The sequence below is a fragment of the Flavobacterium piscis genome (assembly GCF_031457575.1).
In the GTDB taxonomy this organism is placed as follows: Bacteria; Bacteroidota; Bacteroidia; order Flavobacteriales; family Flavobacteriaceae; genus Flavobacterium; species Flavobacterium piscis_A.
The window spans coordinates 1-57,671 of record NZ_JAVDWQ010000008.1 but is presented as its reverse complement, the minus strand read 5'-3'; the positions used below and the strand labels follow the sequence as shown (position 1 = coordinate 57,671).

The following is a 57,671-nucleotide window of genomic DNA, read 5'->3' as shown; positions in this document are numbered from 1 at the left end:
TGATAACACATACTAAAATGGTTGATGCTGATTTGGAAAGCGAGATTGCTAATCTGAGGAATTATCTAACGAACAATTTTCTGCGTTATTCAATGTTGAAAATCGTGTATGGTCGCGTAAAACACAGAAGATGGAAAGAAAAAGACATCTTGAAGTATCAAAATCCTTTGACTAATAAGCCAATTCATACGTTGATGTATGAATTTAATGAAGAAAAAGAAAATTTAAATAGAGAGTTGTTAAACTCTGAAAGATAAAAAATAATGGGAAATAAATTATCCGGAAAAGACCTGATTAAAATAGGCTTTCCAAAAAATAATAGTATCAATATAGCTTTAGGGCAAATAAACAGATACCGAAAACGAGAAAAAAAAGAAAGTATTTTAACCGAAGCCAAAGATGTTTTACTGTTTCCTGAAAAATTTACGGGACACGGAACCTGGGGAAAAGTTGCGGAAGGATTAGTAAATCCGGTACAGGTGAGAATGCATCAGCTTAATAATACAAGAGCACCTTTCTCCATATTTGGAGAAAATGAAATCGATGAGCAGGCAAAGTATCAATTATATGATGCCTTAAAATTGCCAATTTCAATTGCCGGTGCTTTAATGCCGGATGCACATTCAGGTTATGGATTACCAATTGGAGGTGTGCTGGCGACAGATAATGTTGTAATTCCGTATGGTGTAGGTGTAGACATCGGCTGCCGAATGAGTTTATCAATTTTTGATATTCCTGCCTCTTTTTTTAAAGGAAAAGACCATCAGCTGGAAGCTATTTTAAAAGACAATACCAAGTTTGGAATGTATGAAACCCATACAATACGTGCAGATCATGAGGTGTTTAGCCGAAGTGAGTTTCAGGATATTCCGCTTATAAAAAGTCTGTTAGGAAAAGCATACAAACAACTGGGAACTTCCGGTGGAGGAAATCATTTTGTAGAATTTGGAATTGCAAAAATCACCAATCCGCTTAATGAATGGAAAATTGGTATTGGTGAATATTTTGCTGTGCTTTCGCATAGTGGTTCAAGAGGTTTGGGTGCCAATATTGCAAAACATTATACGTATCTGGCAACCAAACAATGTCCGTTGCCTAAAAATGTACAGCATCTGGCATGGCTCGATTTGAATACACATGATGGTCAGGAATACTGGATGGCTATGAATTTGGCCGGTGATTATGCAAAAGCCTGCCATGATGATATTCATCGCCGAATTGCAAAAGCCATTGGTAAACGGGTTGTTGTGACAATCGAAAATCACCACAATTTTGCATGGAAAGAAATGGTAAACGGCAAGGAAGCCATTGTTCACCGAAAAGGAGCAACTCCTGCAAATGAAGGGGAGCTGGGAATTATTCCCGGTTCAATGACCGCCCCGGGATTCATTGTTCAGGGAAAAGGAAATGCCGAGAGTTTAAATTCTGCTTCTCATGGTGCCGGGCGATTGTTTTCCCGTAGAAAATGCAAAGAATCCTTTACTCAAAGCGAGATCAAAAAAGTGCTAAAAGCAAACGAAGTGACTTTAATTGGCGGTAATATCGATGAAGCACCAATGGCGTATAAAGACATTAATAAAGTAATGGCAAACCAAACGGAACTGGTGGATGTGTTAGGCACATTTACACCAAAAATCGTTAGAATGGACAGATAATTATGGAAAAAATAATTCAAATAACATCTGGTCGCGGCCCGGCAGAATGTAGCTGGGTCGTGGCTCAGGTGCTGAAAACTTTTCTGGAAGAGGCAAATGACAATAAAATAAAAACAACTTTGCTCCAGAGAGAAACAGGAATTGAAAACGGAACCGTAGAAACGGCAACAATTTTACTGCAAAGTGATAATCTGAGTGAATTTGTAAATTCATGGATTGGAACTATTCAATGGATTGGACAGAGTCAGTTTAGGAAATTTCATAAACGTAAAAATTGGTTTATCGGAATTTTTGAAGTTGATAAAGCAACAACGACCGAAATTGCAGAAAAGGATATTCAATATCAGGCCATGCGGAGTTCCGGAGCCGGAGGACAACACGTGAATAAAGTAAGTTCGGCCGTTAGGGCGACTCATGTTTCTACGGGAATTAGTGTGGTTGCTATGGATTCACGTTCACAGCATCAGAATAAAAAACTGGCAACCGAAAGATTACTGCAGAAATTTAAAGATGAAACCGTCAAACAATTCAAAGCCGAATTTCAGTCGCAATGGATGAATCAATTGCAGATTCAAAGGGGTAATCCGATTCGGGTTTTTCAGGGTTCAGATTTTAAAAAATACAAACAAGTAAAAAATTACAAACAGGAAAGGCAAAGATTAAAAAGAGAAGATTATTTCGATAATGAATGATTCCTGATTTGCATTTCCAAACAAAACAAATTATGAAAACAGTAGATAAATATCTTTTTCAGGCTTTGGACAGTTATCCTTATTCGTTGGAGGAAACCATCGAATCATTGGATTATGCCTTGTCTTATGATGATAAAAATACCATGGCATTATGCTTATATGGTCAGGTCTTTTCTGATCAGTTATTGAAATTTGAAGAAGCCAAAGAGTATTTTCAAAAGGCGCTTTCGATTAATATTCATGCTTTAGAAGTATATCCTTTTTATATTCATACCTTAATTTTGAATGAGGATTACGAAGAAGCATCAAAACTGATTGATTTTGCATTAACTATCAAAGGAATCAATAAAATAGAAATTCTTTTGAAGAAAGTGATTCTTTTAGAAAGTCAGCAGGAGTTTAAGAAAGCTTTGAAAGTGATTAAAAAGGTAAAACTTTCAACAATCAATACTTCTTATGATTACATTATAGAAGAAACAGAAAAAAGGCTCAACAAAAAATGCAATGGTGATTCAAAAAAAGACAGGCAGAATAAGAAGAATAAGAAGAACAAGTAAAAAGAAAGGATGTCATAACTGACATCCTTTCTTCGTTTTAAAGTTTTATCGTTTCAGGCTAAAATGGCCTCTATATTCAGTTCCATTAAATCGGGTAACGGTAAACCAATAATCGGAAGCAGGTTCATCCTGTCCGATGTATGTTCCGTCCCAGGCAGTATTTACAGATAATTCTTTAAGGAATTTGCCATATCGATCAAAGATTCGAATTCCGGTATTAGGCTTTAAATAAGCAAAATCAATTGTCCAGGTATCATTATAACCATCATTATTTGGTGTGAAGAATTTTGGAAATGGAAGTTCATCAACAAAATTGATACAATCACCAGTTGTAGCTTCAAGAATATTTATTGAAATAGAAATTCTGTCGCTTTCGCAATTATTTATAGTTTGAGAAGCATAATAGGTACTTCCATTTTCAAGTAAAGCTGATTCAGATAAACCAACAGAAGAAGATATGCTTTCAAACCATTTTATATTTTCTCCAGTAATATTAATATCGCTAATTTTTGCATTTTTTTGAATGCAGAATGTTTGTGGAGAATCAGCAATTGGAATTTGGGTATCCTGAATTTTTACAATAATGGGAAGTCTTTCACTTTCGCAATTGTTTAATGTTTGTGTAACGTAATATACACCATTTTGAAGTAAAGTTGTTTGGGATAATATATTTCCATTGGTTGCCGCATCATACCATTTTACAGATGTTCCTAAAATGTTCAAAGTGGCAATGGTTGCATTTTCATCAATACAAAATTGTTGGTTACGATTTCCAGTTGGTGATGCTGTATCGTATATTCTAATCAAAACAGGTGTTCTGTCACTTTCACAGCCTACAGTTTGGGAAGCATAATAGGTTCTGTTGTTTTCCAGTAAAGTAGTATTGGGTAAAGTGGCCACTGCAATATTTGTATCGTGCCATTTTATATTTTGTCCTGATATTTGAATATTACTCAGTTTTGCATTTTCATTTTTACAGAATGATTGATTTAGATTTCCTGTTGGGGCAGAAGGTGTATTTACGATTGAAACGGTAACTCCAAATCTTTCGCTTTCACAACCGCTGATAGTTTGTGTTACAAAATACGTTTTACCATTTTGAAGATTGGTTGTGTTGGATACTAAGGAACCATTATTTAATGCATCATACCATTTTATTTGATCTCCTGTGATTTGAATATTGGCTACTGTGGGATTTTGCATCGAACAAAAAGGCTGATTTGTATTTCCTGTTGGAAGAGGAGTATTTTGAATGTTTATTGTTACAGGAATTCTTTCACTTTCGCAACCATTGATAGTTTGAGAAGCGTAATAAGTGATGCCGTTTTGTATCAGGATGGTATTAGCAAGAAGATTTCCATTGGTCAAAACATCATACCATTTTATATTTTGTCCCGTGATGGTAATTGAATTTAAAGTCGCATTTTGTTGAATACAGAAAGTTTGAGGGTTTGTTAAAGTAGGTTTTTGAGTAAAATTTGTAAAAGGAATTATGGTAACTGTGGTCGCATTTGAAACACATCCATCATTATTTTTTACCTTAATAAAATAGTTTTTTGGGTCAAGGTTTGATTGACCTGCATTTGTAGTCCAACTAACACCATTATCGAAACTATATTCTGGCGCAGTACTGGTAATTGTAATAGCACCTTTAAGATTATTACAATCGGGCTGAATAGTTGTGAATGTAGGATTGTCAGGATAATCTGTTGGAGGATTAATGGCTATAGATGATGGAGCAGATTCGCAACCGCTACTATTTTTAACACGAACCAGATAGGTTCCGGCGATTAAATTTCCTGAATTTGGATTGGTCGAATAATTTGTACCATTATCAAAACTGTATTGGTAAGCCGTACTTGTAATGAAAATTGTGCCAAAGGGATTACTGCAACTAATAGGTTGAGAAACATTTAAAGTTGGAGATGAAGGAGCGTTTGGTGGTGTATTAATGGTAGCTTTATAGGCAACAGAAGCGCAACCATTTGTATACTTTATTCGGATAAAATAATTTCCTGGTGATACACTAGCAGTATTGCTGATATTCCAGGTAGCACCATCATCAAAACTATATAGATTAGCAACAGTAGAAACCATAATACTGCCTTTAGCTGAACTACAACCTATTGGGTCTGTGACTACAACTTGTGGTGCTTCAGGAATTGTAGGAGCAGTATCTATAGTGACGGGTGTGCCAAGAGAAATACAACCCGTATTATATTTAATTACTAAATTATAGGTTCCTGGTGATAAATTAGATTTTGTATTGGATGTCCCAAATGTGATTCCGTTATCAAAACTGTAAAAATCGGCTACGGTATCAATGGAAATTGATCCTGTAAAATTGGTACAATTTGGTTGAATTACTTTGTAGGCAGGAGCTGGAAGTGCTGATAATGGTGAAATAGTGATTGAAGCAGCATCTGAAACACAACCCGCTAAATTTTTAATTTTTATGAAATAAATTCCTGGGGAAAGATCTGTTTTTGTATTAGAAAAAACATAGGTTAATCCATTATCATAACTATAAGTTGCAGCATTTGTAGTAATCGTAATAGCACCTTTTGATGAGCTACAGTTGGGTTGGGTTGCAGTAAAAGCAGGTGCCGCAATTGTGGTACCGGAACTCAAATTCACTGCAGTTGTTAGTGATTCGCAACTATATGAATTTGTTTTGATTTTAACAATGTAAGTACCAGCTCCTATATTTATTTTTGTTGGGCTTGTTGTCCAGCTGTTTCCGTCATTGAAACTATAACTTATGGCTGGTGTTGTTATGGTGATACTGCCATCAGTGGCCCCGCAAGAAGAAGGTTGAACTATCTTTGCAGTGGGTGCTGCAGGAATTGCAGGAGGAGTATAAATATAAGAATAAGCGCTGTATGAAGTACAACCTGAAGTGTTTTTTATTAATACATTATAAGAACCACCAGCTAAATTTTTCTTTACTGGATTAGTAGTCCAGGTTGTTCCTCCATCAAAACTGTATTGATCTGCGGTAGAATTTATTATTATAGTTCCGGTAGGAGTACTGCAAGTGGCCTGAATGGTGGTTATATTTGGCGAGGGTAAGTAATATTCATTTATGTAGAAATATTGTGAGTTTGATTTACAACCCGTTGCATTTTTAATTAGGACAGTATAAGATGCCGATGTAGGATTTAGTAAAATGGGATTAGTAGTCCAGGTGGTGCCTCCGTCAAAACTATATTTGTCAGCAGGAGTAGTGACGGTAATACTTCCTCCATTTCCGCAGCTGGGTTGTACCACTTTTATATTTGGGTTGGGAAGATAATAAGGATTGATATATATCGATACATAATTAGATTTACAGCCAGCTGCATTTTTTATCATAATGGTGTAATAGCCAGAAGTAAGTCCGGAAAGAACTGGGTTTGTAGTCCAGGTATAGCCATTGTCAAAGCTATAAGAAGTTGCAACTGTTGCAATAGTAATACTTCCATTGATGCCACAACTTGGTTGAATTATTGTAAAATCCGGGTTTGGTAAATAATATTGTTGTAAGGTAGCGTATACACCATATGTATAAGATGTGCACCCAGAAGTATTTTTTATTACTAAATAATAAGAGCCTGGATTTAGATTAGTAAATACTGGATTGACACTCCAGGTATTTCCTCCGTCTATACTGTATTGTGCTTCAGTTGAAGTAAAGGTTATGCTTCCTCCCTTTCCGCAAGTGGGTTGTGTTGTTGTAAAAGTAGGAACAGGGAGATAAAATTCTTGAAGCAATACTGAGTTATAGTTAGAAATACAACCTTGGTTATTTTTGATTCTTGGGGAATAATATCCTGGTAAAAGATTTGAAAAAAGAGGATTTGTCCCCCAATTTGTACCGTCGATACTGTAAAAATCAGCTTTAGTAGTGATTTTAATGCTGCCTTTTGTTCCGCATGTTGGTTGAACTATGGTAAGATTGGGCTGTGCCAAATTCAAGTTATCCATATAAATTTGAATGATATTGGACGTACAATTCGCTTTTTTTATCATTAAATAGTAATACCCTTGCTTTAAATTATTAAAAGTATTACTTGTACCCCATGTTGCACCATAATCTATACTATAATAATCTGCAATGGTGTTGAATGTAATATTGCCAATATTTCCACAACTTGGGTTGGTAACGGTATAATCTGGATTAGGAAGTTTTGGGTCGTTTATAGAAACACTTACATAGTTAGAAATACATCCTAAATTGTTTTTTATTGCTAGGTTATAGTATTCATAAGAATTCAGATTTGATTTGGAAGGAGAAGTTCCCCAGGTATAGCCTCCATCAAAACTATAAAAAGCGGCAACTGTATTTATTGTAATGCTACCCGAGGTCGTACAAGTGGGCTGAACAACAGTATAATTAGGGGAATCTATATTTGGATTATTTAAATAAACACTATTTGCATAAGAGATACAACCAATACTATTTTTTACAATTATTGAATAAACACCAGGAGGCAATGATTTTGAATTGAGAGTTGTCCAGGTTGCACCATTATCAAAACTATAAAAATCGGATAATGAGTTGATAGTGATTTTCCCGTTTACACCACAAGTTGGCTGTTCCACGCTAATAACTGGCAAATTCAGGTAAGGCTGATATAAATTAGCATAATTAGCAGAGCTGATACATCCCGCACCGTTTTTTACCTTTATTTGATAGTTTCCAAAAGGTAAAATTTTAACGTTATTACTAGTCCAGGTTACTCCATTATCAAAACTGTACAAATCTGCTATTGTAGTAATAGTAATACTTCCATCTCTTCCGCAAACAGGTTGCTCTGTAGTATATTCAGGATAGGAATATTCAAAATCATTTAAATAAACATAAGTATAATTGGAAGTGCAGCCTAAAGCATTTTTAATCCCTAAAGAATAGCTTCCTGTGTTTAAATTGCCCATTTTGTTGCTTGTAACCCATGTGCTTCCTCCATCAAAAGTATAAAAATCCGAAACTGTATTAATGGTAATACTTCCTTTTATAGTACAAGCAGGCTGTGTCGTAGTATAAGTTGGAATCTCTAGCGTATTACTGCTAAGGAGTACATTGTTGGCAGAAGAAATACAGCCTTGTAAATCTTTGGTACGAATTTTATAATTTCCGGGCAAAAGACTGGTAGCAGTAGAATTATTGCCCCAAGTTACACCATCATCAAAACTATAGTATGTAGCTGGAGTTGTAATGGTGATGCTGCCAGTATCTCCGCAAAATAAAGGATTGTTGTAATTGTAATTTGGATACGAAGTAGAAGCAGCTGTGATAGTTACACTTTGAGAATAGGAAGTACATCCATTTATTGTCTTTATTTTTACTAAATAGTTACCTGGATACAAATTACTCTTTGTGCTGTTTGTGCTCCAGGTTACACCATCATCAAAACTATATTGTGATGCCGTTGAAGTTATTTTTATTGTTCCTGTGGAAGCAAAACAAGAGGGTTGCGTAATCTGCAAGACAGGAGATACAGCAGTTTGGCTCGGTTCGATAGTAACACTTGCATCGCTACTGCATCCAAAAGAATCAGTAACAGTAACAGAATAATTTCCTAACGAAGTTACCGTAATACTTTGTGAGGTCTCTCCTGTACTCCATAGATATGAAGATCCTGGAGAAGCTGTCAATACAGTGCTTCCTGAGCAAACATTTAGAATACCTGAAATATTTGCCGTGGGATTTCTTACCTCTAAACTGGCAGAAATTATTTTGTAACAAGTTGCATCCTTACTCACCCTGACAAAAATAGAAGCACTTGAACTTGGATAATTTGTAAAATTAGCGATAGCATTCAAGTTGGCCCCTGCCTCGTTGTAATTTTTGAAATAACTAAAATTTAAACCCGTAGTAGAAGATACCACTAAAGAATTTAATTTGGACAAATCAAAATTTTCACTTCCGTCATGATTAGCATCACATTGAGATATTTTTGCATTGGTTACATTAATATTACAACTTGAAGTACAATTCAAAAAAGAAATATCCCATCCGGGATTTGCGTCAGGATCTATGGCAGAATTAAATGTAGTTCCTGTACAAGAGGTTCCGGAAATATCATAATCTACCTGTACTCCTACATTGTAATTTGCATTGGTACTATTTGGAAAATTAGTGGCATTCAGTGTGAAACAAAACTTTTTATTTGTTGTGTCTATGCTTGAGGTAGTTGATGTAGTATAGACAGAAACGTTATTGCTGTTGTAAATAGTTAAAGTAATTTTTTTTACTGTTGCAGAAATTCCTCCAGAATTAGGAACAGTATAAGTGCCACACACTGAAATCGGTAAACCAGGACAAACTTTATTCAAAGGATCAAGCTCTACAGAACCTTGAAAATTCTCTGAGGAATGTAATAAGCAAATATCATCAACATACATATACCCAAAATGCCCACCCAATCCACATCTTGAAGCCATAAATTCAACGGTAAATTCTTCATTATTTGGGATTGATGAAATGTCCAAAAATCCAGATTGCCAATTGGTAGTGTATAAGGTAACATAATAAGAATCTTGACTCGGAACTTTGGAGAAAATGCAGTTTTTTTCATCTCCTACCAAACAAAATTCATTTACAACTACTTTATTTTTATCTAAAATCCTTGCTTTTACAAATGCCTGATTATCAGCATGGCTGTCGTCATATACGCTTTGTAATACAGCTTTGTAGTTAAATTTCAGATAATTTTCATTATTTGTTTTAAACCTTTTACTTTGAACAATAGAACCATAAGTAGATGAGTTTTCATGATTAATTTTAAGGGCATATTGATCAAATGCTTTAATATCTCCTATATATGGGTCAACCAAATTTGCTGTAACACCAGTTGCCATAATGTCCATATTATTAGGGTTATAACGATTGATGTATGAATCGGCGGTATTGGTGATTGAACGGCATTGTGTTGGGCCAGGAGGATCGCCTATTGTGTAAAGAAAATTCTTAAGATAACTACTTCCGTCTATATTTTCATATTGCTCAAAACCTCCATTAGTACACATTTCTACTGCTTGAAGTATAGCTTCTGTTTTTGAAGTCAAATTTCCCTTTTTCGAATTCAGATTTACTTTTTTCAAATTCAGGATTTCTGCTTTCACTTTTTCTTCCCTAATTTTTAAAAATTGTTTTTGCTGTTCCAAATTTTGAATTAAATGGCCATTTTTATCTTCTAATAAAAAATTATTGGACGAATTTGGATTGATTTCTTGTGAAAAAACAAAAACACATTGGAGAAATACAATAAATGAGAGAGTAATTTTAAGTTTCATTAAGAAAATTTTGTAGGCAAATGTAATTAAAAAACTAAGTTTTAAATAAAAAAAAAGTGTTTTGTAAGTTTTTATATTAAAAAAATAAAAACCTGATATATTTCATGTTTTTAGCCCAATAATTAGGAGTTATTTCTTTTGTCAAATAATACTAAATATCCCGTATTTTTGCAGAAAATAATACCGCCTTGAATACAAAGCTTTTCGTCATAACTCCTCCATTTACCCAACTGAATACTCCGTATCCGGCAACAGCGTATATAAAAGGTTTTTTGAATACCAAAAATATCGAATCCGTTCAGGCTGATTTGGGTATTGATGTAATATTAGAATTGTTTTCGAAAAAAGGATTGCAAGATTTATTTGAATCCGGCAACCAGCAACCAACAACTGACAACTGTAAAAGAATTTTCGCTTTACAGGACGAATACATCAAAACAATTGATCCTGTCATTCAGTTTTTGCAGGGAAAAAATCCAACTTTGGCATTGCAAATCTGTCAGGAAGACTTTCTGCCGGAAGCTTCTCGTTTTGTACAGTTAGAAGAACTTGACTGGGCTTTCGGAACTATGGGAACGCAGGATAAAGCAAAACATTTAGCCACTTTGTATCTAGAAGATATTTCGGATTTTATTGTGGAATGTGTTGATGAAAATTTTGGCTTTAGCCGATATGCAGAACGTTTAGGAAGGAGCGCTAACTCTTTTGACGAATTGTATGAAGCTTTGCAACAGGAACCTACATATATTGATTCGATTTTGATTTCTCTTTTGAAAGAAAAGATTGAAGCTGTAAAACCTACTTTATTTTTAATTTCTGTTCCGTTTCCCGGGAATTTATATAGTGCGTTTCGATCTGCACAATGGGTTAAACAACATCATCCGGAAATAAAGATTTCGATGGGCGGAGGTTTCCCGAATACCGAATTGCGTTCGCTTTCAGACGCACGAGTTTTTGAATTCTTCGATTTTATTACTTTGGATGATGGCGAAGTTCCAATTGAAGAATTAATTGCCAGTATTGAAAATCCGGAACATCAATCTTACAAAAGGACTTTTTTGTTAGAAAACGGAAAGGTTATTTACAAGAACAATTCCTTAAAAAACGATTATAAACAAGCATTTGTTGGAACTCCGGATTATTCTGATCTGTCTTTGGATAAATATATTTCGGTAATCGAAATCGTAAATCCGATGCACCGAATGTGGAGTGATGGACGTTGGAATAAACTAACAATGGCGCATGGCTGTTATTGGGGTAAGTGTACTTTTTGCGATATTTCATTAGATTATATAAAAGTTTATGAACCTGTTGCAGCCAACTTATTGTGCGACCGTATGGAAGAAATGATACTGCAAACCGGTCAGAATGGTTTTCATTTTGTCGATGAAGCAGCTCCTCCGGCATTAATGAGAGCCTTGGCACTTGAAATTTTAAAACGAAAACTTGCCGTAACGTGGTGGACAAATATCCGTTTTGAGAAAAGTTTTTCCAAAGATCTATGTTTGTTACTAAAAGCGTCCGGCTGTATTGCAGTTTCAGGAGGATTAGAAGTCGCTTCAGACCGATTATTAAAATTGATCGATAAAGGCGTAACGGTGGAGCAAGTTGCAAAAGTAACCAGCAATTTTACCGAAGCCGGAATCATGGTTCATGCTTATTTGATGTATGGATATCCAACTCAGACTATTCAGGAAACGGTTGACAGCCTTGAAATGGTGCGTCAGTTATTTGAAGCAGGAATTCTGCAATCGGGTTTTTGGCATCAGTTTGCGATGACGGCTCATAGCCCGGTTGGTTTGTATCCGGAGAAATTTGGCGTAAAAAAAGTAACGGAAGTCATTGGAACTTTTGCCAATAATGATATTGATTATACTGATTCTACCGGAATCAATCACGATAAATTTAGTTTTGGATTAAAAAAATCACTTTTTAATTTCATGCACGGAATCTGTTTTGACTATGAATTGCAGGATTGGTTTGACTTTAAAATTCCGAAAACCAAAATAGATCCCGATTTTATTTTTAATGCCCTTGACCAAGGAAATGATTTTAATACAAAACCCAATGCAAAAGTGGTTTGGCTAGGAGGGAAGCCTTCGGTAGAGCATTTTACAAAATCCAAAAAAGGACAAACCTGGGAAATGATGACTTTTACTTTTCATGATAAAAAAGAAAGTTTCAACATTCAGACCAATAAAAAGGAAGGTGAATGGCTGATCGAAATTTTGAAAAAAATTACCATTTCAAACGCAAAAAACTATACTTTTCAGGAAATAAAAAATGATTTTGAAATTAGTTTAGATGATTTTGAATTGTTCTGGTATTCTAAGCCAGTCAATACCTTGCGCGGGTTTGGATTGTTGGTTTTATAAACTTTCAATGCTAAAACGAAAACCAATGCCGTGTAAATTCTCAATCGAAATTCCTTTTTCGTTGACCAGAATTTTACGTAATCGGGAAATAAAAACATCCAGGCTTCGTCCCGTAAAATAATCGTCATTTCCCCACAGCGATGTTAATATTTGCTCTCTTTTTAAAACGCTGTTTTTATTGTCAAGAAATAATTTCAAAAGTTCAGCTTCGCGCTGTGTAAGACCAATTTTTTCATTTTCATTGAAGAGAAAGAAATTTTGAGTATCGAATTGATACTTTCCAATTTCATAAATTGTTTTTTGTATTGAGGTTGAGGTAATTTTTTGTGAACGTTTGAGGAAAATTTCTATTTTTAAAAGTAACTCTTCAATACTGAAGGGCTTAACTAAATAATCATCAGCACCCAGGCGCAATCCTTTTAGTCTGTCTTCTTTTAAGGTCTTGGCAGAAAGAAAAATGATCGGAATATTGGTATTGCTTTTTCTGATTTCAGTTGCCAATTCAAAACCATCCATTTTTGGCATCATGATATCCAGAATACAAATATCGAAATGGTCATTCTTAAAAGATTCCAATCCTGATTTCCCGTCAGAACAATGAACTACTTCATAATTATTCTGTTCCAGATTATCTTTTGTTAAAAATGCCAAAGTTTCATCGTCTTCGGCATAAAGAATTTTACTTTTTATCATTTTTATAAGGGATTTCCAGTGTTATCGTGATACCTTTTTGTAAGTTATTTGCTGCTGAAATTTTCCAATTATGTAAATCACAAATCTTTTTTACATAATATAATCCAAGCCCAAAACCATTTACTTCGTTGCTTTTTTCGTTTTGTACACGGTAAAATTTATCAAAAATAAATGAAATGTTTTTTGTAGATATTCCGATACCATTATCAATAAATTTCAATTTTAAAGCAGAATTATCTACAGTTATTCTTACTGTGATTTCAGGATTTGTATCGCAATATTTTACAGCATTATCCAGTAAATTATAGATTAGATTAGTAAAATGAAAAACATCTGTGTCAATTTTATAATCTTCTGAAGTCTCAATTTTTATTTTTGCTTCAGGATATTTCAATACAATATTTTCAATTGTTTCTTCAATCAAGGGAACAATTGAAACCGGTTCTTTTTTTAGCTCCAATGTTGTATAATCAGATTTGGCAATATTCAGGATTTTTTCAATATGATGATTTAACTTATGTCCCTGATTGATAATGATAGTAGTGTAAGTATGCAGCTTTTTGTCGTCTTTAATAGAATTCTGCTCACTTAAGTATTTTGAAGCAATTAAAATTGAAGACAAAGGTGTTTTAAATTCATGCGTCATGTTATTAATAAAATCACGTTGTAATTCGGAATACTTTTTTTGCTGTAAAAGTGTAAAAATCGAATAAACATAAATCAGTAAAATAAGAATCAGAACGATGGAAAGCACAAACCAAAAACGCATCGAACTAAATAAATAGCTCGTTTCATTTGGAAAACGGACAGCAAAATAATAAATCAGGTTTTTGTGTTTTGGGAAATAAACAGATTGTTTTACTTTTCCTTTTTGAGATAATGAAATGTAGTTTCCATAAACCATTTCGTCGCTTTGGCAATTGTACATGGCGTATTCAAAATCTGTAGTGATATTCATTTTTTTGAATTCCGTTTTCAGATAAAACTCCAGAATATCAGGTTCAAAATCATTATCAATATTGACGATGTAATAATCATTGGCAATTTTCTGCACCGGATTTTGTGCCGGCAATTCATGATTAGTGCCTTCATATAATTTTTTGACAACTTCAAGTAAGGCTATGTGTGTTTTCTGACTGAATTTTTTCTGTTCCAGGGTGAATGCTTCTCTTGTCCATAGCAATTGTGCGACCAATATGCCAATAATGGCTATTAATCCCAGGATAATGATGCTGTTGAGTTTATTTATTTTCAAGAAAAACGGTTTTTAGAAAGTGTAATATTAGTCAAATTTTAAATTAAAAACACCAGTTAACAAGTCATTAACAAACATTTGAAACCGCTTAACAGGGAATTGTTTTTATCTGTATTACTTTTGAAATATAAAATTGAACCATTACCAATTAAATAAATATACTATGAAAAGTTTTAAAATTTCGATGTTGGCATTAGCCTTGGGATTAATGTCATTCTCAGCAATTGCACCGGTAGAGGCATTAACTTCAAATTCAACAACTGTAGTTACTGAATCAACTGTTGTATGGAAAGCTGAAAGCATAGATGTGGGACAAATTCCACAAGGAACACCAAAAGCTATTGTTTTTGAATTTAAAAATACGGGAAAAACGGCAGTTGTTATTACCAATGTAAAAGGTTCATGTGGCTGTACAGCAACAGATTATACTAAAGAGCCAATTCTTCCAGGCAAATCTGCAAAAGTTACGGCAACTTATAACGCAGCCAATAAAGGAGCTTTTACTAAAACCGTTACAGTTACAACAAGTGCTGAAACTACTCCAAAAATCCTTACTTTAAAAGGTACTGTTATCTAAAATAAAGGTTGATTATTATAAAGGTGAAAAACTCCGGTCATGTTAAATGACTGGAGTTTTTTTTATGAATGAAATTAGTTTATTTAGGTAAAACAGTAATGCATTTATAAAAACGTTTGCTATAATGTTCAGAATCCAGTTCACTGATTGTTACACTTCCTGCTTTTCCCGATGATGCATGTATGAATTTTGACTCCATGCCGTTGGCCTCACAAATAATGCCGAGATGACCTATTACTGTTTTATCTTTGTAGCCGTAAAAAACTAAAATATCCCCAATTTTAAAATCATCCGAAGCCAATGTCACTCCTAATATTTTTATAACCACTGGAGCTTCTTGGTAAATTAATATCAAAATGATGAAATACATAACTCACAAAACCGGAACAGTCAAATCCTTTGTAGGGGTCATTCCCTGCATATAAATAAGGTGTTCCCAGATATTGCTGAGCATAGTTAATAATTGAATCCCTGTCAGTTTCAGTTTGCGTTTTTTCAATCTGGGCAAATATAGTTTGATTTTCTTTTTTTATGTTTAAACAAGAAAATGAAATACTTAGGAGAAGAAAGATTGGCGTTATTTTCATTGGAAATGGGTATTAGTTAATCTATAAAGATAGGTTGTTTGGGGTTAAAAATCCGTAGCCTGTAAATTAAAAACCGTTTTGGTGTTTTTTTATTGCATTTTGACATTTTAGTATCTTTCTGCAAGATATAATTCGGATATATTTGTGAATCACATTTATATTTTAACAAATAAATTATGTATCTAAAAAAAATACCGCTTTTAATTGTCTTTTTACTGATTTCGATTGCTGCTACTTCACAAAATACAACAAATACTTTTTTGTATGCAGGAAGAGTTGATGTTCTGCAGAATAATAATGTTGTTTTGATAGGAACTGCATCTTCGGTGACGTTTAATTTTTCCGGAAAAAAGTGTGCTGTTTTATTACAGAGTATTGATTCCTGGGACCATCATAATTATGTTGCTTTAGAATTAGACGGACAATATATGGGGAAAGTCAGGGTCGAAAAAGGTCCTGTGCAATCTTTTGAGATTAAAGTTACTTCCAAACAAAAAGTGCATACGTTAACCATTTATAAAGCTACTGAGGCGATTATGGGAAATGTCTTGTTTACAGGAACAACGGCAAAATTAATGACTGTAACCGCGGTTAAGAAAAAGAAAATCGAATTCATTGGTGACTCTATAACCTGTGGCGCAGCAAACGATTCGTCAACAACTCCGTGTAACGAAGGCGAGTACTTTGACCATCATAACGGGTATTTTGCTTATGGGCCAATTCTTTCCAGAAACATGGATACAGACTATTTATTGAGTTCTGTTTCCGGAATCGGAATTTACCGCAACTGGAATGATGAAAATCCTGATGTAGCGATTATGCCTGCCGTTTATGAGAATTTATACCTGACAAAAGACGCATCCAAACCGAAATATGATTTTTCTTTTCAGCCTGATATTATCAGTATTGCATTAGGAACCAATGATTTTTCGAATGGTGACGGCAAAAAAGAACGTTTGCCTTTTGATCCGGAAAAGTTTGTTTCTAATTATATCAATTTTATAAAAATGTTGTATGAGCACAACCCAAATACACAAGTGGTTTTGACCAACAGCCCAATGGTGAATGGAGAAAATGCAGTTATTTTTGAAGATTGCCTGAATAAGATAAAAACGGAATTTGATGCTGATAAATCACATAAAACTATCTTGATTTTCAAATTCCAACCCATGACACCAAGCGGTTGTTCCGGACATCCAAATATTGCCGAACATAAGATTATGGCTGCTGAATATGGTCCGTTTTTAAAAAACTTGCTAAATGAAAAATAATATATTTAAGTTTGTTTTTATTCTGATTTCCGGCACTATGATGGCAAACGTTTCCCTTCCGAATATATTTGGTAATAATATGGTATTGCATCGCAATTCTGAAGTGAAAATTTGGGGCTGGGCCAATCCAAAAGAAGAAATCAAATTAATTTCGAGCTGGAACAATCAGGAATACAAAGTTACGGCAAACAATCAGGCACAATGGGAACTAAAGATCAAAACGCCCGAAGCCGGAGGTCCTTTCACGATTTCGATAAAAGGATACAATGAAGTGGTGCTGAAAAATATTTTAATTGGCGAAGTATGGCTTTGCACCGGTCAGTCCAATATGGAAATGTCAGCCAGCTGGGGAATCGATAATGGCGAAGAAGAAGCCAAAAATGCCACGAATCCTAATATTCGGTTTTTTACGGTTCCAAAATTAACGGCGACAACACCTCAGAATAATTTATTGGGGAACTGGACAGAATCAACTCCTGAAACTATGAAAAACTTTAGCGCAGTTGGTTATTTTTTTGCCAAACGCTTGCGTGAAGATTTAAAAAATGTTCCCATCGGATTAATTTCTTCGAATTGGGGCGGAACTCCTGCAGAAATCTGGATGCCGGAAGAAGTTGTTCAGAATGATGCTGTTTTATTGGAAAATGCCAAAAAATTAAACGAACAGGAATATGGGCCGCGTCAGCCCGGGCGTGCTTATAACGCGATGATTTATCCACTTGCTGGTTTTAAAATTGCAGGAACTCTTTGGTATCAGGGAGAATCGAATGTGGGTTCAGAAGTTTATGATAAAACGTTATCGGCTTTGATTACGTCATGGCGAAAAGTCTGGAATGACGAATTTCCGTTTTATTACGTACAAATTGCACCCTATAAAACAGGTAGCAACAACTTCTCTAATGTTACGCTTCGAAATTCGCAACGAAAGATTTTAAAACAAGTCAATAATACCGGAATGGTTGTCATTAGCGATGTTTCGGATACGATAGATATTCACCCAAAGGATAAAAAGTCGGTTGGAATTCGTCTGGCAAATTTAGCATTGGCAAATACGTATAAAATCAATTCTAATTTGGTAAACGGACCTCTTTTTACAGCTTTAAAAATAGAGAAGAACAAAGCAGTCGTTTTTTTTGATGATGCCGATGGGTTGAATTTTAAAAACAAAAAACCGAATCAATTTGAAGTAGCGGGCGCTGATGGAGCTTTTTATCCGGCAGAAGCATCGATAAAAAATAATCAGGTGATTTTGACAAGTAAAAAAGTAGCAAATCCTATGAAAGTTCGATTTGCGTGGGGAAATACAATTCAGTCTGATTTGTTCAATAAGGCGAATTTACCGGCTTCGTGTTTTATTTCGGAGTGAGGGAAGAAAGAACAAAGAAAAAAGAGTAAAGAACAAAGAAAAAAGAGTAAAGAACAAAGAAAAAAGAGTAAAGAACAAAGAAAAAAGAGTAAAGAAGAAAGAGTAAAGAAGAAAGAGTAAAGAAGAAAGAGTAAAGATGTTAGACTTTAATTTTTGCGCTCTTTTGTCATTTTGAAGAAAATTGAAATCACATTAGAAATTCCGTTCAGAAAGTTTTAAGTCTTTGTTGATTGACGTGTGTAATTTCTCCTTTCGTTGGAATGAAAATATTGCGTTTTTAAATCCGTCGCTACAAAATAAATCGTTCCTCTGGAACTTTAGCGTAAGAGAGCCTTAGGCTCGGAACATATTGTAGCAACGGATTTTAATCTGTTGGAAGCGTTCTCGTTAACGTGAATTGCGTGAGGGATTACTTCACTAAACTTTTATTTAAAGCGGAGTTCAGTGAATTTCATTTGAGGCGGTATCCTTTTGTGAAGAGAAACGGAACAAAAGATAGCCGAAAGCCTGACGGTTGCCTTTTTTCGGGCAAGTGACACGCCCAAAATATGAAACTATTAACCACTATGAAAAATAAAAATACACTAATTATTGGGGTTTTTACCCTGTTTACTGTTGGAAATATGAACGCACAAAAGAAACCGCATCTGGATAAAAATAAAACGATTGAACAACGAATTGACTTGCTTTTACCATTAATGACTTTGGAGGAAAAAGTGGGACAAATGAATCAATATAACGGGTTTTGGGATGTGACCGGACCTGCTCCAAAAGGCGGAAATGCGGAGTTGAAATATGAGCATCTGCGAAAAGGATGGGTAGGAAGTATGCTGACAGTTCGCGGAGTGAAAGAGGTTCGTGCTGTACAGAAAATTGCTGTGGAGGAAACCCGTTTGGGAATTCCGCTGATTATTGGTTTTGATGTTATCCATGGTTATAAAACGTTGAGTCCTATTCCATTGGCAGAAGCGGCGAGTTGGGATTTGGAAGCGATAAAAAAATCGGCAGCCATTGCGGCAGATGAAGCTTCGGCATCCGGTATTAACTGGACTTTTGGCCCCAATGTTGACATTACAAACGATGCCCGCTGGGGACGTGTGATGGAAGGTGCGGGAGAAGACCCGTATTTAGGAAGTAAAATTGCTGTTGCGAGAGTGACCGGTTTTCAGGGTGACAATAAAGCAGATTTGGCTAAAATTAATACCATAGCGGCTTGCGCGAAACACTTTGCGGCTTATGGTTTTATTGAGTCGGGACGTGATTACAATTTGGTAGATATAAGCAATTCGAAATTATTCAACACCGTTTTACCTCCGTTTGAGGCAGCTACTAATGCAGGCGTGAGAACGTTTATGAATTCTTTTAATTTGGTAAATGGAATTCCGGCAACGGGAAATATTTTTCTGCAAAGGGATATTTTGAAAGGCAAATGGAATTTTGATGGTTTTGTGGTTTCAGACTGGGCTTCGGTGCGTGAAATGATTCCGCATGGTTATGCCAAAGATGGAGCAGATGCAACGTTGAAAGCAGTTACAGCAGGTTCTGACATGGATATGGAATCCCATTTATATGTTACCGAATTAGTTAAATTGGTTAAGGAAGGTAAACTAAAAGAAGCTTTGGTAGATGATGCCGTTCGCAGGATTTTGCGAGTAAAATTTGAATTGGGATTATTCGATGATCCTTACAAATACTGTGACGAAAAGCGTGAGAAAGCGACTATCGGAAATAAAGCTAACAATGATGGTGTTTTGGATATGGCCAAAAAGTCGATTGTCTTGCTGAAAAACGATAAGAATTTACTTCCGCTAAAAAAATCAGGACAAAAAATTGCTTTGATCGGAGCTTTGGCAAATGATAAAAACAGTCCTCTGGGAAGCTGGAGAATTGCGGCTGATGATAATACTGCAGTTTCGGTTTTAGAAGGAATGCAGCAATACAAAGATAATCAGCTGGTTTTTGAAAAAGGAGCTGATTTGATTGTTGGAAAAGCTACTTTTTTGGATGAGGTCGTATTTAATACAACAGACAAAAGTGGATTTGAAGCAGCTAAAACGGCAGCAAAAAATGCTGATGTTGTCGTGATGGTTTTAGGAGAACATGGTTTTCAGAGCGGGGAAGGGCGCAGTAGAACGAATTTAGATTTACCAGGATTGCAACAGGAATTGCTGGAAGAAATTTATAAAGTGAATCCAAATATTGTTTTGGTTTTAAATAATGGACGTCCGTTGACTATTCCGTGGGCAGCAGAACATATTCCGACGATTGTTGAAGCCTGGCATTTAGGAACACAAACCGGAAATGCGGTAGCCCAGGTTTTATACGGAGATTATAACCCAAGCGGAAAACTGCCAATATCTTTCCCGAGAAACGTGGGACAGGTTCCAATTTATTATAACAATTACAGTACAGGAAGACCTGTAAATGCGGATAAAAATGTGTTTTGGTCACACTTTTCAGATGTAGAAAAAACACCTCAGTTCCCTTTTGGTTTTGGATTGAGTTATACTTCTTTCGAATATAAAAATCTGAAAATAAACAAAACGTCATTTGCTAAAAATGAACCGGTAAAAATTACCGTTGATGTAACTAATTCAGGTAATTACGACGGAAAAGAAGTGGTTCAATTGTATATTCATGATGATTTTGCCAGTATTGCAAGACCGGTTGAAGAATTAAAAGGTTTTGAATTGGTGAATTTGAAAAAAGGTGAAACTAAAACCGTAACCTTTACTTTGACTGAGAAAGAATTAGGTTTTTATAATAACGAAGGGAATTATTTGGTAGAATCGGGAACTTTCAAAATTATGGTTGGAGGAAGTTCAGATAAAGGTTTGGAAGGTGGTTTTGATATAAAAGAATAAGCTTAAAGTTTTTTAATCTCGCAAAGACGCAAAGTCGCAAGTTTAATTAAAATATTTCTCTCGCAGATTTTTGCAAATTCGGCAGATTATTTTATCTCCTTAATCTGCCAAATCTGCGAGAGTTCCAAATATTTAATAAATTTCTAAAATCATCAAATCGTCATTTAAAACAAAAGCTAAAATAATTTCTTTTTTTGAAATAAGAATTTCAGCTATTTGTTTGGTATTTTTATTGAATGTTTTTAAGATTATTACTTTTGGAGGAGCTCCTTTTAAAAGTAATAATTTCTCAAAATCATCATCATGTGTGAGGATTGTAAAATCATTTTGTCTGGCAAATTTCCAATTTTCAATATCTTTTGCGGGTTGATTTACCGGAATATTTTTAGCATGTAAACAATCTAAAAAAGCATTTTCAACGAGTTTAATTGTTCTCCAAGAAATATTTCATCAAGAAGTAATTTCATTATGCCGCAATTATTTTTGTAATGTTTTCTCTATTTGCAGCAAATGCTAATGCAGCAAGAATATCTTCGCTTTTTAATTCAGGGAAATCTTCGATAATTTCATCAAACGACATTCCTGTAGAAAGCCATGCAAGAATGTCTGAAACACAGATTCTGGTTCCTGTAATTACAGGTTTTCCAAATCTGATGTCTGGATTTATCGAAATTAAATTTTGCCAGTTATTTTCCATAATTTATTATTTTGACAAATTTACAAAAATTAACTACTATTTGGTTTTAAAATAATCAGGTTTGTTTTTATCTTTAAAAACTTTAAATTCCAACCTTAACTAAAAATAATGAAATATAACAGATGTGGAAAAAGCGGGTTGCTCTTGCCTGAAATTTCTTTAGGATTATGGCATAATTTCGGATCAGTAGATAATTTTGAAAATGCAGAAAGTATTGCTGTAGAAGCTTTTGATAGAGGAATTACCCATTTTGATCTGGCTAACAACTATGGGCCGGTTCCGGGTTCTGCAGAAACCAATTTTGGAAAAATATTATGGCATAATTTTCAGGGAAACCTGCGTGATGAAATCATCATTTCGACCAAAGCGGGTTACACCATGTGGGATGGTCCTTATGGGGATTGGGGTTCAAGAAAGTATTTATTATCCAGTCTAGACCAAAGTTTGAAAAGAATGAAGGTTGATTATGTCGATATTTTCTATTCGCATCGTCCAGATCCTGAAACGCCTATTGAAGAAACCATGATGGCACTTGATTACGCCGTTAGAAGTGGTAAAGCCTTATATGTTGGAATTAGTAATTATTCGGCTGAGCAAACCCGAGTTGCTGTAGATGTTTTGAAGCAATTAGGAACTCCATGTTTGATTCATCAGGCTAAATATTCAATGTTAGTGCGTTGGGTTGAAGAAGGCTTATTGGATGTTCTGGAAGAAAAGGGAGTGGGCTGTATTGCATTTTCACCTTTGGCACAAGGACTTTTGACTGACAAATATCTAAACGGAATTCCTGAAAATTCCCGTGCTCATAATCCAAACGGACATTTAAAAGAAGATGAAGTTACGGCGGAAAGAATTCTGAAATTAGTGCAACTGAATGAGATCGCCCAAAACCGTAATCAATCTTTAGCTCAAATGGCACTGGCCTGGTTGCAAAAAGACAAACGAATTACGTCGGTTTTGATTGGAGCAAGTTCAGTAAGGCAGTTGAATAATAATATAGAATGTTTGCAGGGTTTAGAATTTACACAAGATGAACTGAATGCAATTGAATTGATTTTACGATAGTTATTAAACCCGACAGGTTTTTAAAAACCTGTCGGGTTTAAAATGAATAAAAAATGGGATAATTTGCCCCATTTTTTATTTTATAATCATTGCTAATCCGCCACCACTTGCCAATGTATATTTTAGTTTCGTAGTAGAATCAACAGTAATAGTTTCTCTTTTATAATCGTTCGCAGCTTTATCTGCATTTAATCCATCTGAGAAAATCTCAGCTTCAAATTTTTTACCCTTTTCCAGAAAAGAAAAATCAATTGTAATGTCTCTTGAATCCCAATTGGTTATGGCACCTAAATACCAGGTTGAGTTTTTTCTTCGTGCAATTGATACTAGTTTTCCAACCTCACCTTCTAATGCCACAGTTTCATCAAAAACGGTTGGGGTTTTAGCAATAAAATCAGTGCTTTCCTGTTCCTTCATATAAGCTGTCGGACTGTCAGCCATCATTTGCAAAGGCGCTTCAAAAATCGTGTAAAGCGCTAATTGATGACATCTTGTTCCCTGACTTACCGGATTGGAATTACTTGGTTTAAACTCACTTTTGGCGGCATTTCTCATGGCACCGGGAGTATAATCCATCGGCCCGGCCATCATTCTGATAAAAGGGATAGTACAATCATATAAAGGAACATCATCATTAGGTGTCCATTTATTATTTTCCAACCCTTTTACGCCTTCAAAATTCAGAATATTTGGAAAAGTGCGTTGAATTCCGGTTGGTTTGTACATGCCGTGAAAATCCAAAAGTAATTTGTTGTCAGCTGCTTTTTGCGCAATATCATAAACCGAATTTACCATTTTAGCATCGTCACGGTCAAGAAAATCAACTTTAAAGCCTTTGATACCCAAATCTGCATAATTCTTAAAAATGCCTTCCGTGTTTTTCGTCAAAGCCATCCAGGAACTCCATAAAATGATCCCCACATTTCGTTCTTTTCCGTAGGCGATCAAAGCTTCCAGGTCTACATTTGGATTGTGTTCCATAATGTCATCTTCCAGACTCCAGCCTTCATCTAAAACCACATATTCGATTTTGTTTTTTGATGCGAAATCAATGTAATATTGATAAGTCTTGGTGTTAATTCCGGCTTTAAAATCGATGTTGTAAATGTTCCAGTCGTTCCACCAGTCCCAGGCTACTTTTCCGGGCTTAATCCAGGAAAGGTCTTTAATTTTTGAAGGCTCGGATAATTTCTGAACCATGTCGTTATTGGCTAACTCAGCATCATTTTCAGAAATAACAATAATTCTCCACGGAAAATTTCTCGTTCCTTTTGTCTTTACCAAATAATCAGCTCTCTCTGTAATCAGTCGGTTTATATTATTAAAACCACCGTTAGTTTCCTGTAAAGGGTAATTGGAAAAACGGGACTCAAAACCTGATTTTGACTTATTGTTAGTTACAAACAATCCCGGATAATCTACCAGATTAGCTTCCAGGAAGACGGCTTTTTTATTGTTTTTAAAATCGATTAAAAAAGGTAAAAACGCCAAAGTATCTTTAGCAAATTCACTAATTTTTTTATTTTCGTAATGTGCTTCAAACGAGGAAATATAGAGGTCTTTCGGGTTCCTTAAATCACGAACATAAGGCATCAGGGTATTGTAATCCTGATCGAAATTCAAACTTACTTCTTCCGATTTTACGGTTATGTCTTGCTTCTTTTTAGAGATGAATCTGTATGCGACACCATCATCAAAAGCACGATATTCAATGCTGAAATCATTTTTGAAATTCAGAACCAGAAGGTTGTATTGATTTTTTACAGAATTTTTTTTGTATAAAGGTGATTCAAATGTAGTATTTACTTTTTCTCTTTTGGAATTTAAAAGCAATGCATTTTTTCCTAAAACCTCATTTTTATCCAACGTCAATGAAACGGCTGATGGAGTCAGAATGAGATCTTTTTCATGTGAAACAGACCAGGTTATTTTCTCGTTAATTACAATACTGATTTTTATTTTACCGTTTGGAGATGCTAAAGTAAAATCCTGTACCTGTTGCGAAAAAGAAATATTAAAAAGCAAAACCAATAAGGCAGGAAATATTTTTTTCATGTTTTATGTTTTTAAATCATATAAGTGATTATAAGTTCATTTAAACTTTTGGACTAAGCCTGTTAAATGTTCTTATAATCACTTATATGGTAAAGAAATTATTTTTTCTTCAACTCTAAATTGTATTTTTTTACAATCTCCAGAGTTGATTTATCACCTGAAAAAACCGAATTCAAACCCTGTGGTTCCTGCGGAGGATCGGTTGTTAATGGTTCTCCGGGATTCCACTTTCCGGTTTCATTCACCGCCTTACCTTCACCACCAAATCCCCAGAAATTAGCTGCCTGCAGCGGACCGTTATTTTTACGGCTTTCCAGAACCCTGCCAAAGATATAACTATAAAATTGATTTCGATAAATTGAGGGTGCTCCCGCATTTAGGTTTTCGTTTTCCCTTGGCAATCCAAATTCTTCAATTATAATAGGTCGTTTCAGATTATTGGCCACTTTAATGTGGGCATCAATATATTTTCCAGCGTTTTCAATAGTGGCAGGCATCGTTGCCTCAGCATCGTCAGCCTTAAACCAATTCCAGTTTTTAGGCCAGATATGCATCGTTAGATAATCAATATTCGGATTCAGGTGTGTTCTCTCAAAAATTTCTATGTTGTCATTCGAACTGTTTAATCCTTCAGAACCTGTAGAAATCAAATGGTTTTTATCTAAACTATCCATTAAATTAACAATATTGTTTAACCAAATGGTGAATTTTTCTTCATTTTCAACCGTAAAAAGTCTTGGTTCATTGCCAACCTGCCAGGCCATAATGGTGTTGTCATCCGTATATTTCTTTTTCGAATATGGATTTGTACGGGTCATAATAAATTTCACATGATTTTCCAAACCTTCCATACAAGGTGTACAGCTGTAAAATTGCTGGGTATATTCCATAAACTGCGGCCACGTATTGGGAGCGATATTCGGAACCGGAATCGGACCTTTGCCGTTCCACTCTAAATATTGCGACATTCCGCCAGACCATTCCCAGTTGTTGGTTAAATATAAAACTGCATACATGTTGCGTTTTCTCATTTCATTCATCAGGAAATCAAGTCCATCAAGCAAATCGTCATCGTATTTTCCTTGTTCGTATTGCAAAGCCGGGCGAACCGTGAAATCATATTTTCCGCCCTCGGCACCAACCAAAATTCGTAAGTTATCGATTCCGTTTTTTTTCATCAAATCCAGCTCGCGAAGCAGCCTTTTACGATCTCCCACTTTTTTTGAAGCCAGTAAACTTCCATACCAATAATTCGTTCCAATGTAGGCATAAGGTTTGTCGCCTTTGTAAAATTCTGTACCTCTTACCGTAATTTTTTCCTGTGCCTGACATGACATTACTGATAATGTTAAAGCTAGTCCAAGGGTCTTTAAAAGTCTGTTTTTCATATTTATTTTTTTAGAAGCTAATCCTGCTATTCGCTTTATCTTTTGTTTTTTAAAGAAAAAAACAAAAGGATACCGCTTCTATCAGGGCTAGGGCTTTACGTTTTTAAGAAAGCTATTTTGGTAATTCATACATTTTTGGCAATGAATTCAGTAATGCCGATTTAGGTTTTGTTGCAAAGGTTTTAAAATCTGCCGCATTCGAAACCGAACCATTCGGAACATAGTATCCGATTTTATCGTTATTCCAAAATATAACATAACTCACTTCTATACTATTTGATGTCAAAGCACTGTACAAATATGTCGAAAACCAATTTGTAACAGGAGCAGTTGAATTTGTTACACGATAACCGGTTTCTGTCAGAGCAGCAATTTTCACTTTTGATTTAGCATAATCTGAAATGATTTTCAGCTTGCTATTTGCTTTATCAGCACCTGTTTGTCCCTGATTATCAAAATCACCATAGTTATCCATCCCTAAAACATCAACATAAGCATCACCTGGATAGCGGCTTAAATAGCCTTCAGTTGTGGTATAAGAGTTGTCAGGTGAAAAAGCATACAGGATATTATGGACGCCTTTAGTATCCCTTAAATATTCAACAGTAAATTTATAAGCGGTTTTATATTCTTCCGGAGTACAAAAGTTAGCGCCCCACCAAAACCAGCTTCCGTCAAATTCATGAAAAGGCCTGAAGATTGTCGGAATCAATTCTCCTTTGGAACCTTTTAAATTCAGGAATACGCCAGCCACTTTATCCAGTTTCTTTTTGTACCATTCATGATTGTCTCCACCAGGCAAAATGCTTTTAAAAGCAGTAGCTTTCTGTTCCGGAGTCATGTCGGCTACATAAAAAGAGTCTTCATTATTAGGTTCTCTTATATGCCAGCTAAAAGTATTGATTATCCCTTTGGCATAAGCAGCTTTTACATCGGCAGTAATTTTTAGCTCTTGCTGATAAAACCAGTTGTTTATCTGATTGTTATTATTTTTATCGGTAATAAACATAAAATCCGAACCTAAAACTGCCGGATCATAACCCGTATTTTTTTTGATATCAGAGTCGCCACCGGCATCCTGATAAAAACTGTTAAAAGCATCCTGTTGTCCAATAGCAACTTTGGTTTTAGCCAGTTTTTTTAGATTATAGAATAATGCTATTGTTTCTTTGGTGGCATTTTTATCGACAATGTAGTTGATTACATTTTGTGTCGTTAATGCATCAGTTTCTACTACTACAACTGGAGGATCAACTACAGCTTCATTTTCAGATTCTTTATCTGAGGAACAATTTGTAAATGTTAAAAGCGTAAAGCTGATAAATGCTGTTTTTAGAAAAATATTTTTCATTTTTAATTTTTAGTGAGTTTAACCTGAATATCATCAGCGAATAAGGTTCCGGTGCAGGCACTCATCGCAACGATAATACGGTATTCTTTTGCACCGTAGGGAATTTGAAAAGATTTTTTAAAAAAGGTCCAGTCAGTTGTACCTGTCACAGTTCCTATTGCCTGGTCTTCGGATGCTTTAGTTGTTTCGTCTTTTTTAAATTCAATAATAAACATGCCGTTATTCCAGATTTCTTTGCCTTGTTGGATATCTGTTGCTTTTAGCCAGCCTGAAACTTCTATTGTTCTGTCTCTTTCATTAATATCAGCTGCCTGATAAATTGCTTTCCACTCAGCAATTCTTGAAGTTATTTCTACAGCCGAATTACCTTCTTTTTTATCTGTTGTAGTAATTGTTCCTGGTCCGCTCCAGGAGTTTAAGAGTTCTTCAAAATTTCCGTTTGAAAACTGTTTTGCATTGGTGACTATTTTTTGACCCTCCGGAACTGTAATTATTGGATTTAATTTAAAATAATCTTCTTCAGAAAGTGTAATAGCTTTTACATCATCAAAAAATATTGAACCGTTTGTTTGTGCCAAAGCCAGCATTATTCTTATTTTTTGCGCCTTTTCAGGAACCAGAATAGTTTTTTTGTAATTGCTCCATGCCTTAGTTCCTATGATTTGAGCAATGTTTTCTGAAGTGATTTTTTTTTCGGCTCCATTTGTAAATTCTGCAACCATAAGACCAGCATTATAAGCTTCTTTACCAGCTTCAATTTGATCTGCTTTTATCCAGGCACTAAATGTTATGGCGTAGGTGTTTTTAGGAATCGTCATAATTTGATCGATCGATTTCCATTCTGCACCTGCAAACTGATTAATAAGAATACTATTTTGACCTGTTTTTTTGTCATAAGGAGAAATAGTTCCAACATCTCCTCGCCAATTTGTTGTTTCAGATTCAAAACTACCATTTTTAACTAAATTAATCTGTGCATTACTTATTGCACTAAAAAATAGTAAACTAAAGAAAAAGAGTTGCTTCATAAATTGTTTTTTTTAATACAATAATCAGTGCGAAACTTAGGTTTTATACAAGAGAGAGAAATACTAAAACTTATGCATTTCTTCCCTAATAGCTATGTGCATTTAAATTAGTGAAACGCTTATTTTCGAGTTTACAAAAACGATGTTTCTATGTGTTGAAAATAATGCTGTCCAATATCAGTTTTGGAGTAAATTATTAAGCTTTTATTCTGTTAATAAGCTCTAAACAGGCACGGCTGTTATGATAAGGACATTTCCAAAAACCAGCTTTATCTTTTTTAATCAGGGTATAATCCTGGTAAATTCCCCAAAACCATTCTCCGTTTTGTTTGTCTAAAATGTGATTTTTTATGAATTCCCAGTTTTTGAAAACAATTTCCAGATACTTTTCATTTCCTGTTAATTGGTAGGCATTGTAGAAACCAATTAAAGCTTCAGCCTGACACCACCAATGTTTTTCGGTAACTAATTCATTCTTTTCAAGATCAAATTCATACCATAATCCGCCATCAGAATCTAATCCTTCTTGTGTTACATCTGCTATCTGAATAGCATGTTTTTTATAATTGGCAATCAAAGTTTCATCTTCTGAAATTTCGGCACATTGCAATAAAAGCCAGCCTGCTTCAATATCGTGTCCGTAAGATATTACATCTGGTTTTTCAATCCAGTTTTCATCAAAAAACAAATGCAAATGTCCTGTTTCTGTATTGATGAAGTATTTTTCTATGGTTTCTAATAATTCAACAATGTCTTTTTGAAGCGTTTTATCTTTCCAGACCTTAAATAAATTCGCATAAGCTTCAACAATATGCAAATGTGTATTCATGGTTTTCTTTTCGTTGGCATCTTTATCGCTCAAACGTAAATCGTCTATGGGCTGCCAATCCCTTGTAAAAGCTTCTAAATATCCTTTATTTACAGGGTCGTAACTGTGTTTTTGTATTCTTAGATATAAATTAATCGCTATAGCCAAGGCTTTTTCGTCTTTGGAAATAGCATAATATTCAGACAATCCATAAATGGCAAAAGCCAAAGCATAAATCTGGTTTTTAGTATCTTTTGGAGTGGTATCAGAATGGATACTCCAGAATAAACCACCAAATTCCGAATCATAAAAATAATTGGATAAAAATTCAAAAGCTCGTGCGGCTATTTTTTTATGATCTTCATTTTTAGTGTTTTGATAACTGGAAGAGAATGACCATAAAATTCGGGCGTTTAAAACAGAACCTTTATCGGCGTTTTCAATAATATATTCATTTTCATCAATCTGACCAATAAAACCACCTTTTTGTGTATCAATTGTATTTTTGGACCAATACTCTAAAATAGAATCCAGTTCTGTTGATAGTTCGTTTTTAAGTTGTTTTAGTTTTGTTGGCACGATAAATTATATTGCGTTATTTTTCTCAATCTGATTGATAATTGTTTTTACAGAACCGGCAGAAATATAAGTATCTGCAGGAGTATTTGTTACATAATCAATTAATTGTGCCACTGATGAAACGGCAACGTGCATTCTCGTATCTGATGATGCGTAATAAACATAAACAGTTCCGTCATTATCTTCAATCCATCCGTTAGAAAACAAGACATTTGATACATCCCCAATTCTTTCAATGCATTCCGGCCCCATAAAATGACCTGCAGGAACATGGGTTACTTTGGTAATATCATGCAAATCAGTCATGAACATGTAAAGTGTATAGCGTAAACCAGCGGCAGTATTACGAACGCCATGCGCGAGATGGAGCCATCCTTTTTCTGTTTTAATAGGAGCAGGACCAAGTCCATTTTTCAATTCGTAAATCGTATGATACTGTTTTCCGAAGATGATTTTTTCCTCTTTTACAACCGGATTGGTCATGTCATCTACATAGCCTAAGCCAATTCCGCCACCAGCTCCAACATCTATAAATCCATCTTGCGGGCGTGTGTATAGTGCATATTTTCCATTCACAAATTCCGGATGCAAAACCACATTACGCTGTTGTCCTGTATTCGAAATCAAATCGGGAAGTCTTTCCCAGTTTACCAGATCTTTCGTGCGCACGATACCGGCATTGGCTATAGCCGAACTGGTATCGCCTTTTGGAGCTTTCGGATCTTTTCTTTCTGTACAAAAAATCCCGTAAACCCAGCCATCTTGGTGATTGATTAAACGCATGTCGTAAACGTTGGTGTCCGGTTCTTCGGTTTGCGGAATGACGCATGGTTTTTCCCAAAACTTAAAATTATCTATGCCATTTGGGCTTTCAGCAATGGCGAAAAATGATTTTCTGTCAATACCTTCTACGCGAACAGCAAGCAGGTATTTTCCATTCCATTTCATTGCACCGGCATTAAATGCAGCATTCATCCCGATACGCTCCTGCAAAAAAGGATTCGTTTGTTCGTTTAAGTCAAAACGCCAGTTTATTGGTACGTGGGCAGCAGTGATTACCGGATTTTTATAACGCTGATAAATACCGTTTCCTACTGTATTTTGAGGTTCGTTTTTTTGTTCTGTAAGCGTTTTATGTTCTCTTTCTAATGCTACTTTTCTATCCTGAAATGTAGTTGTAGTCGCTATTGTTGTCATATAAATTTAATTTCTGAATCTTTATTTTTAATTGTTCTGGTCTCTTTTTTCGTTTAATTCCTGTTCTATTATTTGTAATTTTTCTTCGGATAAAGGATAGAATAGAATAAAAACAACTGATATTACTGCAGCAATAGCCGGAAGTATACTTAACATTAACTGAATCCCGTTTTGGGTAACTGCACTTTGTTCTACATTGGCCTGAAAACCAAAATATCCCAAAAGCCAACCGGCACCTGCACCGCCAATTGTCCATCCAAATTTTTGTGACATGGAAGAGGCAGAGAAAACCAATCCAGTCGCCCTGCGGCCTTGTTTCCATTCTGAATAATCCGCGCTGTCAGCATACATCGACCAGATTAAAGGAAAAATACAACCTGCACAAATACTGATTAAAACCTGAAAGCTCATAATTAGGAAAACATCTTCTTTTCCGAAGAAATAGAAAATCAGGCTCAAAACTGCTGCTAAAGCCATGGCTCCAAAAAAGGTTTTCTTTTTGCCAATTCTATTCGCAATTGGCGTAGCAGCGATAACCCCGATAATATTGGCAGCTTGTCCTAAAACCAGATAAATGGAAGTTGGTGCCATATGAAAATCAGTTCCGAAGAGAGTAAAATCAAAATTGACACTACTGCTTACAAAATATTTGAAGTAGTAAACTGCTGCACCATCACGGATAGAGTTAAATACCAAAGCGCCAATTCCGGCTCCCAGTAAAATCCACCAGGGTTTGTTTTTTAATAAGTCTTTTAGGTCTTCTTTTAAATTCGTTTGTTCGTCAGCAATTGGTTTTACCCTTTCTTTCGTCCATAGAAAACATCCCCAGAAAAAAGCAGTTGTAATTATTCCGAAAACGGCAATTGTTGCCAGCCATCCTGTTTTTGAATTTAGGCTTCCGCCGAAATAATTCACTAACGGTTCAATTAACCAAAGTGCCAAAAGACTGCCTCCAAAGGCAAAAACCATTCGGTAAGAAGAAAGTGTTGTTCTTTCTTTTCTGTCAGATGACATTACTCCCAAAAGCGATGCGTATGGTACATTAATTAAGGAATAAATCATCATCATTAAGGAATACGTTACATAGGCATATATAATTTTTCCTTTTTCATCAAAATCAGGGGTGTAAAAAGTTAAAACCCCAATCACGGCAAAAGGTACGGCAACCCATAATAGATAAGGCCTGAATTTTCCCCATTTACTTTTGGTTCGATCTGCTATAATTCCAACAATTGGATCAAAGCAGGAATCCCAAATTCGGGTAATTAAAAACATGGTTCCTACAACTGCAGGTGCCAATCCGAAAACATCGGTATAAAAAAACAGAAGATACATACTGAAGATTTTCCAGAACATAGAAGAGGCTGCATCTCCAAGGCCGTAACCTATTTTTTCTTTTAAACTAATTTTGTCGTGCATCAGGTTTTTTTTAAGGTTGTGGTTATAGATTTGGGGTAATTTATTTTAATACTTTTTTAATATCTTTTTCAAATAAAGTTTTGTCCAGATTATAGAAATCAACAAAATCTTTCTCGCTTATTTGACCGGTATAAGGGGCATAATAATGCATTTTTTGTTCTTTTTCCTGCCAACCATGATTTCGCCAAAGTAATACATATGATATTTTATAATCACCAATCGCTTTTGTTAACGTTCCTGTCCACCATTTGGCATCCGGAACAGCTTCATATCCCGCTTCTGCAAGAGCCATAGGTTTATGTTTCTTCTGGGCAATTTCGTTTAATATTTTAAATTGATTTTGAATTTCAGCAATAAATTTCTCTCCATTTTTATCTTCATTGTTCTGATAGCTGTCAAAACTGAGAATATCTGCGTAATTATCACCGGGATAATTAGCCAGAAATTCAGTTTCAGAACTAAAACTTCCTGTATTGTATACATAAATTAAGTTATGAACTCCTTTTTTTTGCAGATATTCAAAAGTAAATTTCCATAATGACTGGAATTCTTCGGGGGTACAATTTCCTTTTCCCCACCAAAACCAACCACCGGTAAGTTCATGATAAGGCCTGAAAAGAATGGGAATGTTTTTTCCTTTTTTATCTTTTAAGGACAAAAAGAAATTTGCTGCTTTATCTAACCAGGAAGTGAATTTTTGATGATTTTCACCGTCAGGTAAAACTGTCTTTAAGGAATTTGGGGAGTTGTCCCAGGCATTATTTCCGGTTGCAGGATTATCAACATGCCAGCTTATGGTTGATATTCCGCCTCTTTCGTTGGCCTCTATGATATATTGTTTCATTTTATCAAAAGGAACGCCATCAATATTGTTTGCATCATCTTTTTCTAATCCGGCAATATCCCAGCCATAGATTGCGGGATAGTCTCCAACAACATCTTTTATGTCGCTTCTTTTATCTTCATATTTCCAATTAACACCGTAAGCAAGATCATCCTGATGGCCAAAAAGATATCCTTTTTGAGTTAATTGATTGAGTTTTTTATATAGCAAAACAGTTTCAGATGTTGCTTTTTTATCTGAAATTGACAAATTAGTATTAGTAACAATATCTTTCGCAGAACAAGAAGTTCCTATAAATACTGACATCATTAAAGTTAATATGTTTTTTTTCATTTTGAATCTAGTGTTTTTCAATGTACTGTGAGTAAATCTATAAATTGATATCGACTAAAAAAGTTTATTTTTTTTTATCGAAAATTCAATGCTTTTTTTGGGCTAAAATTATTAAAACTATAAAAAGATAATGTATTAAAAATGATTAATGTTTATAATTAATATACTTATTGTAAAATCTATAATTCTATTTTTCAAAGATATATGTATGTTTGTCGTATATTTAATATTATTTTATCAATTATATATCATATTATTGCAAAATAATAAACGACGTTACTTTCTAAATAGTATTTAATGATGAGTAGTGATAAAAATTTTTTTAGAGAAATTGCTCCGCTTTCTGCGGGAGATAGTTTTTTAGTTTTTGACAGGGTAAAGGATAGTTTTGATTTTCCGGTGCATTATCACCCGGAATTTGAGATCAATTTTATTTTGAATGGAAAAGGAGTGAAGCGTGTTGTTGGTGATAATATTGAAGAAATTGATAATGTAGAACTCGTTTTAATTGGTCCAAATTTATATCACGGATGGGAGTTGAATAAATGTACCAGTAAAAAAATACATGAAATTACGATTCAGTTTCATAATGATTTATTTCATGAATCCTTGCTTTCCAGACGTATTATGAATCCAATACGAGACATGTTTAATCGATCTATTCATGGTATTCTTTTTTCGAAAAAGGTAGCCGAAGAATTAATGCCAAGACTTATAAGTCTCTCTAAACTAGACGGAATGGACTATTTTCTTGAGATTACTTCCTTACTTTATGATTTGGCTAATTCCAGGAATCAAAGATTGCTTTCTACTTATACGGTTGATTATGATACGTTTGATGATTATGATAAGATGAAGTTGGTGTATGAATATGTTCAAAAGAATTTTACAGGGAAAATCACACTTGAGGATGCTGCTAATATAGCAAGTATGTCTATGATTTCATTTAATCGATTTATAAAAAAGCGAACAGGAAAAACTTTTGTGAATTATATAAATGATATCCGGATAGGATATGCCGCCCGTTGGCTCGTTGAAAAAGATATGAGTGTGTCTGAGGTGGCTTTTAAATCAGGGTTTAATAATATAGCAAATTTCAATCGTAGTTTCAAAGCTATTAAAAATTGTACCCCTAGTCAATATAGAGAAGATTTTTCCGGACTAAAACGTATTTTGTAGTGATACTTTTTTTTCACAAACAAATATTATTTTTAACGAAATCGTTTTCTTTTGTCCGTTTTGTTAACTTTTCTTTGTGATTTATAGGTGTTTTTGAGTAGTTGTTGTGAATAATGTAATTTTTTAGTGCTTTTATTTTAATATGTGTTTTTTTGAGATGGCATAGTAAAAATATTATCAGTAAATGATATAATACTATCGATTTAATATTTCCTTCTGTTATAGATTTGTTAAAATAAATCAGTAAAAAATCCAAACTTAATTTTACTGTATTTATGAAGTATTAAACTTAAACTAACCAAACATTTATTATGAAAAAACTAATGACTAATTTTATTCATTGGAATGCAAACCACAAAGCAGTTCCATTGATTTTATTCTTGTTGTTGAGTAGTAATTTTATTACTGCTCAGATTAAGGTATCAGGAGTTGTCTCTGATGACAAGGGACTTTCAATACCAGGTGCTAATATTACCCTAGTAGGCACCAAAAAATCAGTTTCCACTGATTTCGATGGAAAGTATTCAATTGACGTACCGGCAAATGCTTCTATTAGCGTTTCTTTTATTGGATATGTTAACCAAACAATTAATGTTAAAAATGGAGGAACAATTAATGTTGTTTTAAGACTTAGTGCAGAAGACTTACGTGAGGTTTTGGTAAATGTAGGATATCGAAGTGTTAAGAAAAAGGATGTAATCGGAGCTGTTTCTACGGTTGGATCCAAAGATATTGCAGATTCGCCACAAGTATCAGTAGATCAATTATTGCAAGGACGTGCTGCGGGAGTTTCAGTTACAAATAATTCTGGTCAACCAGGAGGTAGTGTGTCTGTTAAAATTCGAGGAACTACTTCTATATCCGGAACTAATGAGCCATTGTATATTGTAGATGGTATTCCAATTTCTGGAGATGCTTCTAATACTAATACTGGTGGTTCTATTGTAACCGGTTATTTGGGGGCAAATACAGGTAACGTAACTTCTAGTCCTATTGCATTTTTAAATCCTAATGATATTGAAACCATGGATATTTTGAAAGATGCTTCTGCGACTGCTATTTATGGCTCCAGAGCGTCGAATGGAGTTGTAATTATTACTACAAAAAGAGGTAAAAAAGGGACGGGAAAAATCACGTATGATTCCTTTTTCTCTGTTCAAAATGTAACTCGTTTATTAGATACCATGACTTTGAGTCAATACGCGACCCAACAAAATGCTTTAGCCGCTGTTTACGGTGTAGCGCCGCGAGATGAGTTTGCTGTTCCGTCTGTTCTTGGTAAAGGAACGAATTGGCAGGATGAGATTTATAAGACGGCAATAATGAGTAATCATCAGGTTTCATTTTCAGGTGCAAAAGATGGTACTAATTACTATATTTCTGGTGGTTATGTTGACCAGGAAGGTATTGTTGTCGGTTCAGGCTTCAGAAGGTATAATTTTAAAGCAAACATAGACACTAAAATAAAAAACTGGTTGACTGTTGGAGTTTCTATTGGTGCAGGAATAACAAATGAGGACATTACAATTAATGGTGCAAGCAATGGTATTATTAGTACTTCTATTTTGTCTACTCCGGATGTTGCAGTAAGAGATACTAACGGAGAATACGCAGGTCCACCAGTGGATGGGTCATTAGGAGTGTGGATTAATCCATTTGCTTCGGCCATGCTGAACACTAATAAGTTGATCAAAAAGAATTTCTTAGGGAATTTTTATGCTAATTTTAGAATTGCAAAAGGACTTGAGTACAGATTTGATTTCGGAGGATCTACAAATATTGATAATTTTGAAGGCTTTCAGCCTACTTATACCTGGGGTGCTGCTGTTAAAGAGACTAATCAGTTAGTAGAGAGAGCTAACAATTGGTATGGGATTAATATTAAAAATGTCTTAACTTATAAGGTTGATGCAGGTGAGCATCATTTTAATTTCTTAGCTGGTCAGGAGGCAAATGATAGTCATTGGTTCGGAAATTCACAATCAGTTTCTGGTTTATTAAGTAATGATGTTCATTCTATTAGCTTGGGAGATCCTGATACACTGACAGCTTCAGAATACAAAGGGAGCTCTGCTTTGTACTCTTTCTTTGGGTCTTTTAATTACGACTTTAACAATAGATATGGTTTACAAGCTACAATAAGAGCGGATGGAAGTTCTAATTTTGGTCCTGGTGAAAAATGGGGTTATTTTCCTTCATTTTCAGGTTATTGGAAACTTTCAAACGAAAGTTTTATGGAAGGAACTAAAAAGTATATTGATAATATCAAATTTAGGGCCGGTTATGGAGAGACCGGGAATCAAAATATTGGAGGTGCAGGTTATATGAGTACTGTTCGTGCAATAAAATCAGCATTAGGGAATTATTTTACTGTTAACAATATTGCTAATCCTGGTTTAACCTGGGAATCTTCTGAGCAAACAAACTTAGGTTTGGATTTTACACTTTTTGATTCAAAACTTCAGGCTACATTTGACGTGTATAGAAAACAGTCAGAAGGATTTTTGTTTGTCTTACCATTGCCTTATTATGTTACTGGTACAGATAATTATCAAGGTGGTTTAGGAGCGCCAAATGTGAATTTAGGAAGCCTAAGAAATGAAGGTTTTGAGATGACTTTAGATTACAATAATAAGTTTGGAAGCGATTTTACCTGGAATTCAAAAGTGATTTTCTCAACCAACAAAAACAAATTGTTAAGCTTGCAGGATAATTTTGATTTGACAAAAGATGTAATGCTTAATGATTATACCTCAAAAGCGGTTACCAAAACAGTAGTTGGTCAGCCAGTGGGCCAATTCTACGGATATGAAGCAGTTGGTATTATCAGAACCAATGAACAATTAGCTAATGCCCCTATTCCTTTTACAGGGAATAAAGCAGTGAAAAGTCAATTAGGAGATGTTGAGTATGTAGATCAAAACAAAGACGGTCTGATTGATGACAAAGATTTGACCTTTATAGGAAATCCACAACCGAAATTTACTTATGGTTTCAATAATACTTTTAAATATAAAAATGTTGATTTAGGGGTCTTTTTACAAGGATCTTATGGTAATAAAGTAATGAATTTAACGAGACGTGCCGGTACTAAAAACCAACGTTTGTATGAAAATCAACTGGCTGAAGCTGTAGATTTTTGGACACCAGAAAATGTTGATGCAAAATATCCGAGACCTGATGGGGCAGACGGACATCCAAATATAGCAATCTCTGACCGTTATGTAGAAGACGGGTCCTACTTAAGAATTCAGCAAGTAACTTTAGGTTATAATTTACCTTCGGATGTTATTTCAAAAGCAGGTATTAGTAAATTAAGATTTTATTTAGGTGTTCAAAATCTTTACACTTTTACCAAATATACAGGATATGATCCTGAGGTAGGATCATATAATCAGGATGCATTATTGTCAGGAATTGATTCAGGACGTTACCCAACCAACCGTAGTTTTACTTTTGGATTGAATTTAGAATTTTAATTACTATTCTTATGAAAAAATATATCAATATAAAGGCCTTAGTTTTATTCTTAACACTAAGTTTGGTAACTACTTCTTGTAGTGAAGATTTCTTGGATCGCCCATCTGAAGATAGTTACAGCAGTGACCAGTTTTATAATACTGACGAACAAGTAACACGAACTACTTATGGTATGTATGGTGCAATGTGGTCTCCTTATTATACCAAAAATTTTTATGCATTGTCCGAGTTATCATCTGGTAATTGTTTAGCATATGCAGATGGACCAGAACTGATTCAGTTTAAATTAACTTCTGACAGTCCAATTTTGTTAGATCCCTGGAGAGCTTGTTTTGCAGTTGTAGCACAATCAAATAATTTAATTAATAATATTGAAAAAAATGCTACTCAAAATGTGAGCCCTGCTGTAATTAAAAATACTGTTGCAGAGGCACATTTTTTTAGAGCCATAGCTTACTTTTATTTGGTTCGTTTGTATGGGCCGGTGCCTATTATTGAAGATAATTTAGCTTTGGCAAAAGACCCGTTAGTTAATACAAATAGAATTGAAGATGTCTATACATTTATTGAAAACGATTTAAAACATGCGGCAGCAAATCTAAAATCAAAAATTAGATCCAGAACTCCTGGGGGTGAAAACGTATTTGTAACTCAAGGCTCTGCTGAAGCATTTTTAGCCAAAGTATATTTGTATGAAAAAAAATATGCAGATTCTAAATTAATGGCAGAAAAAGTGATTAATTCCGGTGAGTTTGGTTTGATGCCAAATTTTGCAGATTTGTTTTTGACAAGTAAAAATAATAACGAAGAGTCTATTTATTCCTGGCAATGGTCTGGTGCTATAAATACTTATGGAGGAGGAAATTTTTCTAATATTCAATATGGTTTGGATATTTTGAATGATAATGCTTCGTATGGTGCTACTTATGTGCCAAGTAATGATGTTCAGGATGCTTTTGAAATTGGAGATTTAAGAAGAAAAGAGTCTTTTATGGTTTACGGTGATTCTTATCCTAATATAAAAGCTGATGGCGTTGTAGGTTTTGTAATGGATCAGGCTAAATACCCTGATGTTTTGGGCAATACAGGTGCTGCTGTTAAGAAATACGTAGTGGGACAAGCTACTAGCGAAACAGGACCGGTAGATTCATGGGGAGGAATGAATAATACTAATTATATTATGCGTTATGCTGACCTTTTATTAATTCATGCTGAAGCAATTATGGCCGGAGCTGCTGAAACTACTAATGCTTCTGCAAAAGAATCATATAATAAAGTAAGACTTAGAGCAGGTCTTGGTATTTTAGGAACTAATGTACCATTAACAAAAGCGGCTTTATTCCAAGAACGTAGAGTAGAGTTTGCTTTTGAAGGAGAATTTTGGTTCGATTTGGGAAGACTTCCACGTCAGGAAGCAATCAGTATAATCTCTCAACAGGATAGAGGCTTTGATTCTCAGGGAGTAATAAATTATACACCAACACCAACAGATTTTGTTTACCCAAAGCCAGATATCGAAGTTAGAAAAAACCCAAAATTGAAAGAGGCACCAGTTCCTTACAATTTTAACTAATTTTTTAAAAGTAAATCACTATGAAAAATATAAAAAATAGAATGTTATTGAAGTTGTGTTTTTTGGCTTCGATTTCAATTTTACTGTTCACTTCCTGTTCAAATGATTCAGAAGATTCTTCCGGTAAGCTCGAAGTAACAGGAATTAGTAGATCTGTTGTTGACGACCCTTTGGTTGACGGGGATAGAGAAGTTGATGTTCCTACAGATATTATTAACGCAGGAAATTATTACATTATTAGGGGATCTGGCTTTGCTACCTTAAAATCAATTTCATTTAATGGATTAGAATCCTATTTTAATCCGACATTCGTAACAGATAATGTAATCGTTGTGTCAGTGGATCAAAAAACTCCATATTATAACGAAATGGACGAAATGAAAATAGTTACCAGGAGCGGTACTTTGAAATATACTGTGGCTGTCAGACCTCCAAGCCCTAATATTAAAGGATTTCCAATTAATCCTAACCCTGGAGATATAATCACGATTACAGGAGAATATTTTTTACGTCCAGTAGTAAATTTTGGCGAGACAGCAGTTGAACCTATATCTTCAACATTAACAGAAATTAAGGTAAAAGTGCCTAATGATATTCAGTATAAAAGTTTATCAGTAACCAACGTATCTGGAACAACCGTTGCGAGTCAGTCTTTAGGTTCTGCTATTTATGATGATGCTTACACTAGTTTAGTGAGTAATAATGGACTTTGGAGACCGGCAACTAATCATTATGATATTGCTTATGATAAAGACGCGTCACAAGGTACAAAATGTATCAATTGGACTTCAGGCCCAGATTGGGATGGTTTATGGATAAGCATTGATGGATCCAAAGTGGATGTGTCTAAGTATAAAGCAATTCGCATAAGGATTAAAGGTGAAAAAGCAGGTTCAGTAAACGCAATTGTTAATGGTAATTGGGGAGCTACTGCTTCACTTAAATTCGGTACAGGCTGGACTTATTTTGAAATTCTGTTTTCTGGAGTTGGAAACCCGACAGAGTTAACTGAAATAACTTTTCAGGAAACAGGAGGTTTTGGAGGAAACAATTTATTTATCGATGATATTGGATTGGTATTAAAATAATTGTATAGGATTCAAAAAAAATGAGTTTCGATTGTTATGTTGAGTTCATTAATTAGAATCCATTATTAAAAACTAAAAGAGAATTTATGAAAAATATATATAATAAATTAAAGATTGTGGTATGTGCCTTTTTGGTTGCTGCGGTTTATTCTTGTGATAGTGACATTGAAGATGTTGGAGGAGCAGAACAAAATTACAACACAGCATACGGGCTGCTTCAGGCAAATAGTGATTTAACTACTTTTACAAAAGCAATAGAATTAACTGGCCTGGAATCGACATTAAATACTGGTGATGATTTTACCTACTTTGTTCCTAATAATGATACTTTCGACGCTTATTTGGTCGATAACGGTTACGTAAATGATTTAGGGTATCCAGATATTAATTTGGTTCCTGTAGAAGATTTAAAACAACTTGTTTTAAGTCATGTGGTTAAAGGTGTAAAAAAGAGAGTTGCTAAACTTGAAGGTGTTGAAGCTGATTATTTAGAAACAGGAGAGTATGCTACAATGGCAAATGCAGTAAATCCTGATTTATATTTATTGAGTATCAATGTAACCAATGGTGTTCTAAAGGTAAATGGATCTGATAAAGCAGCACCAGGATTAGATTATTACAGTACAAATGGTTTTGTAAATGTTTTAAGTAATGTAATTGAGTTAACCCCTCCGGCTCCGGTAATTACAAGTCTGTCACAAGTATTGGCTTCCTCAGGAGACGTTATTACAATTACAGGACAAAATTTTGTAAAAGTTAAGAGTGTAAAGTTCGGATCTACTGCAGCTGCAATTACTGTAGTGTCTAGAACAGAAATACAGGCAACTGTTCCATCTGATTTTGATTCGTATGCTCTTATTGTTGTAGAGACTGACTTTGGTGTATCTGCTCCAAGTGGTATTGGTCTTAAATATTTGCTATACGAAGACTCATTAAAAGGCACCGGCGGTGGCTGGGGAGGTGAAGTTATCTGGGAAAGTACCGAAAAAGTTAGCAGAGGAACGTATTCAATCAAAAAAGTAATAGGAAGTTGGGAAGGAATTACTATGAAATCTAATATACTTCTAAATACTGCGGATTATCAATTTGTTAAAATGTCTATTTTTTCTACTGAAAGCACTAAGATTTTTGTTAATATAAATAGTGCTGATTTATATAACTCTGCTAAAGGTACGACAGTTACCTTGGTGCCAGGTCAATGGAATAATATTTCAATCCCTATTTCTGATTTGCATCCTGAACTTATAGCTGGAGGAAATTTTGATGAAATACTTATTCAGGAATTTTCGGGAATTACAATTTCTCCGTCTAGTATTATTTATATAGATGATTTAGGATTTTTGTAAAATATGATTTGTTTAATTTGAGTTAGTTCTGGATATTCCCTAATTGAAAAATTAGGGAATATCTTTTTATAAAAGTATTTTTTAAAAATTAATTATAATGAAAAAAGTCTTAACATTATTTGTCTTTAGCCTATCATTAGTAAGCTTCAGCCAGGGAAATACCCATAATCAAACAGGAGGTAAATACGAAGGTCTGGCAATGACGCCCCCAATGGGTTGGAACTCCTGGAATACGTTTGCAACCAATATCGATGAGAAACTAGTAAAAGAAACAGCAGATATAATGGTTTCATCTGGAATGGCTGCAGCGGGTTATAACTATATAGTACTGGATGATGGCTGGATGGCTAAAGAACGTGATGCTAATGGAGATCTGGTTCCTGATCCGGTTAAATTTCCTAACGGAATGAAGCCAGTAATTGATTATGTACATAGCAAAGGTTTGAAATTTGGCCTGTACAATTGTGCCGGAACACAAACTTGTGCCGGATATCCCGGAACCCGAGGTTATGAATATCAGGATGCCCGTTTTTATGCTAAGCTCGGAATTGATTTCCTGAAATACGATTGGTGCAATACTCAGGGAATTACAGCTCCCGAAGCTTATACTACAATGAGTAATGCCTTAAAAACTGCCGGAAGACCTATTGTGTTTAGTCTTTGCGAATGGGGTGATAATCAACCTTGGGAGTGGGGAAAACCTGTTGGGAATCTTTGGAGAATCTCAGGAGATATTTACCCGTGTTTTGATTGCGAATTTAAACATCCTGAAAATTGGTCATCCTGGGGATTCATGAAAATTGCAGATATGCGCAAAGATATCCGCAAATATTCAGGCCCCGATCACTGGAATGATTTCGATATGATGGAAGTCGGAAATGAAATGAACGATACCGAAGACAAGGCACATTTTAGTTTATGGTGCATGCTGGCTTCTCCTTTATTTAGTGGAAATGATTTCAGAAAAATGTCTAAGGAAACACTGGCAATTTTAACCAACAAAGAATTAATTGCGGTAAATCAGGATAAATTAGGTATTCAGGGCTTTAAATATCTGGCAGAAGATGGGTTGGAGGTTTGGGTAAAACCTTTGTCTGACGGAAATTGGGCGGTTACTTTTTTAAACAGAAGTGATGTGGCTAAAAAAATCAATTTTGATTGGAAAAAACATTCCATTAAAGATGCTGACTTTGGTTATGAAGCCGACTTTAATAAAACAGTTTTCAAACTAAAAGACCTTTGGAAAAATAAAGAAGCAGGAAATACGAAAAAGAATTTTACAGCCGATATTGCATCTCATGATGTTATTACGCTCAGATTAATTCCGTAACACCTTTAATATGAGATCACAAATTAAATTTTTTGTCCCTGCCTTATTATTGATGTTTTGTTTTGCCAATGCCCAGTTTGTAAAAAATCATGGTCAGTTAAGTGTTCAGGGAACTCAATTAGTAGATAAAAATAATAATCCGGTAGTTTTGCGCGGAATGAGTTTTGGCTGGCATAGTATGTGGCCAAGGTTTTACAATGAAAAAGCGGTTAAGTGGCTAAAAAAAGATTTCAATTGCAATGTTGTTCGTGCAGCTATGGGAATCGAATTAGGAAAGATGTCCTATATAAAGGAGCCGCAGTTTTCGAAAGATAAAATTGAAACAGTTATAAAAGGGGCTATAAAATCTGATATATATGTTATCATCGATTGGCATAGTCATAATATTAATTTGAATGAAGCTAAAGATTTTTTTGCTGAGATGTCTAAAAAGTATGCTAAATATCCAAATATAATTTATGAGATTTTTAATGAACCTGATCATGAAACCTGGCCTGAAATTAAAGCTTATGCCGAAGAAGTAATAAAAGTTATAAGAAGCAATGATCCAAATAATATTATTCTGATTGGATCTCCTAACTGGGATCAGGATGTAAATCTTCCTGCTGCTGATCCTGTTATGGGATATGATAATTTGATGTACACCATGCATTTCTATGCAGCTACACACGGAAAAGAATTGAGAGACAGAACTGATGACGCAATTAAAAGCGGTTTGCCAATTTTTATTTCAGAATCTGCAGGAATGGAAGCTTCTGGAGACGGACCTCTGGATATGAAAGCATGGCAGGAATATATCGATTGGATGGAAGCACGAAAATTAAGCTGGATTACCTGGTCAGTTTCTGATAAAGATGAAACTTGCTCTATTTTGCAAAAATCAGCGAAATCAGAGGGTAGCTGGAAACAGAAAGATTTAAAGGAATCAGGAATCAAAGTTCGTGAATTCCTAAGGAAATATAATTCGGAAAGATAATACTCCTTTGGATAATTTATGAGAAGCCCGTTCATTTTTGAACGGGCTTCTTTCATTTCAGGAGGTATTAAACATAATAGAGATAGCTTTTTCTTGTTTCATTTAGTTAATTTTTTGTAAGAATTTAGAATTATTCCTTTTTGATTACAGGTAGTTTTGTGCTTCTTGTCTATTTTTTGTTTTTTAAGATATTACCCCTACTTTTTATAGGGGTGATTAGTTTTAATGATTAAAAAAATGCTAAAATCGTGTGTTTTTTAGTTTTTTAATTTAGTGAACCTCATTTTATGTGTTGTATTGGCTGAAATATCGTTGTTGAATTTTTAAAAACCAATCCGTATTAATATGAAATAATGATTATTTTTAATTTAATTTTTGTAATCCATAATTCTTCATCTAAAAAAGTAAAAAAATAGATTTCGATTCTTCTACTCATACAAAAGTTGATAAATTCGCTGATGAAAATGAGGATGTTTTTAGAAAGAATTTGAGATAAGAAATGAATTATATAAATATATAAAGACATAAAAAATTAACTAACCAGAATCAATTAATAACTAAAACCAATTAAAACATGAAAAAAGTATTATTTATTTTATCATTAGCCTTAACAACAAGTTTTGCATTTGCACAAGATGAAGATGCACCAGAAACCACTCCTTTAGAAATTTCAGGTTCTGGGGATGTATATTACAAATATGATTTTGCTAAAGTTGGTAATATTCCAACAAGCTTCGCAACAGATCACAATTCTGTTTCTTTAGGAATGTTGGATATTGCATTGAAGAAAACAATAAAAAATGTGTCTTTTGTAGGTGAGGTTTCTTTTGGGCCTAGAGGTCAATATCAATCAATACCAAATGGTGATGGAACTGATGTAAATTCATTCCACATCCAAAACTTATATGCTAGTTATGCAGTTTCTGATAAACTGAGTTTGACTGCAGGTTATATGGGAACATTTATTGGGTATGAGGTAATCTCTCCGGTAGGTAACTTTCACTACTCTACTTCTTATTTGTTTACCAATGGGCCATTCCAAAATGCAGGTATTAAAGCAAATTATGCCATAACGGAGAAATTTGGAGCAATGGTAGGTTTGTTTAATGACTCTTGGAATACCTATAAAGCTGATTCACAAAAAGGATTAAATGCTGTAGGGGGTCAATTGTCTTTTGTAACAGATAAAGCGAGTGCTTATTTGAATTTTATGGATGGCTCTGTAAGTGGTACTATTGTTGACTTGACTGCAACATTCCAGTTATCTGACAAATTCAAATTAGGTTTAAACGCTGCTGATTTTTCAAACGAAGGTGATGTTGGTTATTCAGGAGCTGCTTTATATCCATCTTTTGCAATTAGTGATGCTTTTGCTTTAGGATTGCGTGGTGAATATTTTAAATTCAAAGAAGGTTCTGGAGATACAAGTGTTACGGCTTTTACTTTGTCAGGAAATTATAAAATAAACGGTTTGACTATTATTCCGGAGTTTAGACTTGATTCTAATTCAAACGAAGTGTTCTTAGATTCAGATTTAGCTCCTGCTAAATCTGCTTCTCAAGTACTTTTAGCCTTGGTTTACGGATTCTAAAGAGCGATGCCTTAGCCTGATTTATTTCTTAGGTTATTGCTACAACATACTCTTTCCAGAGATAAAGATTGATATTTTTTTTTTTTTTGGAAGCTGTCAGAAAATGTAATTTTTTGGCAGCTTTTTTATTGATATGAATTTTATTAAAAAATAGGATTATTTGTCACTTCATTGTTTTTTATACTTAATATCCGAGATTATTGATATATCTGAAATAAATAATTACCTATAAATTCACGGAATTTTTTCTCCATTCTGGGTCTATGTGTTTTTAATCATAATATCACCAAAAGTGGGTATTGTTATGACTGTTCTTTTTATTCAAATTTGCATCAAATTTTAAATTTTATATAAGCAAATCTGAAATATGAAAAAAGAACTACTATTTGTGATACTACTATTTTCCTTTGTAACAAATGCACAACAAAAATTGAGCTTTAGCTACGATAACGCAGGTAATCAAATTACTCGAACTTTATGTTTAAGTGGCTGCAGCGCAAAACCCGCTAAAGAAATTAAAGAAATTGAAGCACTCGTAGAAGAAGACATGCTTAAATTTTCAGAGGAAGATGTTATTTCCTATTATCCAAATCCTGTTAAAGAAGAACTTTACCTCACCTGGCAGCCTGCAGACGAAAATCATATTACTTCTATTCAGGTTTTCTCGATTAATGGTCAGTTATTAAAACAGTACCGGACAAATTCTAAAACAAACAACCAAAATATTCCTTTCCAGAACTATCCAACTGGCATTTATGCTGTTGTGTTGAAATACAATAATGGAGAAGAAAAATCTATCAAAATTATAAAACAATAAGTGCATGAAACAATTCTACTTTACTCTGTTTTTTTTATCATTATGTCTACTTGTTTCTGCTCAGGAAAATGAGGGAATTCCTGCAAAGGATGTAACTATTATAAAAGGGGTTGACGATGGTTTGGCTGGAAAAACAGTTTCAACTTCAAAATCAGCATCTACAGCAAAAAGCCTTACAACGGCTACAGCTCCAACAGGATCTTCTGCTGAAGTTGGTATAACAGAAGGTCAGTTGACTGTATCCTTAAATGGTGCAGCAAACTATTCTGTTCCTATATTGGTTCCTGCCGGTATAAATGGTGTACAGCCTCAAATTAGTTTAGACTATAATAGTCAAAGAGGTTTGAAAGGAACTGCTGCACTGGGTTGGGATATTGGAGGTATTTCTACAATTACCAAAATTCCGGCAACAAAATTTCATGATGGAGTAATAGATCCTGTTGATAATGATAATTTGGATAGATTTGCTCTTGACGGACAGCGTTTGATTGTTAAAAACGGAAATACCGTGACGTATGGCGGGCATGGAGCAGTGTACGAAACGGAATATTTTTCAAATCTAAAAATTACTTCATATACCATGACTCCTACGGGGCCGGAGTATTTTATAGTAGAGTATCCTGATGGGTCAAAAGGCTATTATGGAATTTCTGAACAATCTAGAACTTCTACTGATTGGTCAATTAGCGTTTGGGAGAGTCCACAAGGTGCCAGAATTAGCTACACCTATACTAAGATAAACAACTCATTATATATTGCCAACATCAAATATGGTGCTTTAAAGGATGAAACTCCAATAAATGAAGTACAATTTCTTTATGGACCGAGATCTAGTATAGAATCTGGATACTTTGCCGGACCAACAGCAATAATTAGGGATAAAATTTTAACTGAAATAAAAGTTACAGGTAATGGGTTAGGATTTAGAAATTATGTAATAGGCAGTCCAAATAAAAACCAAATAAAAAGTATTACTGAAAAAAGTGGTGATAATACAAAAAGTTATAATCCTACTATATTTGATTATGGGATTGCAAATAACAATACTGACATAAGTTATTTATCAGTACCAACCACATTGGATGTAGGTAACATTGATTCCAGGAATGCAGCAACAGTTACTGGAGATTTTGATGATGATGGTAAAATGGATTTTTTATTATATCCAACTTTTGGTCCCGATGCAAAGAAAAAATATTGGTTATATACCAATATCGCATCAGGAATGAATCTATCGACAACACATAATGTTGGGGCTTTTGAAAATATTTTTTCAACTAAATGGCTTAGCTGGAATAATAAGGTGATGCCCCAGGGATGGACAGTAGTAAAAAGAACCAGCACCAATTATACTTTTACTGTTTATAGTGCCGGAATATCTAATCCAATTTATGAGCAATATAGTAAGGTTGTTCAGTTTCCTCATGACAATAAAATTATTTCAGGAGATTTTAATGGGGATGGTTTAACTGATGTAATTGCTATTGAAACGTTATTGTTTAAAAAAGTATACTTTATTGACTTAAAAAGAGACGTTACTGCTAATTATTTGTTTGATACCGGAGAATTATCAGTGGCATTAAACAACAATTCTAAAGTTGAAGTGGCAGATTTTAACGGAGATGGAAAATCTGATTTTTTTATTTTTGATAACGGTTCAGTAAGAATTTATACCTTAAGTGCAACAAATACTTTGATCCTGTTGCATCAAATAACAGGTGACGCTGCAATTTCGCTGACAAAACCTATTTTAATTGGGGATTATAACGGTGATGGTAAATCTGATTTTTTAATTCCAAGCAATTATGATAATTCACTTTGGTATAAATATACATCAACAGGATCTGTTCTAATTAAAGAAGGTAAAACATTCCAGCCAAAATTAAAATCAAATACTTCTAAAAGTACTTATGATTTTATTGCATCTGATTATAACAATGATGGGCGAACAGATTTAATTAATATTGAAAGTGGCAGAACGGTTCAAGGCGAAGATTTTGGGAAAATAAATGTAGGATGCTATGAAAATATTAATGGAGATTTTCCTAACCATGCAACCCGGACCACAGCATTTGATTATCAAATTAATATTTATGCGCTTCCAATATATCTACCTCAGAGTAATAAGAATTTATATAATAGTGTCAATCAGGTATATTCAACTCTTGAAGTTGCATTTGTCAATAAGAATAAATTACATTTTTTTTCTTCAGGGTATGATGTTACAAAAGGTAATCTTCTCACAAAAATTACAACTGGCAATGGTGTTCAGGAAGGAATAGATTATGTTCCATTAGATTCACGTTATAAAGAGGATGATTATTCGTATAGCAGTATTTATACACCAAGTACAGGAACAGCTCTATACCCTAATAACGACATTTCAATCAATCCTAATTTTTTTGTTGTTTCTAAACTGGAGAAACAAAGTAAGGATGTTTTTAAAAGGAAACTGTTTAATTATTATGGAGCTGTATTTAATCATGAAGGGCTTGGCTTTTTAGGTTTCAGATCTGTGAGTCAAACAAATTGGCATGATGATGCTACACCTGTTTTTTCTAGTGTTACTAAAAATGATATTGATTTAAGAGGCGCAAGCACCGAAGGTTTTACCGTTGCAAATATGTATTATCCGGGTAATGGTCCAGCCCCTTCAAATTTTGTATCAAAATCAATTACAACTTATAATACCCCAGTTGATGCATTGCAGTCAAATAAAGTTTTTAAACTTAAAATGACAAATGCAAAACAGTTTAATGCTCTGGAAAACACCAGTACAGAAACCAAAAACATTGTCTATGATGCAAATAACAATGTTACATCTTCTGCCAATTTAGTAAAAGAGGGGACATCAACTGTGCAGACTACTACAAATACTGTCACTTACGAGGCTCCAAAAACGTCACCTTATATTGTCGGGCGGCCTCTAAGCAATGAGCAAAGTATATCCGTAACCGGAAGTACAATGACGAGTAAGGAAACCTATACATACAATAGTAAAGAACTGGTTTCCAGAATTGAAAGAAAAGGAAATGGTACTAGTGTCATATATGAAGACAATGAATATGATGGTTTTGGGAATATTATAAAAAAAACAATCACTGCTTCAGGCCTTACACCACGAGAGGCTAAATATGAATATGAATCTACAGGAAGATTTTTGACAAAAATTACAGACGCTGAAAAACTCGTTACAACATTTGTAAATAATCCGAATGGTACTTTAAAATCTGAGACAAATCCTTATTTGTTAACTACATCGTACACCTACGATCCATGGTTTAAAAAATTAACAGTAAAGGACGATAAGCTGGATAAAACCATAACCTATAATTATAGCAGAAATACTGAAAAAACAGTTATCACAACCACAACAGATGTTTTGGATGGTAGTGCCAGCGAAGAGATATTTGACGATTTAGGGAGAAAAATAAAATCAGGTGTTAAAAATCTTAATGGAAACTTCTCTTATGTATCGTACTTATATGATATTTATGACAGGAATTATAAGGTAAGTGAACCTTATTTTGGATCAGCTCCAACACAATGGAATGAAACCAAATTTGATATTTATAGCAGACCTATAGAAAATATCTCGTTTAATACCAGAACCATTACTAATGAGTATTCAGCAAATAGTCTGACGTCTAAGTTTATTGATGGGCAGAAAACAAAAACTGCCGTAAAGAACGCAATGGGAAATATCGTTTCTGTAAATGAAACTGTAGGCGGGACCATTAACTACTCTTATTACGCTAATGGAAATTTAAAACGAATCGATTATAATAATGTCAAAATAGATATTGAACAAGATGAGTGGGGCCGTAAAAGTAAATTGACAGATCCCTCAGCCGGTGTTTTTACTTATAAAAATAATGCTTTAGGAGAACTTACGGAAGAAACTAGTCAAAATGGATTAGTAAAAACAATCATTACCCGTGATGTAAATGGCAAACCGATTAAAAAAACGGTACAAGGGGCAGGTACTGATACTGAAACTATTTATAAGTATGACACTACAACCAAACTGCTTACAAGTACAACTTTTACAGACAATAAAGAACCTGTTGGCAGTAATAAAATTACAACAACATATACGTATGATACTACTTTTAAAAGAATTATCAGCATTGTCGAAGATAAACAAAGTGCTTATAAATTTACAACCACCATTGACAGCTATGATGAATTAGGCAGGATTGCTACAGAAACCAAAAAGGCAGAATTAGGTGCAAAAGTCAGTACAATAACGACTACCAATGTTTATAAAAACGGTGATCTGTATCAAATTATAGATGATACGGGCAAGGTATTATGGCAAACGAATACAGTAAATGCAAAAGGGCAAGTATTAGAAGGGATTCTCGGTAATAACATAAAAATGACCAATGAGTATGATACTAATGGCTATTTATCGAAAATAAAATATGATAAAACCACCACGCCAACAAGTAATATCCTGACACTTACCACTGAGTTTGATTATAAAACTGATAATTTGGACAACAGGATGAATAGCGCTTTTGGAAATTATACTGAAACGTTCAAATATGATGGAATAGACAGGTTAAAAGAATTTACAAATAAGCTTGGAGTTCAGGAAACACAAAACTACGAACCATCGGGTAAAATAAAGGATAATAATTTAGGGACTTATAATTATGATGTTACTAAGCCCTATCAGAATAATTCTATAACGCCTAAACCGGAAGCTACCGGATATTATGCTAACAGGGAAGGGATTTTTAATGATAGTATGGAAGATAGAACCGGCTGGGGAACATCAAGATACCCACTAACTGTTTTTTATAGTTATGATAATACAAAAGTACCTCATAATCAGGGAAAAAACACTCTTAAATTAGCAAATACGACTGTAAATGAGCAGTATGTACATTCAGATAAATGGATTGCTATTGATAATACTCAACCGACAGAATATACATATTCGGCCTGGATTTATTCAGATGGCCCACAAGCTGAAATGGTTTTATTTATGAAAACACCGGCAGAAACCGGTTATTTTACTTTTGTCAATAGTATAATTACAACAGATACAGGCAAATGGACAAAAATTGAAAAAACATTTCTGGTTCCGGCGAATATCAAAAAATTAAATATTCGTTTAGATAATAATGGACTGGGTAATGTATGGTTTGACGATGTTCAAATTCGCAGGACAAGCAACCCGGCTACAACAGAGAGAAAATTAGATATTTCTTATAATGCCTTTAAAAGCCCTATACAAATTGAAGAAACCGGCGTAGATAAAATAAGTTTTACCTATAACGATAGCAATCAACGCAGTACAATGTATTATGGCAGTCTGGGCGCTAAGGAATTACGGCCATTCCGCAAACATTATTCTGCAGATGGCAGTATGGAAATTAAACAAAATATCGCTACTGGTGCAATTGAATTTGTTACTTATATTGGTGGCGACGGTTATAGTGCGCCAATTGCTGCAAAAAGCGATGGAATTAATCCATCACAATATCTATATTTGCATCGCGATTACCAAGGCACTATTTTAGCCATAACCAATGGGAATGCAACTGTAGTTGAAAAAAGATTGTTTGACGCTTGGGGAGGTATTATAAAAGTACAGGACGGAGCCGGCAACACATTAGCAGGATTAACAGTCCTTGACAGAGGCTATACTGGTCACGAACACTTACAAAGTGTAGCCTTAATTAATATGAATGCCAGGTTGTATGACCCTATGCTTCATCGATTTTTAGGCATAGACAATTATATTCAGGACCCGACTAATACGCAAAATTTTAATAATTATGGGTATGTCATGAATAACCCGTTATCAAATACTGACATTAGTGGTAATATTTGCGAAGGATGTGGTGGTATAGATATCGATTATGGAGGCGGCGAAGGAAGCGGAGGAACAAGCATTGACGTAGATAAGTGGTGGAAAGATTCCGGCCTTGACAAATGGACGACAAAGAATTTAAACTTTAATAGCTGGGGTAGGACTTGGAAAAAAATATTTGGAGGTGGAAGTTCTGGACCTCCTCCAAATGTTAGTAAATATAAGAGTGTAGGTACCACAGGAAGTGGACAACATTATGGAGGTGACGGCAGTGGCGGTTTTATGGATTATTTTAGTAGATTTGTTTATGAAACAGATCAATTTAATCCAATAGCGCTATTATGGGATGGGGTCAAAGGGAATATTAACGGTACTGACAGATATAGTAATGAATTAACAGGATTTGAGGCTAACATGAAAATTGTTAGTGCCGTACCGATGACAAAGGTAGCGAGTGTTGCGGTCAATGCCAGTGAGAGGGGACTTTCAATGATGGCTACAAAAGCATTGACAAATGGACAACTTGTGGAAATTGCAGCTTTAAAAGCGGAGAGGTCAATTGGCGGTGTAGGGAGATTTGCAGGTACTTCTAAACACAATTACGCAATTAATTTATTGAAACGATATGAACGTAGATTTGGAAGTAGAGGGTTAAGTTATAATAAATATTTTAATACTAAGGCAGGGAGAGGATTTTTAGATATATATGATGAAGCAAATGGAATTATTTATGATTTTAAATTTGGAAAAGCTTTTATGAGTAAAGCTACCTACGAAAAATACTCAGCAAGCTTTAATGGAGCATCAATTTACATAATAAGACCATAAATATATGACAGTAGATAAAACAATAAAAAATGCAGTTGCCTGCGATTGGTTGAATTCTTTTCAAGAGCTTACAATGTATTCTCAAAATAAATTTTATAAAATAGTGGGGTGCTTGGTTTTAGGGATAGAGCTAATAAAGCTTCCGAGAACGGATGAATATAGACCTCATTTTACTCTTTATCCTCTGTGGGAAAAGAATGTAAAAGAATGTCTAAATATACCTATAGTTCTTGAAGAATTTTATAATAGTAAAAAAAACCAATTTAGCATACCATATGAGAAACATATTCAATATTTTGAAGAGGTATCCCAAATTATAGAAAAGCAATTTCCTTTTATATTAAAAGATAACATTCAAACAGATGTAATAACTTCCATGATAGACAATTACTCTCAAAAAAAACGTTTTAGTATCGCTCCAAATTCTTATTTTCAGGCTAATTTTCTCGAAGCAAAATTAAAAATTGCTTTATACACTAGTGTTTCCAAGGCACAAGAAATTTTAAATTATATTAAAAATAGAGATTGGGATATAAAACATTTTCAAGCTTGTGGTGTCGAGGTAACACAATGGGTTAAAGATTTACAAAATGAAACTGATAATCAAGAGTTGTTTTTGAAGCAGATTGAACTAAATAAACAGGACAAAAATTTGGTAAAAATAAAGATGTCTAAATTAATTTAGTTATAAAAAAAAGAAAAATATGTTCAATATTTTTAAAAAAAAAGAAGAAAAAAGATTACCAATAACACAGATCCCAACGCTGGCGCGAGCATCTTGCTCGTGTACGCAATCTAGTTGTGTGAGAAACGTGATTCGATTAGTATATAAATTCAGTTAAATAGGGATAGAATTAGTTTTGTTCCAAGTTATTTTTTGTAAATGTTCAGCACTGAATTTAGCCATACGTTTATAACTCAAAGAATGCAGAGAGCATATAATATACCGAGTGGATTTTTCTAATCATATGAGACCTCTAAATCATAGTGTACCACACTTGCATCAATATCAATATGGGCCTATGTCAAGCTTTGGAAAAGAATCTGTATTTAATTTTTTCGGAAAATGAAAATGATAAAAAAAATAGAAAAAGTAACGAGCGTTTATACTGCTTGGAAACCTTCAGATGTAGCTTTTATAAAAGCACTTGAATGGTCAATTAATAACTTGGTAATAATCTTTTATTGCCAGTTAAGAGGTAGCGTTAATGGATGGCCGGATACGTCAAAAGAATTTTTCGAAATAAAAGTGAACTTTAGTAATGTATCAAATTTTAAACTTGATTTTAGAGGTGCAGGATTGCATCAGATTTCAGGTTTCGATATCTTAGACATTTCGGATAATGGATTGGAGAAAATCAATTTTCAAATTGAAGATTATGAAAATGATAGTATCAATTTTACTTGTGAGCAAATTGAAATCATTGAGGTGTCTAATCCTAAAAAAATGGTAGTTTTTTAGAATGCTGCTAAGGGGGGAAGTAGGGTATTTGAAGTAGGTTCATATAATACCCTTAGAGGTGTTGAAGCAGGATTGGATGCTCACCACGTGGGACAAAAGGCATTGATGAGTAAATTTATTCCAGGCTATAATCCAAATACAGCTCCATCAATTTTGGTGCCTAAGCTAGGACATACTCAAGGTGCAGGTGTTTTATCAAGAGGCACGTCAGGTTTTTCAAATGCACGTCAAATATTAGCACGAGATATTTTTGAATTAAGACGTGTTTATCCAAATGTTCCTAACAGCTCTTTGCAACAATTAATTCAAATGAATAAAACAATGTATCCGGGAGTTTTTATAAAATAACAATTATGAGTTATACAGAATTAATCGAAGAAAAATATGCCGAAGCAGTTAAGGGCATTAAAGAAGAGTGGTTTAATGAACCAAATACAAAATGGTATGAATATGTAATTAGGCTTCCTGCTCAACTACAAATTTGCTATTTAATTGTTGTGTTTCATAATCAGGTTTTTAATGGAGGATTCCATCAGTATTTTGTGAATGGTTATGGACAATTTGCAAAAGAAACTATTAACGCACTCACAATAATAGGTGCTTTTAAAAAAGCTGATTTATTAGAAGAGGCTTTGAAAATTGTAAATTTCGAAAATTATTCAGATGATACTTTTAGAAAGAAGTTATTAGAAAAGCAAATTCCACAACTATTTTCTAAAGATGATTTATTTGAACTTTTGGACAATTTAGATAATAGTTATTACACTGATGAAAATGAGGATATAGAGCAATTATTAGGAAGTTACTTAAGAAGCCGCTAAGACGGGAGGTAGGCTCGGAAATGCAGCTACTAGAACTCAAATAGGTGAAATAGCAACAACTTTAGAAAGTAGAGGCTACACAATTATCAGAGGTGGAGGAAGATTTCCTGAAGAGTATTTGAAACCATTAGGTGGTGGTAGATCAGGAGGCTCTTATCTGGATTTAACGGCAACACATCCAAATTATGGGACATTAAGAATAAATACAGTTGATATTTATAAGAATGGATTACCAACACTTAGAGAATTAAATAATGCTACAAGGATTAGAACCCAAATGGCACTAGGAGAACATTTATTATTAATTCCAAAGAGATAATAAGAATGAAAAGTAAGCAAATATTATTTTTTGCAACTGCTACAGATATTGAGCAGATAGCTAAGTCTATTGAAAAAGATTTTTCAATAAAATATTATGAAATGGGGTTGTTTGACAAGAAATCTAATATTTCTTACGACTCTGTCGCTGAGATTTCAAATTTTGGGTTTCCAAAGATTGGAGATTGGAATAGAGATTTAAGATTAATGATCATTCCCAAAAAAATGACACTTGTTGTTAGAGAGGTTCCTCAAAAAAATGGCGGAATAAAATATGCTATTGATCCTTTAGAAAATCAAACTAGCATTTGCTTTCAATTTGGAGGAATATATCAAGAAGGTATTTTGCTTGGAGGGTCCTGTGGAACGTCTTTCTTAAATGATTTTTCACTAGCTGTATTCAATGGATTTTCGGCAAAAGTTAAAAAGAGTTTTAAAAAGATAGGGACATTTTATGTTGGCAAAGAGGCAGAAGAAAAATTAAGGACGGGTTGGCGTTTAGTTACTAATGAAAAATCACCAAAAGAATATGATTTAGCATTAAGTTGAGAATGCCGCTAAGGGGGTAACAAATGCAAAAGGTGTTGCATATCCAAAAGTTTTTGTTAAAGGGTTTGGTGAGGTACCATTTCCACAAGGGCCATTTACACCAAATAATTCAAAAATACTGAGACCTGAATTTACACCAAAATTAAAAGGCGAATTTAAAGCTTGGTGGATTGAGCAAGGTAGACCTTGGCCCAATGTACCAGAAGGTAGTACATTGAATATCCATCATTATAAACCTCTTGCACACGGTGGAACAAATTCTTTCGATAATTTAATACCTTTAATTCAGCCAGAACAACATCAACCATTTACTAATTGGTGGAGGGGGTTTTAAAAATAATAATGCTATGAAACAATATTTAAAATACATTAAAGAAGTAATCGAGGTAAGATTAAAAGGAACAACATCGACATTTGAAAATTTAGTTTCTCTTTTCATAATGAATGAAGAAGCTTCTGATGATGAAATATCAACATGCGATTTACTATTAAATAAAAAACTGCCTGATGAGTATAAATTTTTTCTTCAAAATTATAATGGAGGAATTCTAT

Annotated in this window: 43 protein-coding genes (1 of these 43 running past the window's edge); 28 read left to right on the top strand and 15 right to left on the bottom strand. The window is 34.3% G+C overall.

All coding sequences use genetic code 11. From position 1 onward, the window contains the following. The 4 genes in view from J2W48_RS12695 to J2W48_RS12680 are tightly spaced (at most 32 nt apart) and all read left to right on the top strand, a layout consistent with a single transcriptional unit that may run on beyond the window. Window positions 1–257: the 3' portion of a hypothetical protein gene (locus J2W48_RS12695; RefSeq protein ID WP_310281897.1), read on the top strand. Its footprint begins 523 nt before the window's first position; only the last 257 of its 780 coding nucleotides appear in the window; the start codon falls outside the window, past its left edge; its stop codon occupies window positions 255–257. A gap of 6 nt (window positions 258–263) precedes the next feature. Beyond that, complete coding sequence (locus J2W48_RS12690; RefSeq protein ID WP_310281895.1) at window positions 264–1,655, top strand: RtcB family protein; 1,392 nt, start codon at window positions 264–266, stop codon at window positions 1,653–1,655. A 2-nt stretch (window positions 1,656–1,657) separates the two neighbouring features. After that, window positions 1,658–2,347 carry a peptide chain release factor H gene (prfH, locus tag J2W48_RS12685; RefSeq protein WP_310281893.1) on the top strand — a complete coding sequence of 230 codons (690 nt, stop codon included), beginning with the start codon at window positions 1,658–1,660 and terminating at the stop codon, window positions 2,345–2,347. 32 nt (window positions 2,348–2,379) lie between these two features. Continuing rightward, on the top strand, window positions 2,380–2,904 hold the full coding sequence (locus J2W48_RS12680; RefSeq protein WP_310281891.1) for a tetratricopeptide repeat protein: 525 nt from the start codon (window positions 2,380–2,382) through the stop codon (window positions 2,902–2,904). A gap of 45 nt (window positions 2,905–2,949) precedes the next feature. Here the strand turns inward: J2W48_RS12680 and J2W48_RS12675 are convergent, their stop codons facing one another. Then, window positions 2,950–10,182 carry a T9SS type B sorting domain-containing protein gene (locus J2W48_RS12675; protein ID WP_310281889.1) on the bottom strand — a complete coding sequence of 2,411 codons (7,233 nt, stop codon included), beginning with the start codon at window positions 10,180–10,182 and terminating at the stop codon, window positions 2,950–2,952. Between the two features lie 188 nt (window positions 10,183–10,370). Here J2W48_RS12675 and J2W48_RS12670 point away from each other — a divergent pair, with 188 nt between their 5' ends. Then, window positions 10,371–12,557 (top strand): B12-binding domain-containing radical SAM protein, encoded by a 2,187-nt coding sequence (locus J2W48_RS12670; protein WP_310281887.1) that lies wholly within the window; start codon window positions 10,371–10,373, stop codon window positions 12,555–12,557. On the opposite strand, the gene J2W48_RS12665 is transcribed toward J2W48_RS12670, so the two are convergent. Further along, a complete protein-coding gene (locus J2W48_RS12665; RefSeq protein WP_310281885.1) occupies window positions 12,552–13,250 on the bottom strand; it encodes a response regulator transcription factor in 699 nt (232 codons plus the stop codon). The two genes, J2W48_RS12670 and J2W48_RS12665, sit on opposite strands and share 6 nt — an antisense overlap. Then, window positions 13,237–14,505 carry a sensor histidine kinase gene (locus tag J2W48_RS12660; RefSeq protein ID WP_310281884.1) on the bottom strand — a complete coding sequence of 423 codons (1,269 nt, stop codon included), beginning with the start codon at window positions 14,503–14,505 and terminating at the stop codon, window positions 13,237–13,239. The genes J2W48_RS12665 and J2W48_RS12660 overlap by 14 nt, the downstream gene beginning before the upstream one ends. A 163-nt stretch (window positions 14,506–14,668) precedes the next feature. Here J2W48_RS12660 and J2W48_RS12655 point away from each other — a divergent pair, with 163 nt between their 5' ends. Beyond that, on the top strand, window positions 14,669–15,082 hold the full coding sequence (locus tag J2W48_RS12655) for a DUF1573 domain-containing protein (protein ID WP_310281883.1): 414 nt from the start codon (window positions 14,669–14,671) through the stop codon (window positions 15,080–15,082). A gap of 79 nt (window positions 15,083–15,161) precedes the next feature. Here the strand turns inward: J2W48_RS12655 and J2W48_RS12650 are convergent, their stop codons facing one another. Both J2W48_RS12650 and J2W48_RS12645 read right to left on the bottom strand, forming a co-directional pair. Then, window positions 15,162–15,389: an NlpC/P60 family protein gene (locus J2W48_RS12650; RefSeq protein WP_310281881.1), complete on the bottom strand. Its 228-nt coding sequence runs from the start codon at window positions 15,387–15,389 to the stop codon at window positions 15,162–15,164. Further along, window positions 15,370–15,669 (bottom strand): C40 family peptidase, encoded by a 300-nt coding sequence (locus J2W48_RS12645; protein ID WP_310281879.1) that lies wholly within the window; start codon window positions 15,667–15,669, stop codon window positions 15,370–15,372. The genes J2W48_RS12650 and J2W48_RS12645 overlap by 20 nt, the downstream gene beginning before the upstream one ends. A 176-nt stretch (window positions 15,670–15,845) precedes the next feature. On the opposite strand from J2W48_RS12645, the gene J2W48_RS12640 reads away from it, so the two are divergent. The 3 genes from J2W48_RS12640 (at window position 15,846) to bglX (ending at window position 21,170) form a co-directional block, all read left to right on the top strand. Then, complete coding sequence (locus J2W48_RS12640) at window positions 15,846–16,940, top strand: SGNH/GDSL hydrolase family protein (RefSeq protein WP_310281876.1); 1,095 nt, start codon at window positions 15,846–15,848, stop codon at window positions 16,938–16,940. Further along, complete coding sequence (locus J2W48_RS12635; protein ID WP_310281874.1) at window positions 16,930–18,306, top strand: sialate O-acetylesterase; 1,377 nt, start codon at window positions 16,930–16,932, stop codon at window positions 18,304–18,306. The genes J2W48_RS12640 and J2W48_RS12635 overlap by 11 nt, the downstream gene beginning before the upstream one ends. A 566-nt stretch (window positions 18,307–18,872) precedes the next feature. After that, entirely contained in the window at window positions 18,873–21,170 is a 2,298-nt protein-coding gene (gene bglX, locus J2W48_RS12630) for a beta-glucosidase BglX (RefSeq protein WP_310281872.1), read from the top strand. A gap of 132 nt (window positions 21,171–21,302) precedes the next feature. Here bglX and J2W48_RS12625 read toward each other — a convergent pair whose 3' ends face one another. Together J2W48_RS12625 and J2W48_RS12620 are read right to left on the bottom strand one after the other, a co-directional pair. Further along, window positions 21,303–21,599: a DUF5615 family PIN-like protein gene (locus J2W48_RS12625; RefSeq protein WP_310282148.1), complete on the bottom strand. Its 297-nt coding sequence runs from the start codon at window positions 21,597–21,599 to the stop codon at window positions 21,303–21,305. A gap of 37 nt (window positions 21,600–21,636) precedes the next feature. Further along, the gene (locus J2W48_RS12620; protein WP_310281869.1) at window positions 21,637–21,867 is read right to left on the bottom strand and encodes a DUF433 domain-containing protein; all 231 of its coding nucleotides are present in this window, start codon (window positions 21,865–21,867) and stop codon (window positions 21,637–21,639) included. A gap of 108 nt (window positions 21,868–21,975) precedes the next feature. On the opposite strand from J2W48_RS12620, the gene J2W48_RS12615 reads away from it, so the two are divergent. Then, on the top strand, window positions 21,976–22,932 hold the full coding sequence (locus tag J2W48_RS12615) for an aldo/keto reductase (protein ID WP_310281867.1): 957 nt from the start codon (window positions 21,976–21,978) through the stop codon (window positions 22,930–22,932). Between the two features lie 75 nt (window positions 22,933–23,007). Here the strand turns inward: J2W48_RS12615 and J2W48_RS12610 are convergent, their stop codons facing one another. The 8 genes from J2W48_RS12610 to J2W48_RS12575 form a co-directional block, all read right to left on the bottom strand. Continuing rightward, a complete protein-coding gene (locus J2W48_RS12610) occupies window positions 23,008–24,987 on the bottom strand; it encodes a glycoside hydrolase family 97 protein (RefSeq protein ID WP_310281864.1) in 1,980 nt (659 codons plus the stop codon). Between the two features lie 98 nt (window positions 24,988–25,085). Further along, complete coding sequence (locus J2W48_RS12605; RefSeq protein ID WP_310281862.1) at window positions 25,086–26,375, bottom strand: glycoside hydrolase 5 family protein; 1,290 nt, start codon at window positions 26,373–26,375, stop codon at window positions 25,086–25,088. A gap of 112 nt (window positions 26,376–26,487) precedes the next feature. Continuing rightward, window positions 26,488–27,726, bottom strand: coding sequence for a glycoside hydrolase family 26 protein (locus J2W48_RS12600; RefSeq protein WP_310281860.1), 1,239 nt, complete (start codon window positions 27,724–27,726; stop codon window positions 26,488–26,490). Between the two features lie 2 nt (window positions 27,727–27,728). Then, complete coding sequence (locus J2W48_RS12595) at window positions 27,729–28,754, bottom strand: carbohydrate binding domain-containing protein (RefSeq protein ID WP_310281858.1); 1,026 nt, start codon at window positions 28,752–28,754, stop codon at window positions 27,729–27,731. 196 nt (window positions 28,755–28,950) lie between these two features. Beyond that, on the bottom strand, window positions 28,951–30,141 hold the full coding sequence (locus tag J2W48_RS12590; RefSeq protein ID WP_310281856.1) for an AGE family epimerase/isomerase: 1,191 nt from the start codon (window positions 30,139–30,141) through the stop codon (window positions 28,951–28,953). Between the two features lie 6 nt (window positions 30,142–30,147). Then, a complete protein-coding gene (locus J2W48_RS12585) occupies window positions 30,148–31,338 on the bottom strand; it encodes a glycoside hydrolase family 130 protein (RefSeq protein ID WP_310281854.1) in 1,191 nt (396 codons plus the stop codon). Between the two features lie 27 nt (window positions 31,339–31,365). Beyond that, window positions 31,366–32,757, bottom strand: coding sequence for an MFS transporter (locus J2W48_RS12580; protein ID WP_310281853.1), 1,392 nt, complete (start codon window positions 32,755–32,757; stop codon window positions 31,366–31,368). Between the two features lie 40 nt (window positions 32,758–32,797). Continuing rightward, a complete protein-coding gene (locus J2W48_RS12575) occupies window positions 32,798–33,934 on the bottom strand; it encodes a glycoside hydrolase family 26 protein (protein WP_310281852.1) in 1,137 nt (378 codons plus the stop codon). Window positions 33,935–34,234: 300 nt separating this feature from the next. Between J2W48_RS12575 and J2W48_RS12570 the strand changes: the two genes are divergently transcribed. The 18 genes from J2W48_RS12570 to J2W48_RS12490 all read left to right on the top strand — a co-directional run. Further along, the gene (locus J2W48_RS12570) at window positions 34,235–35,113 is read left to right on the top strand and encodes an AraC family transcriptional regulator (protein ID WP_310281850.1); all 879 of its coding nucleotides are present in this window, start codon (window positions 34,235–34,237) and stop codon (window positions 35,111–35,113) included. Window positions 35,114–35,424: 311 nt separating this feature from the next. Further along, window positions 35,425–38,592 (top strand): SusC/RagA family TonB-linked outer membrane protein, encoded by a 3,168-nt coding sequence (locus tag J2W48_RS12565; RefSeq protein ID WP_310281848.1) that lies wholly within the window; start codon window positions 35,425–35,427, stop codon window positions 38,590–38,592. 11 nt (window positions 38,593–38,603) lie between these two features. After that, window positions 38,604–40,166, top strand: coding sequence for a RagB/SusD family nutrient uptake outer membrane protein (locus J2W48_RS12560; protein WP_310281847.1), 1,563 nt, complete (start codon window positions 38,604–38,606; stop codon window positions 40,164–40,166). Between the two features lie 20 nt (window positions 40,167–40,186). Further along, window positions 40,187–41,254 (top strand): IPT/TIG domain-containing protein, encoded by a 1,068-nt coding sequence (locus tag J2W48_RS12555; protein WP_310281845.1) that lies wholly within the window; start codon window positions 40,187–40,189, stop codon window positions 41,252–41,254. Window positions 41,255–41,340: 86 nt separating this feature from the next. Continuing rightward, window positions 41,341–42,600 carry a fasciclin domain-containing protein gene (locus J2W48_RS12550; RefSeq protein ID WP_310281843.1) on the top strand — a complete coding sequence of 420 codons (1,260 nt, stop codon included), beginning with the start codon at window positions 41,341–41,343 and terminating at the stop codon, window positions 42,598–42,600. Window positions 42,601–42,697: 97 nt separating this feature from the next. Then, complete coding sequence (locus J2W48_RS12545) at window positions 42,698–43,930, top strand: glycoside hydrolase family 27 protein (protein ID WP_310281841.1); 1,233 nt, start codon at window positions 42,698–42,700, stop codon at window positions 43,928–43,930. 10 nt (window positions 43,931–43,940) lie between these two features. Continuing rightward, entirely contained in the window at window positions 43,941–44,906 is a 966-nt protein-coding gene (locus J2W48_RS12540) for a glycoside hydrolase family 5 protein (protein ID WP_310281839.1), read from the top strand. A 574-nt stretch (window positions 44,907–45,480) separates the two neighbouring features. Further along, complete coding sequence (locus tag J2W48_RS12535) at window positions 45,481–46,497, top strand: outer membrane beta-barrel protein (protein WP_310281837.1); 1,017 nt, start codon at window positions 45,481–45,483, stop codon at window positions 46,495–46,497. Window positions 46,498–46,864: 367 nt separating this feature from the next. Then, entirely contained in the window at window positions 46,865–47,314 is a 450-nt protein-coding gene (locus tag J2W48_RS12530; RefSeq protein WP_310281835.1) for a T9SS type A sorting domain-containing protein, read from the top strand. A 4-nt stretch (window positions 47,315–47,318) separates the two neighbouring features. Continuing rightward, window positions 47,319–53,969: an FG-GAP-like repeat-containing protein gene (locus J2W48_RS12525; protein WP_310281833.1), complete on the top strand. Its 6,651-nt coding sequence runs from the start codon at window positions 47,319–47,321 to the stop codon at window positions 53,967–53,969. A 4-nt stretch (window positions 53,970–53,973) separates the two neighbouring features. Next, window positions 53,974–54,654, top strand: a complete 681-nt coding sequence (locus J2W48_RS12520; RefSeq protein WP_310281831.1) for a hypothetical protein — start codon at window positions 53,974–53,976, stop codon at window positions 54,652–54,654. A gap of 381 nt (window positions 54,655–55,035) precedes the next feature. Beyond that, a complete protein-coding gene (locus J2W48_RS12515; protein WP_310281829.1) occupies window positions 55,036–55,431 on the top strand; it encodes a hypothetical protein in 396 nt (131 codons plus the stop codon). Between the two features lie 105 nt (window positions 55,432–55,536). After that, window positions 55,537–55,779, top strand: coding sequence for a hypothetical protein (locus J2W48_RS12510; protein WP_310281827.1), 243 nt, complete (start codon window positions 55,537–55,539; stop codon window positions 55,777–55,779). Between the two features lie 5 nt (window positions 55,780–55,784). Beyond that, window positions 55,785–56,252: a DMP19 family protein gene (locus J2W48_RS12505; RefSeq protein ID WP_310281826.1), complete on the top strand. Its 468-nt coding sequence runs from the start codon at window positions 55,785–55,787 to the stop codon at window positions 56,250–56,252. 118 nt (window positions 56,253–56,370) lie between these two features. After that, window positions 56,371–56,571 carry a hypothetical protein gene (locus J2W48_RS12500; protein WP_310281825.1) on the top strand — a complete coding sequence of 67 codons (201 nt, stop codon included), beginning with the start codon at window positions 56,371–56,373 and terminating at the stop codon, window positions 56,569–56,571. A 5-nt stretch (window positions 56,572–56,576) separates the two neighbouring features. Further along, entirely contained in the window at window positions 56,577–57,119 is a 543-nt protein-coding gene (locus J2W48_RS12495; protein ID WP_310281824.1) for a hypothetical protein, read from the top strand. 214 nt (window positions 57,120–57,333) lie between these two features. Continuing rightward, a complete protein-coding gene (locus tag J2W48_RS23115) occupies window positions 57,334–57,453 on the top strand; it encodes an HNH endonuclease (RefSeq protein WP_409025177.1) in 120 nt (39 codons plus the stop codon). A gap of 13 nt (window positions 57,454–57,466) precedes the next feature. After that, window positions 57,467–57,671 (top strand): SMI1/KNR4 family protein (locus J2W48_RS12490; protein ID WP_310281823.1); only part of this gene is annotated, 205 nt, incomplete at its 3' end.

Excerpts from the sequence above, each read along its gene's own strand:
- J2W48_RS12690 (WP_310281895.1), top strand. The coding sequence starts at position 264 with ATGGGAAATAAATTATCCGGAAAAGACCTGATTAAAATAGGCTTTCCA.
- prfH (WP_310281893.1), top strand. The coding sequence starts at position 1,658 with ATGGAAAAAATAATTCAAATAACATCTGGTCGCGGCCCGGCAGAATGT.
- J2W48_RS12680 (WP_310281891.1), top strand. The coding sequence starts at position 2,380 with ATGAAAACAGTAGATAAATATCTTTTTCAGGCTTTGGACAGTTATCCT.
- J2W48_RS12675 (WP_310281889.1), bottom strand. The coding sequence starts at position 10,182 with ATGAAACTTAAAATTACTCTCTCATTTATTGTATTTCTCCAATGTGTT.
- J2W48_RS12665 (WP_310281885.1), bottom strand. The coding sequence starts at position 13,250 with ATGATAAAAAGTAAAATTCTTTATGCCGAAGACGATGAAACTTTGGCA.
- J2W48_RS12655 (WP_310281883.1), top strand. The coding sequence starts at position 14,669 with ATGAAAAGTTTTAAAATTTCGATGTTGGCATTAGCCTTGGGATTAATG.
- J2W48_RS12645 (WP_310281879.1), bottom strand. The coding sequence starts at position 15,669 with ATGAAAATAACGCCAATCTTTCTTCTCCTAAGTATTTCATTTTCTTGT.
- J2W48_RS12640 (WP_310281876.1), top strand. The coding sequence starts at position 15,846 with ATGTATCTAAAAAAAATACCGCTTTTAATTGTCTTTTTACTGATTTCG.
- J2W48_RS12635 (WP_310281874.1), top strand. The coding sequence starts at position 16,930 with ATGAAAAATAATATATTTAAGTTTGTTTTTATTCTGATTTCCGGCACT.
- bglX (WP_310281872.1), top strand. The coding sequence starts at position 18,873 with ATGAAAAATAAAAATACACTAATTATTGGGGTTTTTACCCTGTTTACT.
- J2W48_RS12620 (WP_310281869.1), bottom strand. The coding sequence starts at position 21,867 with ATGGAAAATAACTGGCAAAATTTAATTTCGATAAATCCAGACATCAGA.
- J2W48_RS12615 (WP_310281867.1), top strand. The coding sequence starts at position 21,976 with ATGAAATATAACAGATGTGGAAAAAGCGGGTTGCTCTTGCCTGAAATT.
- J2W48_RS12610 (WP_310281864.1), bottom strand. The coding sequence starts at position 24,987 with ATGAAAAAAATATTTCCTGCCTTATTGGTTTTGCTTTTTAATATTTCT.
- J2W48_RS12605 (WP_310281862.1), bottom strand. The coding sequence starts at position 26,375 with ATGAAAAACAGACTTTTAAAGACCCTTGGACTAGCTTTAACATTATCA.
- J2W48_RS12600 (WP_310281860.1), bottom strand. The coding sequence starts at position 27,726 with ATGAAAAATATTTTTCTAAAAACAGCATTTATCAGCTTTACGCTTTTA.
- J2W48_RS12595 (WP_310281858.1), bottom strand. The coding sequence starts at position 28,754 with ATGAAGCAACTCTTTTTCTTTAGTTTACTATTTTTTAGTGCAATAAGT.
- J2W48_RS12585 (WP_310281854.1), bottom strand. The coding sequence starts at position 31,338 with ATGACAACAATAGCGACTACAACTACATTTCAGGATAGAAAAGTAGCA.
- J2W48_RS12580 (WP_310281853.1), bottom strand. The coding sequence starts at position 32,757 with ATGCACGACAAAATTAGTTTAAAAGAAAAAATAGGTTACGGCCTTGGA.
- J2W48_RS12575 (WP_310281852.1), bottom strand. The coding sequence starts at position 33,934 with ATGAAAAAAAACATATTAACTTTAATGATGTCAGTATTTATAGGAACT.
- J2W48_RS12570 (WP_310281850.1), top strand. The coding sequence starts at position 34,235 with ATGAGTAGTGATAAAAATTTTTTTAGAGAAATTGCTCCGCTTTCTGCG.
- J2W48_RS12565 (WP_310281848.1), top strand. The coding sequence starts at position 35,425 with ATGAAAAAACTAATGACTAATTTTATTCATTGGAATGCAAACCACAAA.
- J2W48_RS12560 (WP_310281847.1), top strand. The coding sequence starts at position 38,604 with ATGAAAAAATATATCAATATAAAGGCCTTAGTTTTATTCTTAACACTA.
- J2W48_RS12555 (WP_310281845.1), top strand. The coding sequence starts at position 40,187 with ATGAAAAATATAAAAAATAGAATGTTATTGAAGTTGTGTTTTTTGGCT.
- J2W48_RS12550 (WP_310281843.1), top strand. The coding sequence starts at position 41,341 with ATGAAAAATATATATAATAAATTAAAGATTGTGGTATGTGCCTTTTTG.
- J2W48_RS12545 (WP_310281841.1), top strand. The coding sequence starts at position 42,698 with ATGAAAAAAGTCTTAACATTATTTGTCTTTAGCCTATCATTAGTAAGC.
- J2W48_RS12540 (WP_310281839.1), top strand. The coding sequence starts at position 43,941 with ATGAGATCACAAATTAAATTTTTTGTCCCTGCCTTATTATTGATGTTT.
- J2W48_RS12535 (WP_310281837.1), top strand. The coding sequence starts at position 45,481 with ATGAAAAAAGTATTATTTATTTTATCATTAGCCTTAACAACAAGTTTT.
- J2W48_RS12530 (WP_310281835.1), top strand. The coding sequence starts at position 46,865 with ATGAAAAAAGAACTACTATTTGTGATACTACTATTTTCCTTTGTAACA.
- J2W48_RS12525 (WP_310281833.1), top strand. The coding sequence starts at position 47,319 with ATGAAACAATTCTACTTTACTCTGTTTTTTTTATCATTATGTCTACTT.
- J2W48_RS12520 (WP_310281831.1), top strand. The coding sequence starts at position 53,974 with ATGACAGTAGATAAAACAATAAAAAATGCAGTTGCCTGCGATTGGTTG.
- J2W48_RS12515 (WP_310281829.1), top strand. The coding sequence starts at position 55,036 with ATGAAAATGATAAAAAAAATAGAAAAAGTAACGAGCGTTTATACTGCT.
- J2W48_RS12510 (WP_310281827.1), top strand. The coding sequence starts at position 55,537 with ATGAGTAAATTTATTCCAGGCTATAATCCAAATACAGCTCCATCAATT.
- J2W48_RS12505 (WP_310281826.1), top strand. The coding sequence starts at position 55,785 with ATGAGTTATACAGAATTAATCGAAGAAAAATATGCCGAAGCAGTTAAG.
- J2W48_RS12495 (WP_310281824.1), top strand. The coding sequence starts at position 56,577 with ATGAAAAGTAAGCAAATATTATTTTTTGCAACTGCTACAGATATTGAG.